The organism is Acinetobacter sp. YH12099, from assembly GCF_013419195.1.
GTDB lineage: Bacteria > Pseudomonadota > Gammaproteobacteria > Pseudomonadales > Moraxellaceae > Acinetobacter > Acinetobacter towneri.
Genome location: NZ_VPAP01000001.1, coordinates 1 through 57,671 on the forward strand (window position 1 = coordinate 1; position 57,671 = coordinate 57,671).

Sequence of the window (57,671 nt, forward strand, 5' to 3'; positions counted from 1 at the left end):
TCAGCTTGCTTCAAGATACTCATGATCAAGCTGTCTGAATACTTAGATGTTTTCATAGAAAATCTCCTTAAATCAAGGTTATTCGATTTTCTACTTTTAAACTCAATTATTTTTAGGGAGGATTACCCTAGTTTTTCAAGTTATTGACTGCATGTTTAGACCTAGGTCGCATTTTTATTTTGCAAAATAAGAAACAAAGCCAAACATGATTCAATTTAATAATGAATTAATTTAATCTTAGCATGTAAATAATGAGTTTTCTTCATCTTAGTTTTTATTCGATGATATTTACTACGAAATCAATACAATTCCATAGAAATAGTATGGCATTCAGCAAGCATGTTTTAGGCTTCCAACGTGCAGAGCCAAACTAGAATTGAAATTCTTAACCCAAGCCTCGCTTACTCCGACAACTTCTCTCCACAATGTGGGCAGTATTTATAAGGCTCCTGTTCTAAACGCAGCTCTTCTTCACGACGCTCACGAATTAACTGCAATAAAATATCTTGGGTTTGCTCAGTGGTTAAACCGACTTGTTTGCGTAAATCTTCAATTTTTTCTTGATCATTTAACAGATCAATCTCACTATTTTGCAATAGCTCTCTAAATTTCAACCCTAAATGCTGCTTACGTTGTTCAAGTTCGTTGGCTAAACCTGTGGCTAAAATACCTGCAGGCAATGCTGCCAAGCCGACACCCAATACCGTAATTAACGCACCTAAAATTCTGCCCCAAGGGGTAATTGGTGTGACATCGCCATAACCGACTGTGGTTAAAGTCACCACTGCCCACCACATCGAAGCGGGAATTGAGCTAAAGGCTTCAGGCTGTGCCTTGCTTTCCACCACATACACACCTGCGGCAGACATCACAATCATAATAGAGAGAATAAAAATGACTGCCTGAAATGATCCTTTTTCCCGTTCGATCACTCTTAATAAAATTTGCAATGATACAAAGTAACGTGTCAGTTTTAACAAACGCAGCAAACGTAAAATTCTTAGGAACCGTAAATCTAGATGCACAAAGAAGTTAATATAAGCAGGTAGAATCGCCAACAAATCTATAATTGCCCCACCGCTGGTAAGCCATTTTACACGCTGTTTCCACGGCGAAATAAACGGGTCTTTTTCGGCAATACTCCAAATCCGCAGCAAATATTCAAGCGTAAACACTGCGATGGAAAAGTTTTCAAAATGGTCAAAAAATACCTGATAGGCAAGATAGACATCATTCACCGACTCTAAAATAACCGCACTGGCATTGCCTAAAATCAGTAAAATTAAAAAATAGTTAATGCAACGACTAAACCATGTTTCATAGTCATCGTCGTGTAAGTTGTTATAGACAAATTTTCGAAATGTGTACCACGGTGTAAATGCCATACCGAATATTATATTTTAAGGCTTACAGTGATGGCAGTTTAACCGAAGTTTTTCTCAAAACGATAGTATTTTATGTGACGTTAAGCGGGCATTTTTAATGCAGAATTGCAGTATAAGTCATCATTATCCAAATGACTAAACTACTGAATAAACAGCAATGCTAAACGCACCTGATCATAGCCCATGCGTGGACTAGTCGCTTCAACAATCGGGCGCAGTTTAATTGCGCCATCATCGCTGAAGTGCTCTGCATTTTGACGCTTCATTAATCGCTTATAAATTTTACGGACCTCTTCCACCACTTCTTCACCTGGATGTGCCACTGAAATATCCAGATTTTGTTCTTTTTGCAAACGTGCCAAATGGTTGATAATAGTTGCAGGAGTTAAACCTCGCTCTACTGCAATATCCTGAATATCATAACCTTCTTCAAATAAAGCGCGGGTTTCATCTAACGTGGCAGTCGCATAATTGGTTTTTCCACCTTTGGCAATTTTCTTTTCATTGCGCAAAATTTCGGTTTCGTTCAACGTGCCACCACAGTGACGAATAAATGCATTATGTTGTGGTGTTAAATCCATCAGCTCATAGTGCGTTTCAGCTTCTTCAGACAATTCCTGAAAACGGCGGTCAGCCTTAATCGCTAAACTGTCGAGTTCCAAAGCTTGGCTATTAAATCCCAATAAACGCAAACCGCTTAACGATTTTAATCGTGACAACGCCACATAACCCTGCCCTTTTTCAAAAGTATGGCTAAGATTGATTTCTGCCGCTTCTAAGGTCATACCTTGTGATTTGTGGATGGTAATTGCCCATGCCAAACGCAGCGGAATTTGCTGGAAACTGGCAATGGTTTTGCCTGCATCATTATCCACCGACCAAGTTTCAGGCTCGACCAGTAATACTGTGCCATCGGTCAGTTTCACTTTAGGCAAAATGCCGTGATCATCATCTTCTTCAAAGCCAATCACTTCGCCTAAACTGCCGTTAATGTAGCCCATATCAAAGTTGTTTTTAACAAACATCACTTTGGCATGTTTTTTCAGATTTAAAATTTCAGGTGCACGTACTGATGATTTCAGGGTTTCAATCAGTTTTTCATTGCCATCACACACGGCATCAAACTGCTTGCTCTCAGTTTCAATTTCATTCAGATGTTTAAAGTTGATGTTGTCTACATCCATATTATGGGTATATAGACGGGTGAACGTATCCCCAATATCTTGCTGACGAGTTTGTTCCAAAGCCTGAATATGTGCTTGTTCAATATTCTGCGCCCGAATTGCATTTAAAATATCATTTAAATAGTCATCACCCTGACGGTGTTGTTCGGTCAAATAGCACACACGGAACTTGGCTTCTACCCACGCATCCGACATAAAACAAAATTTATCTCGGTTGCGCTCATCATTTTTACCTACAGGTGGTAACTGGAAAAAATCTCCCGCAACAATCACCTGAATGCCGCCAAAGGCTTCATCACTGTCTTTAAAATATTTTAAAACCTGATTGACTAAATTCAGTTGCTTGGCATGCAACATCGAAATTTCATCAATAATCAACACTTGCGCATTTTCTAAATGCTCTTTGAGATATTTGCGCTCTTTCATATTTTTCAGGTCAGCATCTGATAAAAAGTCTTTAATACCAATGCCTGCCCACGTGTGAATGGTCATGCCATTCATGTGCGTTGCAGCAATACCTGTAGATGCAGTGATGGCTACAGGTACTTTACGTGCTTTTAAATAATTGATGTATTGATTCAGGGTATAGGTTTTACCCGCACCAGCAGAGCCTGTTAAAAAGACATTTTCGCCTGCTTTTAAAAGTTTAAGTGCAGTTTCCTGTTTCATAAGACCTATACCATTGCTGAACGGCTATAGCCTAACGAGTTTTTGCCCAAAAGTTAAGGCTCAAGTCTGCGAATACGACAACTGTTGTCTTATGCTTTAGCTTGCAATTGTGGATTCACCCATGCAATAAACTGCTCTGCAATGGTCACCAATAACTGTTCCGCTTTTTGATTATTCGGATATTCCAACTGATCAAATTCAAGCTGTCCTTGCCGAAAATGACACCCCAAGGTCAATTGCTGCGCATAATGTGGCGATGCCATGTGAAAAGCCACATATTGCCCTTCACTCATTAGCTTGGCATAGCTAAGTGCCAAACAGTGTTTAAAGTTTTGTGATTCTTCAATAATACGGTCTAGATGAGTCAGCTCCTCAAAGCACCAACCTGAAAACTTTAGCATCGGCATAGGGCTTTTGGCCTGCCATGCACAGCACTGAATTTCCTTTTTTAATTTGGCCATCAGCTCTGCTTTGTAGACCTGTTGATGCCAACGCACCGCCTGATGAAACAGCCCTAACCAACTCAGACTTTTAGGAATATGCGTATGCGCTGCAAAATATTCTAGTAAATAATCACGCACATAACTGTCAAACACTGAAACTCGCTTATGCTGCGCCCGTAAATAAAAACGCTGCCGAAAATCATCGGGTTGAAGCTGATAACGCTGCAATACCGTATAAAAATCACGCTGCTGCTGACTCTCGGGCTGAATATAATCCAACAAAGTAGGCTGTAAATCCTGTGTGATTTGCTGCAAATAAGTCATATAACTTTGCATGACACGACTCAAACGTCTAAATACATGCTTAACCAAATACTCATCTTGCTGCGCCACGGTTTTAAGCAAACTCACCCATTCATCCAAATACAAAATAGAAGGACTAATCGCAACGCGTGGATCATCTACAGATTGTTTTTCACCACGTGGCATTAGACTGACATTATGTGCATGCGCAAACCAAGCCTGCTGTGTTGCATACACATTACAGCTTTGAATAAACATACGCGCCGCAGAATATTGAAAATATTGCAATGTCGCTAAAATAATACGTGGATGTGCCTGACTACAATCGACAAAACTGAGTGCAGTCACTGCGACCCGCACACTGGTATGCTGCATATTTAAACTGAGCCAATCCAACACTTGCGCAGACTGTTTAAATAGCCAGTTCACCGCTCGTGGATAATCAAATAACGGCAGTTTGGCAACCTTCTTTTGCCAAATTAAAGGGCAGGATTTTAAAAAATGCGGTTTTGCCAATGCATCGGAACGCTGCCAGACTTCTCGGTGCATTAAGCGGGCAAAACCCAGTAAATGACCATGTTCTTCGGCATGCCGATACAACAACTGAATATCATCCTGATGGTCAATTAAATCCTGCAAATTAAAACGCTCAGGAAAGGACACCGTCAAAATACGATACATGGCTTTAGGCAAAAACTGTGCAGCACTAAAACAAAAATCATCATAACTGTGCATTAAGGCTTGCACAGGCAAAAAGGTATCACCCTCAATAAATTCTAAAGCACACAATGCAGATAAGGCCGTTAATGTTTCATCTGGAATGACCGCACCATGCTGTACAGCACCTGTAAAAACAGCATGCTGGGCATAATCAGACTGAATCAAGGCTTGATCTAAAATCTGAGCCTGTACACCATCTAAATGCAGCAGCAACTGTTGAACACGTGCAGCACCATCCACCCACATATAGGCTTGCTGCATAATCAGATGTCGTAATTGCTGCGCCTGATTAAGCAAAAATAAGGAGTGTTGTGGCTTTAAATCACCCGTGTGAAACTGTAAATCATGCAGAAAAAAATCTTCAAACGCTTCTTGATACTGCCCCGCAAACTCAAACTGCGTCTGAATTAAACTAGGGTTAGATTTAGGCGGATAAAATTCAAGGCTAAATAGACCGTTTAGCAATTCAATCCGATGCTGTAAAGGATCAATACGGAACATATTTTGTGCAGTGAGATGCCCAACTAGCTCCATTTGATCTTGATATATTTCTGCGGCCACACTGGAAATACGTACCAATTGCTGTGCAACGGCATGCAATTGGCTATGCTGGCGACTTGGCTGCATACACACTCCTCATGCTTAAGTACGGTCTATCTAAGTTGCATCTTATTTTTATTTAATTGCAGCGACTAGACCAAACTCGTGATTAATCCCTATTTTTTGTTTTTTATTTCCATCTGCAAAAAGTGGACAATTCTTCAATCGAGCTTAAGCCACTTATTAATTGAATTACACCTGAAATTTATGTGAACGGTATCTACACCTTAAAATTAGAGATACAAAAACACTATAAACAAGATTTAAGCCCTTGCCTATAGCCTGCGCACAACTTCAGAAAAAATAAAAACCCATTAAAAAACAAATAAATTTCAATTGATTAGTTTGCATTATTTACTCAGAAAATAGGGTTGGTGTTTGGTAGGTAGGATTTCACCACAAAGCATTGAATACTCAAATCACGGTTCAACACCGCGATAACAACACATTATTCCAATACCCAATGCAAGAAGGAATCTGAGCATGGCTTTTAAAAATATTGCAGATCAAACCAACGGTTTTTATATTCCTTGTGTGTCTCTCTTCGGCCCTGGTTGTGCCAAAGAAATTGGCGTAAGAGCGCAAAATTTAGGTGCTAAAAAAGCCCTGATTGTGACAGATGAAGGACTGTTTAAATTTGGCGTAGCCGATACCATTGCAGGCTATCTCACCGAAGCAGGCGTTGCTAGCCATATCTTTGCAGGTGCTGAGCCAAACCCAACCGACATTAACGTACATAAAGGTGTCGATGCCTACAATGCCAATCAATGCGACTTTATTGTGTCTTTAGGTGGCGGTTCTTCACACGACTGTGCCAAAGGCATTGGCTTAGTTACCGCAGGTGGTGGGCATATTCGTGATTATGAAGGCATTGATAAAAGTACCGTGCCAATGACTCCACTAATTGCCATTAACACCACAGCAGGTACAGCATCGGAAATGACCCGTTTCTGTATCATTACCAATACCGACACGCACGTTAAAATGGCAATTGTCGATTGGCGCTGCACACCACTCATCGCCATTGATGATCCAAAACTCATGATTGCCAAACCTGCAGGTTTAACCGCAGCAACAGGCATGGATGCCTTAACCCATGCTGTAGAAGCCTACGTTTCAACTGCAGCCAATCCTATTACCGATGCCTGCGCTGAAAAAGCTATTCGTATGATTAGCCAGTGGCTTAGCCCTGCCGTGGCAAATGGTGAAAATATTGAAGCACGTGATGCCATGAGCTATGCGCAATATTTGGCTGGTATGGCATTTAATAATGCCTCATTGGGTTATGTGCATGCCATGGCGCATCAACTCGGTGGTTTCTACAACTTGCCGCACGGCGTCTGTAATGCAATTTTACTGCCGCATGTTTGCGAATTTAACCTGATTGCCTGCCCTGAGCGTTATGCAGATATTGCAGAATTGATGGGAGTCAATACTGACGGATTAACCACCACAGAAGCCGCCTATGCCGCGATTGATGCTATTCGTGAACTATCTAGCTCGATTGGTATTCCAACAGGTTTAGCAGAGTTAGGCGTGAAAGAAGATGACTTGGCGATTATGGCTGAAAATGCACAAAAAGATGCCTGCATGCTCACCAACCCACGTAAAGCCAATCATGCACAAGTGGTCGAAATTTTTAAAGCCGCGATGTAATTTGAATCTCCTGCTGAGTGAATCAAGATTTGCTCAGCATCTCCCATCCTTTTTTTCAATTTTCCTCTTTTGCTGTTTTATTTTTATCCTTCCCTTTGGCAGAACCATCTCAGATGCGTTCTGCTTTTTTTGCTGTTCAGAACAAAATGAACTCGCAGCATAAAACTAAAGCGATTTAGATGCAGAGGGTTTGCATAATTCAATTTGACAAATGCGCACAGCTCATCAAGGATATAGTCAAAATAAAATGGATGACGAACACCTTATGCTGTTAAGTAAAAAACAAAAAACAACACCAAGCTATCAACCCGATATTTTGGGTGCCGATTACCAACAAATGACGCTGGATTTTCCATCTGATTATGAAGGCAAAGTGATTGCTACCTTGGTACGCAAAAAAGCCGAACAGGAAACCCGTAAAGCCGTACTTTATATTCATGGTTTTATTGACTATTTTTTTCAAACAGAAATGGCAGACCAGTTTAATCAGCATGGTTATGACTTTTATGCCCTAGATTTACGTAAATATGGGCGTTCGCATTTGTCACATCAAAATTGGTACAATGTGCGCAGCTTGTCTGAATATGATGCAGAAATTTCCGCTGCACTTGAGCAAATTGCCACAGAAGAACATGACTCAGTAATTTTGGCAGGACATTCAACAGGTGGATTAATCACCACGTTATATGTGGCACATCATCCCAATCATCCACTGATTCGTGGTTTATGGTGCAACAGCCCTTTTTATGATTTCAATATGAGCGAGATTGAGAAAAAATTCGGCATTCCTCGTTTAAGCCAATTGGGCAAATTGCTGCCAGAAATGAAATTTCCAAGCCGCCTTAATCCATTTTATGTACCAAGTCTACACAAACAATATCATGGTGAATGGTTATTTAATTTGGAATGGAAGAAACCGCGTTATCCAAAAGTGCGATTAAGTTTTGTTCGTGCAATTCATGAAGCGCAAAAAGAAATTCATGCCAGTGTGCATTTGGGTGTACCCACCTTAATTATGCATGCGAGTCAAAGTAGTTATCCACGCCAATGGAATGAGATTGCGCAACGCACTGACGTAATTTTAAATGTTGCAGATATGCAAAAATATGGGCATCACATGCATGGCGATATTCAGCTTTGCCAAATTGAAGATGGCGTGCATGATTTGGTGCTTTCTGCGCCAGAAGTCCGCGCGGAAGTGTATCAGTCCTTGTTTGACTGGTTAAACCGCAAAGGGCTGTAAAAACTAAAAAAAACAGTAAGACTAAAGGACAGTGAAATGAAAGCCTAAAGACTTGATTCGTCATTTAGGCTTTGTATTTTAATAAAATTTGATGTGCAGGATGATGCTTTGGCATCAGTTCAATTAAACGCTCTACCGCATCAATCGCTTCAGGGCTATGCGCCAAATGTTTCAGCAATACATCGGTATCTTGTGCATTAAAAATGGCATCACTCAGGCGTGATTCTAAACAATCTCGCCATGCGCATAAAAATGGACTTTCAGTTTTCGCCAAAAATACCCCTGCACACGTTTGCAAGGCAGACTGCACATAACCTGCATCTAAAGCCTGCTCAGCTTGTAAAAAATCGGCTTCAATATGCGCCAAAACTCGGTAAGGACGCGAGCCGAGCATCCCCCCTAAAATATCGCGTAATTGCGACATTTCAGCTTTTAGCGTTCCCATGCTGACTTTACGCTCACCATATAGTGCTTGGTGTAAAGTGTCTAAACTCATGCCTTGTGAGCAAAGTGCCAAAATCACCAATATTTCAATTTGACGCGGTGTCATCACTACCACTTTGCCATTAAATAACACCTGTGGCACACGAAACGCGCGAATATAAAGCTGCTGTTTTTGCTGTTCCAGCAACGCATTTTGAATTAAAGAAGCACAGCGCTCTGCTGCCAACAAACCCAAACTGTTATGATTTTTCCAAGTGGTCGATAAATCAATCACGCCCAACACTTGTTTGGAATGTGGGTCTAAAATTGGTGCAGCATAACAAACCCAGTCATGTAACGATGACATATAATGTTCACTGGAAAACACACAACTGGCTTGCTGAGTTTTGAGTGACAAAGCCAAAGCATTGGTACCCACCAACTCTTCACGCCACTGTCCACCCTCTACAAAATGTACTCGTTCCGCCACATTACGCATTTGAGCGCTCGCTGCCGTCCAAATAATCGTACTGCCCACATCGCCCACGGCTGCCACCATGTCGGACTGCTGCGCGATATGTTTTAAATCTTCTGCGCAATTTTGCACAGCTCTCTGTAAAGCCGAACCGCCTTGCGGATGCGATAAACTGGAATTTAACGGAGCAGCCTGCCGATCTACAGGAATTTCTGCAATTTCAGAGCGTTGCCAAGAATTTAAAATACTTTGCTGAATTTGCTGCGCATGCAGCGGCGATAAACTACTGCTTTGTCTAAACCGTTCAATATGCAGTTTTTTTTCCAATAGATCTTGTTTTTTCATCATGACTGATTCTCACAATCCTGTGGGCATTACATCCATTGTACTGCTTACTTTTGTAAGGATTTGTTCGCTGCTTGTAAACCTGCAACTTTCCAACCTTTTTCCAACCTTATATTGGTATGCTAATCAAATAACGTACTAAAGTACCTTATACCTTAGCCGTAAATTTAACCTGATTTTAGACACAGGATTGTGATAAAAGGTAAAGATGACGGCAGATTATAAAAAACCATCAAAGGAAGAGAATTATGCGTTACGTAGATCCCAATCAACCCGGTTCAAAAGTTCAATTTAAAGCACAATACGAAAACTTTATTGGTGGCGAGTGGGTCGCCCCTGTAAAAGGCGAATACTTTGAAAATATCTCTCCTGTAGATGGCAAAGTATTTACCAAAGTCCCACGCTCATCGGCAGAAGACATTGAACTGGCTTTAGATGCAGCCCATAAAGCCAAAGCACAATGGAACAGCTCATCTCCAACCACACGCTCCAACATTCTGCTTAAAATTGCAGATCGTTTAGAACAAAATCTAGAATTATTGGCAGTGGCAGAAACATGGGATAATGGTAAGCCTGTTCGGGAAACATTGGCTGCCGACATTCCATTGGCGATTGACCATTTCCGTTATTTTGCAGGCTGTATTCGTGCCCAAGAAGGCGGAATTTCTGAAATTGATGAAGATACCATTGCCTATCACTTTCATGAGCCGTTGGGCGTTGTGGGGCAAATTATTCCATGGAACTTCCCAATTTTAATGGCAACATGGAAACTTGCACCTGCTTTGGCTGCGGGTAACTGTATTGTACTTAAACCTGCGGAGCAAACCCCTGCTAGTATTTTAGTTTTGGTCGAACTGATTCAAGATTTATTGCCAGCAGGCGTATTAAACGTAGTCAATGGTTATGGTGTAGAAGTGGGTCGCCCATTGGCAACCAATCCACGTATTGCCAAAATTGCATTCACAGGTTCAACCCAGGTCGGTCAATTGATCATGCAATACGCCACTGAAAACATCATTCCAGTGACTTTAGAGCTTGGTGGTAAATCTCCAAATATTTTCTTTGAAGATATTATGGCGCAAGATGACGACTACTTAGACAAAGCACTCGAAGGCTTTGCTATGTTTGCGCTGAATCAGGGTGAAATTTGTACTTGTCCATCACGTGCGCTCGTACAGGAAAGTATTGCTGACCGTTTCCTTGAAAAAGCCATTGAACGTGTTAAACGTATTAAAACAGGTCACCCGCTTGATACTGAAACTATGATTGGTGCGCAGGCATCGCAAGAACAACAAAACAAAATCTTGGGTTGTATTGCGACAGGTCGTGCCGAAGGTGCGCAAGTTTTAACAGGTGGCGGTGAACGTCATGAAGTTGGCAGTGGTTTCTATATTGAGCCGACAATTTTCAAAGGCACCAATGACATGAAAATTTTCCAAGAAGAAATTTTCGGCCCAGTGCTTTCTGTGACTACATTTAAAGACTTTGATGAAGCCATTAAAATTGCCAATGACACCATTTACGGTTTAGGTGCAGGTGTTTGGTCACGTTCTGCGCACACTTCTTACCGTGCAGGCCGTGCTATTCAGGCGGGTCGCGTTTGGACGAACTGTTACCACATCTACCCTGCGCATGCCGCTTTCGGTGGTTATAAAAAATCAGGTATTGGCCGTGAAAACCACAAGATGATGTTAGAACATTATCAACAAACCAAGAACTTGTTGGTGAGCTACTCAACTAAACCTGCTGGCTTCTTCTAAGTTGGTTAATTCAACCTTAACATGATGAATGAAAATGCGAACTTCGGTTCGCATTTTTTATGTTTTGGATATACGAATGGACAAAAAGTAAAATAAAAAAGCCATTCATCCAAACAGATTTTAAAGCCATAGACCTCAAGTTGCTGACATTAAAATCATGGATAAAAATCACAGACATAAAAAAGCACCATTTTTAAAATGATGCTTTTTGATCAAATCATTACTACTTATTTTTTAGCAGCTACAGATGCTTCAGTAGTGATGTTAACAGTAATTTTATCACCCACGTTTGGTACATAGCTTGCGATACCAAATGCAGAACGGTTGAATGATGTTGTTGCATTAAAACCAACAGTCGCTGCCTGAGTCATTGGGTGTGGACCTTGTTTGTTCAATACTGCGTCAAGTACCACTGGCTTAGTTACACCTTTAACTGTTAAATCACCTGTGATTTTAAAGTTTTTCTTGTCTTGAGTTTCAACTTTTGTACTTTTAAAAGTAATGGTTGGATATTTTGCTGCATCAAACCAATCTGCTGCCATTAAGTGCTCATCTAAAGCTTTTACGTTGGTGTTGATGCTACTTAATGGAATCGTCACATTCACAGATGAGTTAGCAGGTTTTTTCTCATCAATGTTGATAGTACCTTGAATGTCTGAGAAGTTACCTGATGGCGTAGAAAAACCGAAGTGATCCCAAGTAAATACAGTAGCAGTATGCGTTGGGTCAATTTGATAAGCCACTGGTTTAGCCATTGTCATTGTTGCTGCAGACGCGATAGCCAAACCTAAAGCAATTGATTTCATGTTCATATTGTTCATCTCTAAAAGTGTTGATACGTTTCAATGAGGTTTAGTTTATAGATTTTTGCTGCAAATACAGGATTAAAGATAAAACAGTATGTTGCATGACTGAAACGATAAATTTGTAAAAATATGCATGCGCGTTTTACATCGCTGTTGCAGGGCTGCGATATTGAATAAAACCTGTTCTTTTTGCGACACGATCATACAACTGCCGTGCCTGTAAATTATCTTCATGAGTCAGCCAATATACCCGATCACATTCACGCTGTTGCGCTGTTTGATTCACCTGCTGAATAAGCTGCTGAGCAATTCCCATCCCTCTGTACTCAGGCAAGGTATATAAATCTTGCAAATAGGCATAAGGTTTAAGCGTCCAGCAACTGTCATGTTCAATTACATGCACAATGGCGACAACTTGAGTTTGATATACGGCAGCCAAGCCATAAATATAAGGTCGTTGAGGATCAGTTAGTTTTGACCAAGTCTGTTGTGTCACGTCATCACTGAGTTGCACCCGATAAAATTGCTGATAGCCTTGCCAAAGTGCTTGCCATTGTTCAAACTGAATTCCGCTTAACGGCACAATATCTATTTTTTGACTTAGTTATGCTGTACTTGTGTTGTCTGCATGCTTGGATATTGCCTAATTGTTATATCTTGAAATGCTTGATGATTCACATTGAATATTATGCTTAGGCTATTTTATAAACTATTTTTCAGCAATAAAAAAAGCTTTACCCTACGCATAGAATAAAGCTATTTTTGACGATACACCATTTAATGCACCGCATTCATCGCAATAGATTAAAGCTTCTCAATCAAAATACGATCAACTTGCTTTAAGCCTGATTGCTTTTCATGGTTCTTACGGCGAATTTTGATTTGCTGATCTTCAGCCAAATCCTGTAACAACAACTCTACCGCCACCATAGCTTCAAGTGGTAAATCTTGTCCAATCCACTTTTGCTCACCCGCATCCATTAAAGTGACTTCATCATTAATTTGCTCGTACAAACTCATTTCTCATCTCACTCAATTACACAGAGGTTTATTCACAAACCTGACTTACACTGACAAAATTTGTTGGATCATCACATCGAATACCAAACAAATATGCAAAAATAAAAGACGTCCCTTTGCAGGAACGCCTTTAAAAACACTGGATTAAAAAATTAAGCTGTTAATTCTTTTACTGCAGCAACAACCGCTTCAGTGGTAATGCCAAAGTACTGATACAAGTCTTTTGCAGGTGCAGATTCACCATAAGTTGTCATACCAATAACTTTACCGTCTAAGCCGACAAACTTCCACCAGTAGTCTACATGCGCTGCTTCAACCGCAACACGTGCGCGAATATGTGATGGCAATACCGCTTCACGATATGCTGCATCTTGCTTCACAAATTCTTCTGCACACGGCATAGACACAACACGTACACCTTCAAGCTGCGCGTATGCTTCCATTGCCAAGCCCACTTCTGAACCTGTTGCAATAATAATGGCTTTCAATTCACCTTTTTCTTCAGCCAAGACATAACCACCTTTTGCCACGTTCTCAATTTGCGCTTGAGTACGAGTTTGGAATGGCAAGTTTTGACGTGAGAAAATTAAAGCAGTTGGACCTTCGCTGCGTACTAATGCAGATTTCCAAGAAATAGCCGCTTCAACGGTATCTGCAGGACGCCATGTATTTAAGTTTGGCGTACCACGTAAAGATGCAATTTGTTCAATCGGTTGGTGTGTTGGACCATCTTCACCCAAACCAATCGAGTCGTGGGTATACACATGAATCACACGTTGCTTCATTAATGCAGACATACGCACGGCATTACGCGCATATTCCATAAACATTAAGAATGTTGCAACGTAAGGAATGAAACCACCGTGAAGTGCTACACCATTTGCAATAGCAGTCATACCAAACTCACGTACGCCATAATGCACGTAGTTCCCTGCTGCATTGTCCTGAACGCCTTGGCAACCCTTCCAAAGGGTTAAGTTTGAACCTGCCAAGTCTGCAGAACCACCCAATAATTCAGGCAATAATGGGCCAAATGCTTGCAAAGTATTTTGGCTGGCTTTACGCGTTGCAATCGTTTCAGCTTTAGCATTGGTTTCAGCAATAAACGCATCTGCCTGCGCGATGAATTCTGCAGGTAGTTCACCGCTTAAACGGCGTTTAAGTTCAGCAGCTTCCGTTGGATATTTTGCTGCATAGGCATCAAAAGTTGTATTCCATGCTGCTTCTGCTTCTGCACCTTTCGCTTTAGCATCCCAAGCGGCATATACATCTTCAGGAATAACAAATGCTTCATCTGTCCAGCCTAATGCTTGACGCGTCAAAGCGATTTCATCATGGCCTAATGGCGCACCGTGACAGTCTTCTTTACCTTGTTTGTTTGGCGAACCTAAACCAATAACAGTTTTACAAATAATAATAGTCGGTTTTTGCGTTTCAGCTTTTGCTTCAACTGTTGCCGCACGAATTGCATCGGCATCGTGACCATCAACTTTTAAGACTTGCCAGCCGTAAGATAAGAAACGTTGTTCGGTATCGTCAGAGAACCAGCCTTCTACTTCACCATCAATAGAAATGCCGTTGTCATCATAATAAACAACCAGCTTGCCTAAACCTAAAGTACCTGCCAATGAACATGCTTCGTGTGAAACACCTTCCATTAAGCAACCATCACCCAAGAAACAGTAAGTGAAATGGTCTACAACCTGAATATCTTCTTTATTAAATTGTGCAGCCAGTGTTTTTTCTGCTAAAGCAAAACCAACAGCATTGGCAATCCCCTGACCGAGTGGACCAGTGGTGGTTTCAATCCCTGGTGCATAACCTAATTCTGGGTGGCCAGGTGTTTTAGAGTGTAACTGACGGAACGCTTTTAAATCTTCGATTGAAAGATCATAACCTGTTAAATGTAACAACGCATATTGCAACATTGAACCATGACCATTAGACAGTACAAAACGGTCGCGGTTTGCCCATTGTGGATTGGTTGGGTTGTGATTCAAAAATTCACGCCACACCACATCGGCAATATCTGCCATCCCCATCGGTGCACCTGGATGTCCTGAATTTGCTTTTTGCACAGCATCCATTGCCAATACACGAATTGCGTTTGCAATACGACGTTCGTTAAGCGGGGTCGTCATAGGTCAGAGTCCACAAAAAATCGTTAAATAGAAGAAGATGAATAGAATTCAAAACAGCCGCTATTCTCTCAAAAAAACGCCTGAGGGGTAAAGCCTATGCAACAATATTTCCGCATTAATTCCCATTCAGAGTATTTTTCGTGCAAATTCAAAGACGTTTTCACGTTTATAACAACAAGAAAATAGCTAATTGCCGTGTTAAGCTCTATTCTTGGCAAAATTCTAAAGTATAGATATTTCAATTTATAGACGCAGGATGGAATTGTGATGTCGCTCTTGCAGCAACTCCAATCAAATGCCTAGCAACAAGTTAAAACACAACAGTATTCTGTAGAAATAATAGACAGATTTTAACACACCTTGAATTTTATTCACTTTTCACACAATAAATTGAATCACAGCCATCGTCCAAAATTTTAAAACAGCTTTTGAAAATGCAGCTTGATGCAGATAAAGTCAATTCAAAGTCTTTAAATTACCCATCTACAATATTGTTTTTAAAAATGATTCACCACTTAAAAACAAGGTGCTCCTTAGTTTAAAATTATGACAGCATACTTTAGCCAACATGAATATTTTTGAGTCACAATATAGTCATACCGATACTTTATCTATTTTTTAGCTAAAGATATGCGATAAAAAGTCATTGAATTGAAATAAATTCAGCCAATTTAGTCGTAATGCGCTAGTCCTAAAGTCTAACTCGATGTAACATATTGCGTCTTTTGAATTTAACTGTGATAGGACTTATGCGCGAGTACGCTGTATTTACCTCGGAATCTGTAAGCGAAGGCCATCCAGATAAAATGGCTGACCAAATCAGTGATGCCATTTTGGATGCAATCTTAAAAGAAGACCCTTATGCGCGGGTTGCTTGTGAAACGCTTGTAAAAACGGGTGCGGTTGTACTGGCAGGTGAAATCACAACAACTGCAAATGTCGATTTTGAAGCCGTTGTTCGTCAAACCGTAAATGGCATTGGTTACCATCATTCTGACTTAGGTTTTGATGGTTCAACCTGTGCGGTCATTAACATGATTGGTAAACAATCACCTGAAATTGCACAAGGTGTAGACCGTCAAAAGCCTGAAGATCAAGGCGCAGGTGACCAAGGTTTGATGTTTGGTTACGCCAGCCGTGAAACTGATGTATTAATGCCTGCCCCAATTTCTTACGCACACCGCTTAATGGAAAAGCAAGCTGAATTACGTCGCAGTGGTGCTTTGCCGTGGTTACGCCCAGATGCAAAAAGTCAGGTGACTTTTGCTTATGAAAATGGTGTGCCTGTACGTTTGGACGCGGTGGTGTTATCTACTCAGCACGATCCTGAAATTTCGCAAATTCAGCTTAAAGAAGCGGTAATTGAAGAAATTGTGAAAAAAGTGATTCCTGCAGAAATGTTCCATGCAGACACCAAATTCCACATCAACCCAACAGGTATGTTTGTGATTGGCGGCCCTGTCGGTGACTGCGGTTTAACTGGTCGTAAAATCATTGTCGATACTTACGGCGGCATGGCACGTCATGGTGGCGGTGCATTCTCTGGTAAAGACCCATCTAAAGTTGACCGTTCTGCTGCTTACGCAGGTCGTTATGTTGCAAAGAATATTGTGGCAGCTGGCTTGGCAGACAAATGTGAAATTCAGGTGTCTTATGCTATTGGTGTTGCAGAGCCAACGTCAATTTCAATCAACACCTTCAACACTGCAAAAGTGGCAGATGAGTTGATTATTGCTTTAGTACGTGAACACTTCGATTTACGTCCATACGGCATTACCAACATGTTGAACCTGTTACAACCAATGTATAAACAGACTGCAGCTTATGGCCACTTTGGTCGTCAAGGTTCTGACACTGCATTTACATGGGAAAAAACCGACAAAGTTGAGGCGTTAAAAGCTTCTGCAGGTCTGTAATGTAAAACTTTTCAGTTTTATCAAGCTCACTTCGGTGGGCTTTTTTATGCCTAAAATTTAGCTGTCAAACCACAATATACAAAATACGAATATGTTATAGTGAATCATTCCTGAGATTTTTTAAATACTCATCTAAGATAATGATGTAGGAGTTTATTATGGCGGTTATTCTTCAAGTCGATTTCCCTTCTGAAGGCCCATTTGGCGAAAGCATGAGCCAAGCGTACCGTGAACTTGCAGAAAGCATTAACCTAGAAACTGGCATGCTTTGGAAAATTTGGACTGAGAACGGTCAAACACAGGAAGCAGGTGGAATCTATCTGTTTGATCATGCGGCCAATGCTGAACGCTATTTAAAAATGCACACTGCACGTTTAGAAAGTTTTGGCGTGAAGGATATTCGTGGCAAGATTTTTGAGGTGAATGCTGCACTGTCTGCAATCAACCAAGCTGACTTCTTAAGTCGCTAATCTTTTTAAATTGCTCATCCATATTGAAGAATAAAATGGTGAGTCTCTTCAATATTGAAAAAACAGTTGAATAAAATCCTGAGCCATTTAATGACTCAGGATTTTTTGAAATCTTGTATAGACGAAATAAGCGTTAAGCTTGGATGCAGCACTTATTGGGTACGAATCACCTCAAGCACCGATTGTTGCACGGGCACTTCTTGATGATCTTGCAAATAAACATGCACGACTTTAAACACAACGGCTGCTGCCAAGCATGCCAAAATACAGAATAACCAGAAACCATAAGGACTACGAATATTGTGTGAACCACAAGTACCACATTCTTTTTCTGATGATTCCACCACCCGATTGCAACATGCGCAACGATACTGATGATACAGCATAGGTATTCTCCTACTTCACTGTAATTCTTGTTTTTATTGTTACACCATCTACCCTGATGCAGTGTAATTTTGTTTAAGCAACTGTGACACTTTGTAGCCTGCATCCTTTGCGATGATTTAACTGACACAATCGCTTGTGAATTAGAATGTCAAAGTTCTGCTATTCGCGCAAATCGTATTTTTGAATAAACAGTCACTTTATCCATCTAAAATAGGTATGCCATGCTAAAATTCTGCATGCTCGATTACTTGAAGTTTAGACTCAAGCTTGGCTTTCAGCACATATTTTTTTATTACACGGAGTAAAGTTAAAGTGGTGCAACTCATTAAAAAAGGTGGCTTGCGAGAACGTGCCAACCGTAGTCGTAAATACCAAGGTTCGGAAAATACCGAAGCAACTTTGCAATCAAACCGTACTTATCAGCCCAATCATTTAGATAAAACTGAAAACACGACTGCAACCGAAATACTGAATGAAAAATCGTCAAACTTGGCTTTGGACAACATCAAATCATCTAACTAATTGGCATCAAAACCTATGTTTTAAAACATACGCAGTGCATCTAACCACAACCACACAGCAAATAATAAAAATAATCCGCCCGAGACCATATCAATATAACTGCCTGAACGCTGATATAACTTTTTCATTTTTGGTGTCGAAAGTAGCAACATAAATAATGTAAATGTCACAAAAGTTTGGATTGGAATAATCACTGCCAATTGGGCTTTTAAAGATGCACTTGCCGATGAACTCAGCGCCAAAGCAAATACGCTGCTAAAATAAATTAAGGTTTTCGGATTAGATAAATTGGTGAATAGACCCAATAAAAAGTAGTTTTTTGCGGCTGGAATTTGCACTTGAGTATCATCAAACTGTTTACGCTGCTGCCAACTATGCCAACCACCCGACAACATGCCCCATCCCATTTTGGCAAGAAATAAACCGCCAATCAGCATTAAGACTTGCTGAATCCAAGGAAACTGCTGCACCAAAACCGTAAAACCCAATAGGGTCAGCACTACCCACACCACAATCCCCGATGAAATGCCCGCAATAATCTGCAAGGTATTACGACGGGTATTGCTGGCTGCACTTTTGGCAATTAATAAAACATCTGGGCCTGGGCTAAGCTGTGCCACAAAATGCAGCGAACAAATGGTGAATAACAAAGACATAAATACATTAGGAGAATTGAAAGTCCGATTATACCTTGTGCAGCAAGAGAATAAATAAGGCTTTAAAATAGGCCTCTCAATATTTGAATATTTACCCAAAAACACACATAAAAAAAACCGAATCAGCACGATTCGGTTTGATATCAAGCATCACCTATATTATTTAGGTGGATTGACATCTTTCATTTCAATTTTTTTCGCATCGGGGGTAATTTCACGTGCTTCACCATCAATAATACTGGAATCACGACCACCACCCTGCTGATTTTGCATGTCTTGCATTTGGCGCATTAAATCTGCAAACGGGTTTTGACCTGCTCCGCCCATGCCATTCATATCGCCCATCATGCCACCCATCATTTGATCCATCATGGCTTGCTGACGTTTCATCATGGCTTTCATCATTGCCGCTTTAAAGGCATTTTGTACGGCAGGAATCATCACCAGCAATGCCAAAACATCGCTAATTAATCCTGGAATCATCAATAAAAAACCCGCAAAAATTTTAGGTAAATTATTGCTCAGCGCAGGATCGGCACTCATCTGCCCCATTTGCATTTGCTGCATTTGTGGCATCACGCCTGCAGAATATTTACGAATCAGGTTCAAACCAATGAAGAAAGCAGCGACAAACCAAAAGAACACGTACCACATGCTCCCCACTAGGTCGCCCACACCAATCCAGACGAAGACTTCAAGAACTAAGCCAATTAGAACAATAAGAAATAATTTCATGAAAATTAATCTAATCTCAACAAAATAAATAAAATGCAGTAACCAAGTGCTTCATCGGGATCAAGCTTTTTGATTCGCTGTTGTTTAAATATGGGCATTATTGTATTTTTAAAGGTTAAGTCTGTCATTAATATTTTCATCATCACCCAATAACAGACTTAATACGTCTATATATTTAAACGATAAAGATAAAAATATGCGGCATAAGCCAATAATAACCACAACGCAATAAAAACTGATGCTGCAATATAACTGCTCGGTTTTTGACTGATCGCATCGGCTTGTAAGCGACAACGCTGCATTACTTCAGCAGGTACTAAACGCAATACCAACATGATGCCCAATGGCACTAAAATCAGGTCAACTAAATAACCCAAAACAGGTATAAAGTCTGGAATTAAATCAATGGGAGAAATGGCATAAGCAGCGACCAACAATGCCAAAAGCTTTGCCATAAACGGTGTTTCAGGATCACGTGCGACAAACCAAACCGCATAAACATTTCGTTTAATTTGCTTCGCCCACTGTTTTAGCCTATCAATCCACTTCATTGCCACTCTCATTTGCTACCGTATATAAAATATACACCTCAAAACTTAAAATAAAATGAAGTCCAAAATTGAAAATGTGGCGTGGGATACATTCCAATGGTTTAAACAGCAGCTTACTGACCGAATGTTTTGAAATTACTCCACACAAAAGAGATTTAAACTCCTATAATTCAACTTGATGTAATTTTTTAAGGCTTGGCATGTCACTTATTATTGGAATCGACCCTGGTTCTCGTCTAACGGGCTACGGCATTATTGAACGTGATGGCGCTAAATTACGTTTTGTAGATGCAGGAACCATTCGCACCGAAACCAGTGAAATGCCTGAACGCTTAAAACGGATTTTTGCAGGGATTGAACGGATTGTGAAATTTCATGGCCCGACTGAAGCTGCAGTTGAACAAGTGTTTATGGCGCAAAACCCAGACTCTGCCTTGAAATTGGGACAGGCTCGTGGTGCAGCGATTGCCGCTTTGGTGAATTTAGATTTACAAGTGGCGGAATATACCGCCCGTCAAATTAAACAATCTGTCGTGGGTTATGGCGCTGCCGATAAAGAACAAGTACAAATGATGGTCATGAAACTATTAAATCTATCCATTAAACCACAACAAGATGCTGCCGATGCTTTGGCTGCTGCAATTTGCCATGCTCATGCATCAGGCAGCATGACCAAATTGGCTGTGCTCAATGCCTTGGGCGGTATGGCTCGCGGGCGCAGTCGCTCAAGCTCCAGACGTCGCTAAATCAGCATCGCCATCGCTTATATTTTACCGATTCACAACCTGATAAATCGCTTGGCTCATGTGCTGTGCCTGTAAACCGCGCATGCCCTGCTGTGCCAATACATCCCCCGCCAAGGCATGTAACATGACAATTTCATGCAATTGAATTTTATGATGAAACTGGGCTTTTAAACTGGCAATCATGCCTGCCAACACATCGCCCATACCACCTGTACCCATACCAGGATTGCCTGCGGTACAAATCCACAATGAACTTGCTTGCGGTTCTGTAGATGCAGCTTGCAAAGTCAAACTACCTGAACCTTTTAACACCCAATCGCCTGCATAGCGTTGCTGCAATTGCTGAATCGCGGCAATACGGTCTGCTTCAATGGCTGCAACCGTAGTATTGAGCAAGGTCGCAGCCTCACCTGAATGTGGTGTGGCATAACTGTTCGGTTTTAGTTGGGCTGGATGATGCGATGAATGCGCTTGTTTCGCCAAAAACCACAAGGCATCGGCATCGTAAACTACTTCTACCTCGGACTGATTTAGTGCGGCAAACCAGTCTGCATAATGCTGTTCTGCCCAAGCATCTCGTCCTAGTCCCATCCCTAAACTCACGGCATCGACCTGTGAAATTAAGTGCTGAATTTCTGCGCCTGTCAGTGCGTCTATATCCCGCAACATTAAATTCGGCGCACGGCTTAATATCGCCACATGATGTTTGGCATGACAGACCACAGTCACTTTCCCTGCACCTGCGCTCGATGCGGCTTCTGCAGCCATCATCACCGCACCACCCATTTGCGCATGTCCGCCCACAATCAACACATGCCCATAACTGCCTTTGTGTCCAAAAGCCTGCCGTGCGGGTAATTGAATCAAATGTGGTGTGAGTTGGGCCAACGCTTTGAGTTCTGCATCGACTGGAATCAAATCTAGCACATCGACCTGCCCCGTATATTCCTGTGCCTGCCCTGTAAATAACCCTGCTTTCAAACCCAAAGCTGTAAAGGTGTAATCGGCTTTAATTGCACATGGCAACGGCTGACCCGTGTTGGCATTTAAACCGCTTGGAATATCAACCGCAATTTTTAAACCCGCTTGTTGATTCATTGCGTGAATAAGCGACTGCCACTCATCATTTAAAGGACGATCTAAACCAATACCAAATAATGCATCAATATAGCAGTCATAACTTTGTTGAAATGCAAAACCTTGAATTATATTGACTTGTTCTGTCTGAGCTTCTAAAAAAGCCTGATGTAAATCTGCCGATGAACCGCGTGTTGCGGCATAAATATCGACTTGAAAACCTGCTTGTTTTAAATATTTTGCAGTTAAATAGCCATCGCCTGCGTTATTGCCTTGTCCACAACACACAGCAATTTTTTGTATTGTAGATGGCTGTTTTGCAAAAATTTTGCGAATTTGTAAATGCAGTGTCCACGCCACTTGCTGCATTAAACCGTAAGAACTATTTTGACGGGCAAACCAGCGCTGCTCCCACGCTTGAATACTTTGACTATGATAAACAGGGCTATGGTACACTTGCTGCGGCATTTTCTTCCTTTCTATTTTGTTATGGCAACATCCACCACTTCAGCACATATTTCTCTGCATCAAGACGATCCAGCCGCCTTGAAAGCGTGGATTAAAGCTCAAGCTTTGGCGCTTGGTTTTGCTGATTGTGTCATTGCCAAACCAGATGCTCAAGCAGAATTAGCACGTTTTCAGGAATATTTAAAACGTGGCTATCATGGCGATATGAAGTTTCTAGAAGAAAATTTAGACAAGCGCGCTAATCCCACACTGTTAGTCCCGAATACAAAAAGTATTATTTGTGTGCGCATGAATTATTTGGTGGAAACACCACGTCCACGACACATTCCCGATGCACCTAACTCTGCAATTATTGCCCGTTATGCACGTGGGCGCGATTATCACAAAGTCATGCGCGGACGCCTAAAAACTCTTGCCACCCGTATTCGTGAAAAAGTGGGCGAGTTTGAATCACGCCCCTTTGCGGACTCAGCCCCGATTTTTGAAAAGTCGTTGGCTGAAAGTGCTGGCATGGGTTGGACAGGTAAACATACCTTACTGATTCATAAAAAATCTGGGTCATTTTTTGTATTGGGTGAGCTGTTTACTTCACTAGATTTGCCTTTTGATCCACCTGCAACATCGCATTGCGGCTCTTGCACAGCCTGCATCGACATTTGCCCAACGCAAGCCATTGTTGAACCTTATATGTTAGATGCGCGTAAATGTATTGCTTATTTGACCATTGAATATCAGGGTATCATTCCTGAAGAATTACGTCGTGGCATTGGTAATCGGGTGTTTGGTTGTGATGATTGCCAACTGATTTGCCCGTGGAATAGCTTTGCTCAAGTCACCACGGTGGAGGATTTTCATCCCCGACATGCCTTAGATCAGGTCAGCTTGCTAGATTTATGGCAATGGGATGAAAGCACATTTTTAGCCAAAACCGAAGGTAGTCCATTACGTCGTACAGGCTATCAAAGTTTTATGCGTAATATTGCAATCGGGCTTGGAAATGCCCCATTTTCAGCACAGATTTTACAAACTTTGCAGCAAACGCGTGCACAGCATAATGAGATTGTGCAAATCCATATTGATTGGGCGATTCAGGAACAACTCCTTAAACAGTCTAAATTTTAAACAAAAATCATATCCAAAACCGTGCGATATTTTGACTGCAGGTTACTTGCCAATTTATGCAGTTAACTGAATTTTAGTGACCAATTCATTGCAAAATAAAAATCCATAAAAATAAATTTTGCAGCTAAATAACAGTAAAATTGCTTAAGTTTGCGACTAAATCGACTGCATATTTTTGTTTCCACACTGTCGAATATTAGCCATGAAATTGGGAGATTATGCCTTTCTGATTCAAACTATTTGTGTATGATACAGACTATGAATAATAGGGATGATGGACTTTTACTTATGTCAGTACGCAATGATTGGACTCGAGAAGAAATTCAGCAGTTATATGAACAACCTTTTCTGGATTTAGTCTTTGAAGCACAGCGTGTGCATCGCCAACATTTTGCTGCCAATACCGTACAAGTCAGTACCTTATTGTCTATTAAAACAGGCAAATGCCCTGAGGACTGCAAATATTGCTCGCAATCTGCGCATTATGATTCACAGCTTGAAGCTGAAAAACGTATTGCAGTGGATAAAGTCATTCAGGAAGCCAAAGAAGCTTTAGCATCAGGTTCTTCACGTTTTTGTATGGGCGCTGCTTGGCGTAATCCGCATGAACGTGATATGCCGTATGTTTTAGAAATGGTGCGTGAAGTCAAAGCTCTAGGCTTAGAAACTTGCATGACTTTAGGGATGTTGAATCAATCTCAGGCAGAACGCTTAAAAGATGCAGGTTTGGATTATTACAACCACAACCTAGACACATCGCGTGAATATTATCCGAATGTCATTAGTACTCGTAGCTTTGATGACCGCTTAAATACTTTGGATATTGTGCGTCAAACAGGTATGAAAGTGTGTAGTGGCGGTATTGTCGGTTTAGGTGAAGATACCCAAGACCGTATTGGTTTGTTACATGAATTGGCGACTTTACCGTTACACCCTGAATCTGTGCCAATCAATATGTTAGTTCCGATTGAAGGTACACCACTGGCTGAAGTCGAAAAGCTAGATGTGATTGAATGGATTCGTACTATTGCAGTTGCACGTATTATCATGCCAAACAGCTATATTCGTTTGTCTGCAGGGCGTGAATCGTTGTCTGATTCAGATCAGGCGTTGGCATTTATGGCAGGTGCGAACTCGTTATTCTCAGGTGAAAAGCTTTTAACCACACCAAACGCAGGCGAAGGCAAAGACAAACAATTGTTCCAAAAATTAGGCTTAGTGCCTGAACGTGCCAAGCCAACCGTTTCTGAGTTGTCGGTAGATGCGATGGCAATGGCTTAAAATTTTAGCACCCATCCAAATGTACAAAGTCCCTAAAAGGGACTTTGTTTTTTATGCAGCAAAATAAGTTTATGCGGCAACGCTTTTAAGAGGTAATTAAAATTCCGTAACTGGCATTTAAATACTGCCCTGTTTTAATAATATCTACCCCGTTGGCATGTTCTACCGTCAGTTGTTGCTGAATCGCATCATAATAAAACCGATCATAACAATCCTGATGATGCAGCAACCACGTCAAAGTATCTGCTAGATTGTCATCTACAATATACGTTTTTTCTTGAAAGTTTTTAGCCATAAATACAGTCAGTTCAATATTTCTAGATACAGAATTTTAAGCGGAATACCTTGTGGGATAAAGTACGCGAAGGATAGAAAATTCAATAGCACGCTTGGTTAAATCACATTTCAAACGGGATGAGGAGTATATCCATCAAAGGATGTCGCATTATATATGTAGTTTTGAAGATGGATAAATGCAGCCTACAATACATGCAGGCAAGGTTAAGCGAAATATTCAGGCTGCTAGCCTAAAATAAAAAAGTGAGCCATAAAGACTCACTTGGTTTTAATACAGATTCAATACTTAACATTATTGTGTCTTAGAATCCCCACACTTACGACACTCTAAATGCGCCCCGATTTCTTCCATTGCGTCATATTCATAAATATGGATACAGAAAATTTGCTTTAACAGTTTGATCATAAATGACATTCCTTTTGATTTTTATACATCACGTTTGTGATCTCATCCTGAGATACAAATGCCATCAAGGCTGATTGACATAAACTACTATTATCATATTTAAAAAAAATAGCAAATCTAATTTAGGAACTTTCCGACAAATGACAAATTCATCTGCATACTTGCTGAAATTGAGTGCATAAATAGCTGTAAATTCATTCGCTTATATTATTTCAATTTTCAGCGCACTTGAAACAAGAAAAACTGCTCAAAAGCTAATTTATTAAAAACCAAAGAATCGCAATAGCCAATAACATCATGCTTTCTGTTATTTCAATACTCGCACCAACGGTATCGCCCGTAATTCCACCTAAACGCTGCATAAATTTATATCGCAAATACAAGGTGCTAAGGATAAAAGTCAGAACGGTCACCAAACCCACCCATCCCCAAAGCACTCCTGCAAGCAAGGTCAATGCGATCACAATTTTTGTGCCTGTTTTAGGCAAATGTGCCTGAATAGCAGTGCCTAAACCATTGGCACGTAAATAAGGCGTGCTTAAAAATAAAACCAAAGCGCTTAATCGTCCCAATACGGGTACAAACAGCAAAAATGCCAAATACTGTTGTTCGAGCAATACATACAACGCAGACCATTTTAATAAACAGCAGATCAGTAAGCTCAATACTCCAATCGGGCCGCTGCTTGGGTCTTTCATGATGTTTAAGCTACGTTCAGGATCACCAAAACCGCCGACCCATGCATCGGCAGTATCAGCCAGTCCATCTAAATGTAAACCACCTGTCAGCCAAATCCAGAGCACTAAAATTAAGCTGCTACTCAGAACCAAAGGCAAGAATTGCAATAAATGCGCCATCCCCCACAGCGCAGCTCCAATTAGTAAGCCAACGAGCGGATAAAACAGCAGTGATTGTGCATTTTGCGCTGCAGTTGGCATCTGTTTTAAAGAAACAGGAAAAGTGCTCAGGAATTGCAAGGCAATCCAAAAAGGTGTCATGTTTGCCCCTGCATGCAAATGTTGCCATTGGGATGTAACTGGAATGAACTCAATTGCCCCAACGCTGCAGACATTTTTAAAATATCGTCTAAAGATTTTTTCTGCGCCAATACTTTGAGCAATTTAATTACCCCGCCATGCGTGACCAATAACACACGTTTAGGTTGTTGCTCGAGTTGTTGTAAATATTGGTTGAGATCGGACAGACCTTGCAAAACGCGCTGCTGAAAATTTAGCAAAGATTCTGCTTGTGGCGGACTAAATTGGGTCGGTGTCATCCAAAATTTAGCTAAATCTTCAGGGTATTGTTCATATAAGGTTTGAGTGGAAATAGCTTCCCATGCACCAAAATGCATTTCCTGAAATTGTGCATCAATATACAGTGGCAATTGCTGTGCTTGCGCAAAGGTCTGAGCAACCTGCAGACAACGCTGTAAAGGTGAACTTGCCACAACATCCCATCGCTGTCCTGTAGCTATTGCCGTGTTTAAAGTCTGCTGCATGTCTTGCCAACCTTTTAAAGTCAAAGCATCATCGGTTGAGCCACGCAAAGTATGACCCAATTCTGTTTCGCCATGTCTCAATAGGTCTAGCATGATCATAAAGATACTTTCTCACCAATAACCGCAGCTTCGGCAAAAGTCGCCATTTGATTATGCAAGGCACAGGCCAGTTGGATAATGCCCAATGCCGCGCCCGCACCGCTGCCCTCACCTAAGCGTAAATTTAGATGCAGCAAGGCTTGTGCACCTAATGCTTCTAATAAGCGACGATGTCCATATTCAGCCGATTGATGCCCAAACAACATCCATTCTCGGACTTGAGGATTTAAACGCACTGCAACTAATGCAGCAGCACTGCTGATAAAACCATCCACCACCATCGGCAAGCCCAACTGCGCACAGCGAATATACGCGCCCACCATTGCAGCGACCTCCAATCCACCAACTGCACATAAGGCTTTAAAAGCATCATCTTGCACATAGTTCTGATGTAGAGCTAAAGCAGCATCAATCACCTGTTTTTTATGTTGCAATTGTGCAGTGTCAATTCCTGTGCCTATGCCAGTCAAGGCTTCAGCAGGTTCTTGTAATAAAAAGCAAGACAAGGCTGATGCCGAACAGGTATTTCCAATACCCATTTCACCTGCGACATAAATCGAGGCCTGCTGTGCGATGGCATCTTCCACACTTTGACGTCCAAGTGCCATCGCATCTGCACACGCTTGTTCAGTCATGGCGCGGGTTTTAGCAAAATTCGCTGTGCCTGCACGAATACAATGCCGCTCTACTCCTGCATATTCATACGCTTCCCCGACCGAGCCGCAATCCACCACTTGTAAATGCGCCTGATATTGTCGGGCGATGACGCTGATACATGCCCCACCTGTGGCAAAATTTTGTAGCATTTGCCGAGTCACGGCTTGGGGATAGGCGGAAATATTTTCTTCCATCACGCCATGATCGCCTGCGAAAATACATATCCACGGACGTTCAATATTCGGCTGCGTTGTTCCTTGCAAAGCCGCCAGTTGAATCGCAATATTTTCCAATGCTGCCAATGAACCTGTTGGTTTGGTCAATTGAAGTTGTCGTGCAATTGCCTGTTGTTTCATCTGTTCATTTGGCTTTTGACACGCTGCAAACCACCAAGTCATTTCTTCTCTCCTTTTAAAAGCATTGGAAAACCTGCGACACAGAACTGCACTTTGTCTGCAATTTGTCCCAATTGCTGATGTAATCGCCCTGTTTCATCGACAAATTTTCGGGTTATTTCGCCCATCGGTACAACGCCCAAACCTGTTTCATTGCTCACTAAAATAATATCGGCTTGCAACTGAGGTAAAACTTCGAGCAATGCTGAAATTTGTTGTTCGGCAAAGCTTTCTGCAGATTGCATCAACAAATTACTCATCCACAAGGTCAGACAATCTACTAAAATCACAGCATTCGGATGATCCAGCATCTTTAACTGCTCCGCCAAATACAAAGGCTCTTCGCACAATTGCCAAGTCTGCGGACGCTGTTGTTGATGATGCTGAATCCGCGCCTGCATTTCTGCATCGCCCGCTTGTGCAGTTGCTACATAAATGACGGATTTGCCAAGTTGCTGCGCGGTTTGCTCAGCCATACGGCTTTTACCCGAACGCGCACCGCCCAAAATAAGTTGAATCACATGTGCTCCAAAGGAAATTGATGCGTGCTAAATAGCTGACCTTGTAAAGTGTGTGCCTGATAATAACCAAAATTTAAATGATGGATATCTAAATCGAAATATTGCACGGGGAGATTTTGAATACGCTGCAAAATCAAATTGGTTGAACACGCTGTTTGATATAAACCCAAAGTAATATGTGGATGATACTGTAAAGCTGCGATTTCAGCCCCGCCTACGCTAAGTGCCTGACGTATACGCGCCAGTTGCTGTGATTGATCTTGCACTTCTACAAATAAAGCACTATCAAAACTATTGATGCCGCCCACTTTCAGTTGAAAAGGCTCTAGTTGCAACTGCTGTAAGGCTTGAACTTGTTGTTGAAATTGTGACTCGAGAAAGTCATCTTCCCAATGCTTTTTTGCTGCATAAAACCCACAAATATATAAGGTGATATGAAACTGGCGAGTGTTTGGGCGAAATAATACATCTGAAAATTGCTGTTTTAATTGTTGTAAATAACATTCTAAAGCTGGATGTTGAACAGTTAAATACCAAAGCGCATAACGCTCACGCCCACGATGCCATTCAGGATAATCATGCTGCTGTGTTGGAGTAACGTACTGATTGGCTTGAATAAACACGGGATAATTCAATGAATTTAAACAGCTTATGGTAAAACATTCACAACTGAATAGACATGAAAATCATGCAATTTGAGGTGAATATTTTTCAGTTTGGTATTTTAACCATCTACATCATTTAAATAATTTTGATTTTAATGAGATGGATAAAATTCAGAAGATGGCTGAAACAGGTCTGCAATGTTATGCTGAAATGAAGATGATATTTTCTAATCTACACAAGACACTACATTACTGTGAAGCTTTACCCCATCAGAATCGGTATAACTGGAGTTTATGATGCAACAAGAATTGATCTGTTATAAACAACTTCCTATTTGGAATCATGACTCAATTCCACAAGGGTTTAAAAAACAACACAATACCCAAGTCGGCACATGGGCGAAGTTGACTATTTTAAAAGGCGAATTGCATTTTTCGATGCTGCATGAATCTGGTGAAGTACAATCTGAGCATATTTTTTCCGTGGAAAATCAACCACCATTTATTGAACCGCAAGCGTGGCATAAAATTGTATCTGCCAGTGATGATATTGAGTGCCAGCTTAGTTTTTATTGTTTGCCTCAAGATTATTTTGTTAAAAAATATAAATTAAGCCCAACACATTCTGAAATTTTAATGGCACTTCCACAGTTAACCGTGGGTAAAGCTTTGGATGTTGGCTGTGGTACAGGCCGAAATGCGCTGTATTTGAGCCAAAACGGTTTTCAGGTGGATGCTTGGGATGTGAACCCAGTGAGTATCCAAAAATTAAATGAAATTATTGCTGCAGAACAGATTTCATCTATTCAAACTGCTGTTCGGGATTTCAATCAGGATGCCACTATTACTGGTGAATATGACTTCATCAACTGTATCGTAGTAATGATGTTTTTGGCGCCTGAAACTATCCCTCCTCTTATTCAGCATATGCAGCAAGCGACCAAACCTCAAGGCTTTAACTTAATTGTTTGCGCGATGAATACTGAAGATTACCCTGTGCAACAGGACTTCCCTTTTAGTTTTAAAGCGGGTGAGTTAAGTGCTTATTATGCTGATTGGGATATTGTGAAATACAATGAAAATGTCGGTGAATTGCACCGTAAAGATGCAGATGGTAATCGAATTAAACAGCGTTTTGCGACATTGTTGGCGAGGAAAAAGTAGAATCACAAAAGAAATTTGAAACAGATGATCTTTTTTAGCTGCTCACAGACTACATTTCAATTGCTTACATAAAGCTTAAAATAAAAAACCACTTACGATTAGTACACGTAAGTGGTTGTTTTATATGGTGGGCCCAGACAGACTTGAACTGTCGACCAACGGATTATGAGTCCGCTGCTCTAACCGACTGAGCTATAGGCCCTATAATTGAATTTGTTATATTTCAACAAGTTCAAGCGCAAAGAATACTAGCGAAGATTTTTTAAAAACACAAGCCATTTTCAGAAATTGCTGTATAGATAGTCAGCAGACGAATTTGATTATTATTGAAATATAAAAACTACACCTTCACTTTCCGAAACATTGCCCGATGCAACTTTAAACGCTTCTCTTTACGCACTTCTAAAAACAACTCAAACATTGACCATACCAAGACCAATAACAACACAGTCAATGCCACAAGAAAAGTCGTCAAATAAGCCACTTTAGTATCCTTCCATGATGCGTGGAATAGTGAAATGATGAATAGAATCATAGCTAATTACGACCAAAGTCTAATGATTTACAAATCATTTGAATAGTGCATTTTTGCTCAATTTAAGACTTAATTTCTCTCAATTCATATATTTTTAATATTAAAAACAAAGTATTTAGAGTTAAAACCAATAAAAGATATAACGCTATATCAACTGCATCACTTGAGATTGCTATATTTCAAACAATTTTCTGTTGACTCTTATATAAAACAAGCAGAAATTATGCATTTCCAGATTCATCAGCTGTTAAATCTATGTTGAAAAAATTTATAGGCGAGTCCGCATTCAAACTTGCAGGATGGCAATATCAGGTAGAACCCAACATCCTCGAAAATAAACAAGTGATCGTCGGTTTTGAACACACCTCAATGATGGATGCAATCCTCTCGCTTGCTCTGTTCCAAATTTATGATATTAAAATTCATACTTTAATCAAAAAAGAGCTTTTTAAAGGGCCACTTAAACCTATTTTAGAAAAAGTCGGCGGTATTCCAGTAGACCGTAAATCTAACAAAGATATTGTGTCGCAAATGGTCGAACTTTTTGATCAAAATGAACATTTCAATTTGGTCATCGCACCCGAAGCAACTCGCGCAAAAACAGGTGAAGCCCGCAAGCCAATTCGTACAGGTTTTTGGCATATTGCCAAAGCAGCCAATGTGCCTATCGTTTTAATGTATGCCAACTCACAAACCAAACAAGGTGGGATTTTTGGCAAAATCTATCCGACAGATTTAGATCACGATATGGCACTTATCCAACAATTATATAAAGAACAAGTGGGCTTAGATATTGTCATTCCTGAGCCAAAAACAACTCAAAGCAACACTTAAAAAACCTAAAACTCTGCCCTTTATCTAAAAAAAGGGCTTATGTTAGAATGGGCGCAATTTTGATAGGCATACTGCCAATCTGTAAGGAGCATAGTTCGCATGGCGGGTCATTCCAAGTGGGCCAACATTAAGCATCGTAAAGCCAAACAAGATGCTAGTCGTGGTAAGTTGTTTACCAAATTTATTCGTGAATTAACAACTGCTGCAAAGCTCGGCGGTCCAGATGCGGCAAGTAACCCTCGTTTACGTGCTGTTGTGGAAAAAGCACTTTCAGTTAACATGACACGTGACGTCATTAACCGTGCCATCCAGCGTGGTGCAGGCGGTGAAGATAACGACGATCTTAAAGAAGTAACCTATGAAGGTTATGGTGTAGGTGGTGTTGCGGTTATTGTAGAAACCATGACAGACAACTTAAACCGCACCGTGCCAGATGTACGTCACTGTTTCTCTAAAACTGACGGTAACTTAGGCACCAATGGTTCTGTAGCATTCCTATTCACCAAACGTGGTGAAATTTCATTTGAAGATTCATCTTTAGAAGATCAAGTGATGGAAGTGGCTTTAGAAGCTGGCGCAGAAGATATTGAAGTGTCTGAAGATGGCATTTTGGTTATTACTACGCCAGAAGCTTTTGGTATAGTTCAAGATGCGCTAACAGCAGCAGGTTTGAAATCTGACAATGCTGAAGTGGTTATGAGTCCATCGACCAAAGCAGAAATTACAGACATCGATCAAGCGAAAAAAATTATGAAAATGATTGATATGCTTGAAGATTTAGATGATGTTCAAAACGTATATACCAACGTTGAATTCTCTGATGAAGTTTTAGCACAATTAGACGCATAATCGGTCTAACTGCAATTCCTAAAAACGCACGTTCTCGTGCGTTTTTTTATAGATCCAGTCAAAATAATTCTAAGATTCTAATAAATTAAACTTTATTTAATAAACCATGACAGTTTAAAACATCATATTCTTTAATCACAAAGCTAGAATGCAAACCTGCCACATGCTCAATTTTACCAATCCGTTTTAATAAAATTTCGCTGTAATTTTCCATATCTCGTGCCACAACCTCTACAATAAAATCTGCAGTCTGTCCTGTCACCAAAAATGCACGTATCACTTCAGGAATGCTTTCCAATTCATCCAAAAATTTGGCAAAAATATCGGTATCGTGTTTGCTCAAAGACACCTGCAACAACACATGCAAACTAAAGCCCAGTTTTTGATAATTAATTTCACGCTTTAAACCTGAAATAATTTTATGATCGATCAGACTTTTAATACGGCGATGCACCGAACTTACCGACAGATTAACCCGCTCGGAAAGTTCATTCAAATTGACATCTTCATTGCTTAAAATTTCTAAAATATGCTTATCGTAGCGATCTAATTCCATTTTCAAGCACTCAATCTAATCTGATAAAATTTAAACTCATGCTGCCATTATACTTAAATTATTTTGCAGACTAAGCATCTTTATCGAAAATTATTTTCCATTATTAAAGCAAAATGTTTATGATTCAACAGATCACCGCTTATCGTTTTGAACAACTTAACAGACAAACGGAACAGCTTTCTAATTTATTGATTTTCAAATTTTTAAATTTAAAAAACTCAACAAAACAACGAATCTACTCATACATTTTCACAATCCCGACCGTCTATCTTTTACAAGTGTATAGAAATGTATTAAAACAGATGCGCTCGACAATAAGCACAATGCAGCACAACAAAACCAATAAAAATACAAGGAGTCGTCATGGCTTTTAAATCTCTAAGCTTGCTGAAAATAAAATTAGCTCTGTATTTACCGTTGAAACTCAGACCAGCTCTTTATTCGATGGACTCTTAAGTGGTGGCTCTTTAAGCAATACCTTTTCTGGTTTGCTTGGCAGCCTGACTAGTTCGACCTCGACCACCCCTACCCTAGATTCTTTATTAAAAAGTTTACTCTCTGGCAGCAGCTTAGATAGTTCTAGCCTAACCAATCTAATCAGCCAATTTTCAAGCTCGAATACCAACTTAGATATCACCAGTTTAATTAGCAAACTGACACAATCCAATGGCGGTAGCTTCGATATTGCTTCCATCACCAATTTACTCAGCGGCATGATTGACAGCAATGCAGGTGATTTAGATATTACGAAACTCACCCAATTAGTGAGTGGGTTAATCGGTGGTAATACGGGTAATCTTGATATTGCTCAAATTGCTCAACTGGTTAGTGGCTTGATTGGTGGCAACATCGGTGGAGGTTTAGGCGGTCTAGATATCGCAGTGATTGCTGAACTTGTAGGCGGTTTAATCCAAGGCAATGGCGATCTTGATATTGCGCAAATTGCTCAACTGGCAAGCGGCTTGATTGGCAGCAATATCGGTGGCGGTTTAGGCGGTATGGATATCGCGGTCATTGCTGAATTAGTAGGCGGTTTAATGCAAGGCAATGGCGATCTTGATATTGCACAAATTGCGCAACTGGCAAGCGGCTTAATTGGCGGTAACATCGGTGGTGATTTAGGTGGTCTAGATATCGCTGCTCTAGAACCAATTCTTGCGTTGCTTAATCCTGAAGGTCAGCTTGCAAGTGACTTTGATCTAGGTGGTTTATTAAATAATCTGACTGGAGATACAACTGGTGGTTTCAGCTTAGATGGCTTGAGTGATGGTTTTGACAACTTAATTTCTGGTTCAGATTTTAACATCAGCGACTTACTGCAAGGTGCGTCATCTACAACCAGTTCAGAGATCAATATTGATAGCTTAGTCCCTGCATTAGGCGATGCATTTGGCAATTTAACTGGTGGCACATCAGACACTCAATTTGATTTAGCTACCCTGCCAAATTTGGTACAGACTTTTGATTTGAATAACTTAAATTCTTTGTTCTAATCCTTGGTTTTAGGTTTTTATACATCAGTATCCAAAAAATACGCGCAGATTGCGCGTATTTTATCTGAGGCGATAACATTTAAATACCGCGCCAATCTACACGTGCATTACGCTCAGTTTGATAAATACGAGAAACATATTGCCCTAAAGGTAAATCCAGCAAATATTTTTTATAATCTTTAAATTCTTCAGAAATCACTTCATCATGTTCTTTTTCCCACGGCGTTCCAGAAATTTCCAAAATAGGTGCAAGCATCGAACACACTGAAATATCGGCTAAACCTAAACGCTCACCCACAAAATAACGCCCGTAATTATCAATCAAATGCTGATTTAAAATGACAATTAATTCATCCATCCGCTGTTTGGATTCTGCAACTTTATCTTGATCGAGCTGATAGCCCTTAGACACCAAGGCTTTAATAATTGGCTTGGAATATTTAGAAAATTGACGCAAATAGCCTTTTTCGCCAATTAAAATTTCCAAAGGTTCTTCACTTTCAGATAATGCATGCGCCAACCCCCATCGACGCACATGCTGCCCCAATTCATCAGCCAAAGTATTTATGGCCAACGCATGTTTATATTGTTCGGCATCACTGCGTAACAAGGCATGTTCGGGGTAAATATCATCTAGATATAAAGCAATTTGAGTCGAATCTGCTATCCAGCGGTCTTGATCACGTAAAATAGGTAATTTATTTTGCCCTGTTTTTAATTGGGCAAAAGCGCGATGCACGCCTGGAATTAAGTTTTGCGCATCATAATCTAACTCTTTATGATCCAATAACCAGCGAGCTTTCTCACAAAAATGAGACAAAGGAAACTGGTATAAGATGCGCATAAAATCTCCATATTTAAAATTTTGATATCCAAAGCAGTATCAATACTGTGCTTGTCATACTTTAGTCATAGCCTCTTATAATTACAATGTACTTTTTATTCAAAATTCAGGCGAAACAGTCAGCAATTCAAAATCAATTCCGAAAAGAAATTCAACGTACAGCATCAAGCACGCTAGATTGGAGAAACATCTGTCCGATGACCTGACTTTATCTGCCCTTTCATGTAAAATCGTGCCTAATTTTTAAATAACACGTTGTGAGTTATTCATGGGTTTTAATTGTGGTATTGTGGGCCTGCCAAACGTTGGTAAATCTACGCTTTTTAATGCTTTAACCAAAGCTGCAATTGCAGCGGAAAACTTCCCGTTCTGTACCATTGAGCCAAATACAGGCATTGTACCTGTGCCAGATTCACGTTTGGACAAATTGGCGGAAATCGTAAATCCGCAACGTGTATTACCAACCACGATGGAATTTGTGGATATTGCAGGTTTGGTTGCAGGTGCATCTAAAGGTGAAGGTTTAGGTAACCAATTCCTTGCCAACATTCGTGAAACCGATGCGATTGCGCATGTAGTTCGTTGCTTTGAAGATGAAAACGTCATTCACGTAAATGGTAAAATTGACCCATTAGATGACATTGCAACCATCAATACCGAACTTGCTTTGGCCGATTTAGAAACGGTAAGTAAAGCCATTACACGCTTAGCAAAATCTGCCAAAGGTGGCGATAAAGAAGCCGTAGCGACCAAAGCCGTTTTAGAAAAAATCCAACCTTTACTGGATGATGGCAAGCCTGCACGTGCAGCCAATTTAGATGACGATGAACGCAAATTGGTTCGTGGTTTTGGTTTATTAACCTTAAAACCAACCATGTATATTGCGAACGTGGCAGAAGATGGCTTTGAAAACAACCCGCACTTAGATGCAGTCAAAAAACTTGCTGCAGAAGAAAATGCGATTGTGGTGCCTTTATGCAACCAAATTGAAGCCGAAATTTCATTACTTGAAGATGAAGACCGTGCAGAATTCCTAGAAGCTCTTGGTATGGAAGAACCAGGGCTGAACGTAGTGATTCGTGCAGGTTATGCGCTGTTAGGTCTGCAAACTTACTTTACTGCAGGCGTACAAGAAGTCCGCGCGTGGACAGTGAAAGTAGGTGCAACTGCACCACAAGCAGCAGGCGTAATTCACACTGACTTTGAAAAAGGCTTTATCCGCGCAGAATGTATTGCTTATGAGGATTTCGTACAATACAACGGCGAAGCAGGTGCAAAAGAAGCAGGTAAATGGCGCTTGGAAGGTAAAACTTATATCGTACAAGACGGTGATGTTTTACACTTCCGTTTTAATGTTTAATTGTTTTTATGTTTAGTTTTAGAACAATGCTTACAGCCGAGCATTGATTCAATAAAAAAACCTCGATGTAAGCATCGAGGTTTTTTTATAGGCGATTCTGCATCACATCAATGCAAAATAATCTCAACTAAGACTGCACCACATTGCCCTTTTGTTTCGGGTCGGTATTACCCAATTCAGGATGCGCCAAAGCATCGGCACATTGTTTTTTATCACGTTCATAATCGGCTTGTTTTTGTGCAAGACTGCTTGAACTGTCAATCGTCGCACGTGCCCAAATTTCCAAACTGGTCAAGGCCTTACGACACAGCGCATATTTCCCTTCCGTTACAGAGTCGGTCATTTTGACATTAATACGCCAGTCGGTACTTAATTTACGGGCAGGTTTGCGGACTTTATCTTCAATTAAGTTACGCTGTTTACGATACACGTACGGCTCAACTTCATTCATTAATTCCCACGCGGCTTGCGCATACACAGTCGCATCATTGGTGAGTTTTGGCGCAGGCTTAATTTCTACTGTTTTTTGCGGGTTGTTGTCATTGCTACACGCTTGCAATAACAGGCTACTGCATAACATTGAAGCAAGCAGGATTACAGGTGTTTTCAATTTCAACATATCGGTTCGCCCATACAAACAATTCGGCATCATGCTAATGAATTCAAGTATAATACACAATCTTCATTTGACCCATCGTTCAACTTTCTCCCACAAGGTGTGTCGTGTCCGTACACAATATTCAAACTGCGCCCGCAGCAAGTTTTTGGCAAGGTGCAAAAGATAGTCAGGCGATTATTTTCACCTATCTGCCTGTTTCTTTTGCTTTTGGTGTTTCTGCAACTCAATTCGGCTTTAGCGCATGGGAAGCCTTATTTTTATCTTGCTCGATGTATGCAGGGGCGAGTCAATTTTTAGTCGTTGCCTTATTGGGCAGTGGAACTTCAATCTGGATGACCGCATTAACGGTAATCGCCTTGGATATTCGACATTTACTTTACGGCCCGGCCTTACAAAACCTGATTCAAGATCGTTTAAACCTAAAAAAAACTGCAATTTGGTCATGGGGTCTGACCGATGAAGTTTTTGCCTCAGGCATGATTAAACTGTCACAGCGCCGTCAGGAATGGTCTGAATCATGGATGCTTGGACTGAGTTTATTTAGTTGGTTGTCTTGGGCATTAGGCTCTTTGTTAGGCGGATTATTTGCCGATCAAGTCACTAAAATGCCACAGTTTTTGCAAGCGGCGCTCGACTTTTTACTGCCCGCTTTATTCCTTAGCTTCTTATTGGCAGCATTTGAAAAGAAACACACCTTTGTCGTGGGAATCACCATTCTAGTATCTGCCGTAGCTTGTTATTTTATTGACTTATCTGCTGCAATTTTTATTGGGATTTCTTCAGGTATTTTGGCGGGATTATTTAAACACTATGTTTTAAAACAACCCGACCCTGAACATACAGGAGCAAAATCATGAGTTTAGAAATTATTTTGGTCGGTATTATGGTCGGTATCGCAAACTTCGCCTCACGTTTTGGGCCATTTTTTGTGATTCAAAAGTTTCAACAAGGCTCACAGCAACGTGGTGCTTTATGGCTTAAAATCGCTTTGGGCAGCATTGGTATAGCCGCAATTAGCTCTATGCTCGTGGTTGCAACCTTGCCACCTTTGCTTGAAACACCCAATAAAAGTTTTGCGATGTTGATTGGCTTTTTAGTGCTGACAGGTTTGTATTTTAAGTTTAAGAAAATCGTACCTGCCACGCTTACCGCAGCCATCACCTATGGTTTAATTTATACTTATGTGCCATTTTCGTTCTAATGTTGCTGAAATTTAGAGGTTGAATCGTCCAAATGATCTATTTCAGGATTCAGCCTTAACTGCTTTAAAGCACTGAATGCAATATAAGTAGATGACAAAATCATGATTTTGTTGCAAACAGGGCTTAACTCATGGAACAGTTCTGCTATGCTAAAAGCCCACTTTAGCAAGGACGATTCACATGAGCGTGACCATTGGTACTCCCCTTCAATCTTCTGCTTTTAAAGTTTTGCTATTGGGTTCAGGGGAACTCGGTAAAGAGGTGGTAATTTCACTGCAACGCTTAGGCGTAGAAGTACATGCCGCCGATCGCTACGACCATGCGCCAGCCATGCAAGTCGCACATTATGCTTATACTTTAAACATGGCAGATGCCACAGAATTAAAACAACTGATTGAAAAAATTCAACCCAATTTAATTGTGCCTGAAATTGAGGCCATTGCGACATCAGTTTTACTTGAAATTGAAGCGCAAAATATTGCAACAGTGATTCCATCTGCCAAAGCGGTAAATTTGACCATGAACCGTGAAGGCATTCGTCGTTTGGCTGCAGAAGAATTAGGTTTGCCGACATCCGCTTATCGCTTTGCCAATTCTCTCGAATCTTTCCGCGCTGCATGTGATGACATTGGTTATCCAAACTTTGTGAAGCCTGTGATGTCATCTTCAGGCAAGGGACAATCGCGTGTCACCTGCTTTGATGAAGTTGATGCAGCTTGGGAATATGCCCAGACTGGCGGGCGCGTCAATCAAGGCACTGTGATTGTTGAATCACAAATTGACTTCGATTTTGAAATTACCTTATTAACCGTACGTGCTAAAAATCCAGAAACTGGTGCGATCGAAACTTCATATTGCGACCCAATTGGTCACCGTCAAGATGCAGGCGACTATGTAGAAAGCTGGCAACCTCAAGCCATGAGTGATGCTGCCTTGACTGAAGCCAAACGAATTGCACACAAAGTGACTACTGCCTTAGGTGGTTGCGGTATTTTTGGTGTAGAGCTGTTTGTGAAAGGCGATAAAGTCTGGTTCAGTGAAGTATCTCCACGTCCACACGACACAGGTTTGGTGACATTGGCTTCACAATTCCAAAGTGAATTTGAATTACATGCCCGCGCGATTTTAGGCTTACCTGTCAATACCACACGCCATAGCGTTGCAGCCAGTGCAGTGATTTATGCAGGTGTCGATGCAACAAATCTTTCATTTTCTGGCCTGAATCTTGCATTAGCACATCCCGATACAGATTTACGTTTATTTGGCAAACCTGAAGGTTTTGAACGTCGTCGTATGGGCGTTGCCACTGCGCGAGCAGAAACCACAGAGCAAGCGCGTGAGCTAGCTCAGCAGACTGCGGACACTGTTCGTGTTCATTTAAACGAAAATCAAAATTAAGCTCGTCATTGCATAACGGAATTGTCCATGATCATTACATTACCCTTGCTGAATTATGTAAAAAGCAACCATGACATTCAGGCCATTAACCAATGGCGCACCGATGTCGAAAATCAGCTACAACAATGTTTTGAAAATGGACAATCCATTCGTGAAGTGATTTTGGCGCGTTCTAACCTGATTGATGAAGCGCTCACTTTCTTATGGCAACATGCTGAATTAGACAAAACCAATTTAAGCCTATTTGCGGTAGGTGGCTATGGGCGCAAAGAAATGCTGCCCTATTCCGATGTCGATATTATGGTGTTGTCGGAAGATGCAATCACATCAGAACAAGAACAACTTATTTCGACCTTTATTTCGTCTTTATGGGATGTTGGCAACTTCAAACCTGCCACCAGCGTGCGGACTATTCAAGACTGTGTGATTCAGGCAACCAGTGATTTAACTGTTGCAACTGCCTTGATTGAAGCGCGTTTAATTACAGGAAATCAGCAACTTGCCAAATGGCCGCGTCGTATTGTTTCGCAAACTTGGACAGATAAAACCTTTTTTGATGCCAAAATGGAGGAGCAAAGCAAGCGTTACGCGCAGCACAATGACACCGAAAGTAATTTAGAACCTGATATTAAAAATGCTCCGGGCGGTATTCGTGACATCAACCAAATTGGCTGGATTGCCAAACGCCATTTTCGCGTCAATCGTATTTACGACTTGGTGCATTTAGGTTTTATTTCAGAATTTGAATTGGGTGTACTTGAAGAAGCCGAAAGCTTTTTATGGGAAATCCGTCATCATCTCCATCGTTTAACCAAACGTGATGAAAACCGTTTATTGTTTGATTATCAACGAGATATTGCAGCAACTTTTGGCTATGTTCGAGAAGAAGGTAAACCGCAAAATTACCCGATTGAACAATTTATGAAGCGTTATTATCGCTCTGCACAGCAAGTTTCCACTTTAAATGAAATGTTGCTGGCCTATTTTAATGAGTCGGTCATTACCCCGCGTTTGCCTAATTATGAACGTAACATTGAAGAAATTAATGAAAATTTTAAACTGGTCGATGGCAAACTTGCCGTGCAGCACCACAAAATTTTCTCAGAAAAACCAAGCGCAATTTTAGAAATTTTCTATTTATTGGCCAATCGTCCTGAAATTGAAGGAATTCGCGCACGAACACTGCGCCTGCTGACACTTGCAGCCAAGCGTATTGACCAAAGTTTCCGTGATGATCCAACGCATCAAGCGCTGTTTATGGCAATTTTGCGCTCACCGCACCGCTTGTATAATACCTTGGTGACTATGAAACGCTTAGGTGTATTGGGCAATTACATCCCCGCTTTTGGTCAAATTACAGGTTTAATGCAATACGACTTATTCCATATTTATACAGTCGATGCGCACATTTTACTATTACTCCGCAACTTAAGCCGCTTCAAAGAACCTGAATTCGCGAAAGATTTTCCTGTGGTCAGTTCGGTATTTCAGCGTTTAGCCCGTCGTGACATTATTTATTTGGCTGCGATTTTCCATGATATTGCTAAAGGTCGTCGTGGTGATCACAGTGAACTTGGTGCGGTAGATGCGATTGAGTTTTGCCGTAAACACGGATTTACTGAACGTGAATGTAACCTTGTGGCATGGTTAGTCAAAAATCACTTGTTGATGTCAGTCACAGCACAGAAAAAAGATATTTCTGACCCCGATGTGGTCAAGGAATTTGCCGAAAAAATGGGAGATATGGAGCATTTAGATTATCTCTATACCTTAACGGTTGCTGATATTAATGCGACTAATCCAACACTCTGGAACTCATGGCGTGCATCCTTAATGCGCCAACTTTATACGCAAGCGCGTGATGTCATTCGCTCAGGACTTGGGCGTCCCGTCGATTATCAAATGCTGATTGAAGACACCAAATTTGCGGCAAGCGAGTTACTGGTTAAAGATTTTGAACTCAGTGCTGTTGAAAAAGTCTGGCAAGAACTGGGCGATGAATACTTTATTAAAGAATCTGCCGATGAAATTGCATGGCATACCCGCGCGATTTTGGAGCATGGCGATAATCCTGCACCATTAGTGCTCATGCGCGCGCACCGAAAATCAGCACAAGACGCAGTACAAATCTTTATTTACACGCAAGACCAACCCAACCTATTTGCCACAACTGTCGCTATTTTAGACCGCATGAACCTTGACGTTCAGGATGCACGAATTATTACTGCGACCAAAGCCTTTAGTTTGGATACTTACGTGGTCTTAGACCGTTTTGGCACACTCTTAACAGACCCTGAACGTGAAGAAATGGTGATTGAGGCTTTAGTGAATGCCTTGAGCCAGTCAGATAAATATCCGGGTCTGATGCAACGCCGCATTCCGCGTCAATTACGTCATTTTGACATTGAAAATACAGTAGAAGTGACTTTCAATGCAGCGCTGAATCAAAACATGGTCGAAATTGCCACACTAGATCATCCCGGGTTACTCGCCAAAATTGGCGGCTTGTTTATGATGCAAGGCTTAGATATTCACTCCGCCAAAATTGCCACCCTGGGCGAACGTGCTGAAGATATTTTCTTTGTCACAAAAAAAGATGGCAACCCAATGACAAAGTCTGAAGCAGATACCTTTGCCATCCAGCTCAAAGCTGCTTTAGATGAGGCCTCTAATCAGGTCTGTGGTCAACATTAACTTCAATTTACGGAACACCCATGAACTCAAGTTTGTCCTTATTACATCCTTACCCTTTTGAAAAGCTAAACAAACTATTTCAGGACGTACAACCTGCAAATTTGCCGTTAATTCCACTGTCTATTGGCGAACCTAAACATCCTGCACCTGAATTTGTCAAACAAGCCATTATTGATAATTTTCAGCATTTATCGACTTATCCGAACAGCAAAGGTCTGCCTGAATTACGTCACAGCATTGCCCATTGGCTGACACAACGCTTTCATTTAAAACAAGTTAACCCAGACACTCAAGTTCTCCCCGTTTCAGGTACACGTGAAGCGATTTTTTCCTTCGTACAAGCATTGATTCGACGTGAAGATGCACCCTATGTAGTGATGCCCAATCCGTTTTATCAAATTTATGAAGGGGCAACTTTATTGGCAGGTGCCCAACCTTATTTCATCAATTGCACCGAAGACAATAATTACTTGGGTGATTTTGATGCCGTACCTGCAGAAGTCTGGGAAAAAACCGCTTTATTATTTGTCTGCACACCAGGAAATCCAACGGGTGCTGTCCTTTCAAAAGAACAATTTAAAAAGCTAATAGCTTTGTCAGATCAATATAATTTTGTCATTGCATCTGATGAATGTTATTCGGAATTATGGTTTGACCAAGCTCCTACAGGTTTACTGGAAGTCTGTGCCGAACTTGGACGCGATGACTACAAAAACTGCATCGTATTCCATTCTTTGTCTAAACGCTCAAACTTACCCGGCATGCGTTCAGGCTTTGTTGCGGGCGATGCCAACTTATTAAAACCTTATTTGCAATATCGTACCTATCATGGTGCGGCAATGCCTGTACAACATCAATTGGCATCTATTGCAGCTTGGGATGATGAACAGCACGTTGAAGATAATCGTCAACAATATCGCGCCAAGTTTGAATTATTCCAAACGGAACTTGGGCATTTACTGCCATTAAAAAAACCAGATGCAGGTTTTTATTACTGGCTCAAAGTCGACCATGATGAAAATTTTGCCAAAATATTGATGGAAAAAGCCCATATTAAAGTGCTGCCAGGTCGGTATTTATCTCGTGAAACCGCACAAGGTAACCCGGGTGAAAACCATGTTCGCTTAGCTTTGGTTGCAGATTTGGCGCAATGTGAACAAGTAATTCAACGTCTTAAAGCGATTTTATAAGTTAATGATTTCAATTAAATTTAAGGCGATCATCTGATCGCCTTAATTATCTTACTTGCACAAGCGCAAGCCTTTATCGTAAAGCCTTTTCAATTTCCGCCTGCAAATCTTCAGGTTTTGTGGTCGGAGCAAAACGGTTCAACACCTTGCCATCTTTGCCAATTAAAAACTTGGTGAAATTCCATTTAATTCCGTTGCCCAAAATACCTTTACTGTTATTGGTCAGGTAACGGAAAATCGCATGTGCTTCAGGACCTTTCACATCAATTTTGCTAAACATTGGAAAACTGACACCATAGTTTTTTTGGCAGAAGCTCCCAATTTGCTCATTGGAGCCTGGATCTTGCCCACCAAACTGATTGCACGGAAAGCCCAAAACTTCCAGACCTTGGTCTTTATATTGTTGGTATAACTTTTCCAAACCCGCAAATTGAGGCGTAAAACCACACTTGCTGGCTGTATTTACAATCAACAAAACCTTCCCTTCATAATCGCTAAAGGCTTTATTTTGTCCATCTAACAACTCAGCTTCAAACTGATAAATGTTGGTCATGGATAATTTCCCTCATCATTTTTTTCTTGTGTTTTGAGTTCTAAAGAAGCCGAATTGACACAATAGCGCAATCCTGTTGGCTGTGGACCATCATCAAAAACATGCCCTAAATGTGCGTCACAATGATGACAAACAATCTCAGTACGCTGCATGCCATGCGAACCATCCTGATGTTCTTCAATCACCCCAGGCTGGATTGGACGATAGAAACTTGGCCAACCGCTACCGCTGTCATATTTTGTTTCAGATGAGAATAGCGCTGTACCGCAACAACGACAGGTATAAATCCCCTCTTGTTTAGTATTCCAATATCTCCCCGTAAAAGCAGGCTCCGTGCCTTTTTGACGTGTAATCCGAAATTCCTCTGGTGATAACTCTCTTTGCCATTCTCGGTCTGTTTTATTGAGTTTTCCCATCACTAACTCCTTTAAATCTTTGACATTCAGTGTCATGCTTCAGTACTTCCATTTTTACGCTAGACCTTGCAAAATATCTAGCTAAATTTCAGCATAGATTGTGATATTTCAGTAATCTATAATTTATTTATCTTCTAATCATTGGATGGAACTATGTCCGTACTAGGTAACACGACTCCGCGCGAAATAAAAAAATCATCAAAACTTGAGCATGTATGCTACGACATTCGCGGACCTGTGTTACGAGCGGCCAATGAAATGGAAGAGGCCGGTCATAAAATTATTAAACTGAATATTGGCAACCCTGCCCCATTCGGTTTTGAAGCGCCACAGGAAATTATTAATGATGTCGCATTGAACTTGCCTAATGCGATTGGTTATACCGACTCCAAAGGGATTTTCCCTGCGCGTAAAGCGATTTGTCAGTACTATCAGCAAAAAGGCATTTTCGATATGCATGTCAATGATGTGTATATTGGCAACGGCGTGTCTGAACTGATTGTTATGGCGATGCAAGGCTTGTTAGACGATGGCGATGAAATGCTGGTACCAATGCCTGACTACCCGCTTTGGACTGCGGCAGTGAATTTATCGGGCGGTACTGCTATTCACTACAAATGTGATGAAGAAAACTTTTGGTATCCAGACATTGCCGATATGGAAAGCAAAATCACGCCAAATACGCGCGGTATTGTCATTATTAACCCGAATAACCCAACGGGTGCGGTTTATCCACGTCATGTGTTGGAACAAATTGTAGCATTGGCAAAAAAATATGACTTAATTTTATTTGCCGATGAGATTTACGACAAAATTATTTATGACGGCATTGAGCATGTTGCGGTTGCAGCTTTAGCGGGTGATCAGCTTTGTATTTCATTCAATGGCTTGTCTAAATCGTATCGCATTGCGGGCTTCCGTTCAGGCTGGATGGCGATTACAGGCGATAAATCACGCGCTGCAGACTACATTGAAGGTTTAGACATGTTGGCGTCTATGCGCTTGTGTGCCAACCATCAGGCGCAGTACGCGATTCAAACAGCATTGGGTGGTTATCAGTCTATCAATGACTTGATTCGTCCGGGTGGTCGTTTATACGAACAACGTAACATTGCATGGGAAATGCTGAACGACATTCCTGGCGTGTCTTGTGTCAAACCTGAGGGTGCAATGTATTGCTTCCCGAAACTTGATCCAAACGTCTATCCAATTGAAGATGACGAAAAGTTAATGCTCGATTTACTCAAAGCAGAAAAAGTTTTGTTGGTTCAAGGTACAGGTTTTAACTGGCCAACGCCTGATCATTTCCGTGTGGTGTTCTTGCCAGCAGAAAATGAATTACGTGAAGCAATGACACGTTTAGGTCGTTTCTTGGCAAAAATCCGCTAAGACTTCACCGAATCTCTGTTGTAAAATGCCGTGTTAAACACGGCATTTTTTATGGATTTGATTTTTATTTCTATTTTATCTTTACATCTCTTGTTCATCATCAAGTGGTCACATAGCAAAGCGATACTCAGACACTTGGGGATACACTTTTACACGCCCGCAAAAGCATGCTGTAATAGCCACAAGCGATTAAGTTTCAGGAACTGAGCATGCACTACCAAGTTCATCTTATTGATGCGCAGAAACCATCACAAAACTATATTTGGTTGCTTGAACATTGTGCCAGCAAACAAGTGGTGGTGGTTGACCCAACTGATGCCAAACCTGTTGAAGGTTTTTGCCAAAATCATGGTTTAGAGATCGCGCAAATTTGGTTGACGCATTGGCATCAAGACCATATTGGCGGTGTGCCTGAACTCATTGCAGAACGTAATTTACCTGTTTATGGGCCACGTGAAGAATTGAGCAAAATTCCGTTTATCACGCATCCTTTACAAAACCAAGATCATATCAATTTTCATGATTTACAGGTCGATGTTATTGCCGTTCCGGGACATACCTTGGGGCATATTGTGTATTTTATAGATGCGTTGGATGTATTGTTCTGTGGCGACACTTTATTTGCGATGGGCTGTGGGCGTGTTTTTGAAGGTACATATTTGCAAATGTATCAATCTTTAAACCGCTTGGCAGCGCTGCCTCCGCGTACCCAAGTATATTGCACCCATGAATATACATTGGCGAATGCACAATTTGCACTGCATGTAGAACCCGACAATGTTGCCATTCAAGAGCGTTATCAACAAATTGAAAGTTTACGCATGCTTAATCAACCCACTTTGCCAAGCAGCATCGAACTAGAACTGGAAACCAATCCATTTTTAAGGGCCGAAAGTGTCGAAGAATTTCAGAAATTACGTGAACTCAAAGACAACTTTTAAATTGATGCTTTGATCATAAAGCATCTGATATTTCTCTCGGATTATAAAATCTGATTACTGGCAGCAAACTCATCTAATTGAGTTTGCGTCACCACACGCACAGCATTCATTTCATCGACCCGCACCAAAAGTAAATTGGACAATGCAGGCTGATAACGGCGTGCGCTGCCAAAAGGCGTATAAGCCACATTGGATTGTGAAGAAAATAGCAACCAATCTTCATGCCCAAGCATCACAGCAAAAGGCTCTAGCCCTTGATTTTGCATCTGCTTCACTATGTGCTCAACCTGCTGTTGGATTGTTTGTGCAATCATGTCTATTTTCCAAACCTTCAAACTCAACCATAGTATAAGCTAATGTCTATTTGGTACCGACATGCTCCATACTGATCTCCATTGCATTAAATTAAAGCTTGGCATAAAAAATGGATAATCCCCATATGTTCATGCTGAAAATAAATACAGCCTAAAACTAAAAATCATTAACAAAATATTTCTAAGTCATCTTTTGGCAATATATCTAAGACCTTAAAATTAATTACGCCACCTCAGTTAAAATAATAAATATCAATAATTTACAAATAAATAATTCTTTTAAAATATTCTAATTGCTTAAAAGGACTTTAGATTTCTAAAAATCAGTGAAAAAAATGTTAAAGAAATACATTTCTGCCCTTTAAAAATTCAAGAAATATCCCTATTAATAATTAAATAAATGGATAGGAGTTCTCTCGTGAAAAAAGTTGTTAAAGCAAAAAATTTAATTGCGTTTCGTATTTGGTTAGAAAAATTAGGTTATTCAGTCAAAAATTTGGCGGATGGTCACGGTTTCACATTTAGCTTTCAAAAAGAATATGGTTTGGTCACTTGCGAGCTTTCTGGTAATGCTTTAGCAATGAAATTAGGCGAGGAATTTGAAGACCATTTAAAAGCATAAGTACTTATACAATATAGATAAGTATGCAATAACGGTTGAACTTGATAGGATGCAAAAATAAAAATTCAAATCGTATTTCATCAACATTTAAAGATGATCTTGCCCATAACCTGTTTATAGGCTTTTTTTATGTTGAATTTTAAATCTTAAAATACATCTAAGCCTTGTCAAAGAGATGCAATGATTTAAAGCTAAAATAACAGGCAATAAAAAAGCAAGGTCATTGCCTTGCTCTTTAATGTATGGTGGGGACGGAGAGACTCGAACTCTCACACCTCGCGGCGCTGGAACCTAAATCCAGTGCGTCTACCAATTTCGCCACGTCCCCAACATCGGGTACCAACTGAGTTGTTGGATTTTAATTTGGCAGAGGATCAAGGATTCGAACCTTGACGAACGGTTTTGGAGACCGTCATGCTACCATTACACCAATCCTCTGTAACTTAAAATCAAGCTGACTTGATATTTAAGTGGTGGGGACGGAGAGACTCGAACTCTCACACCTCGCGGCGCTGGAACCTAAATCCAGTGCGTCTACCAATTTCGCCACGTCCCCGATGGCTGTGTATATTATAGAGATCACTTCCTGATGACAAGCCTTTTTTATAAAAAAGCACAATGACTGTTTAAATAAAAAACAAAAAACTATTTTTTGATTTTTTCTTAAGCATATTCAGCTACTAAGCCATAATTTTAACTCAGCAATACTCACTGCACGCTGCGAATAGGACTTTGCCAGCATGTGATTCAGCAGAGGTAAAAATGCTTGTAGATGTATGGGAAGTTGAATATGCAATCTTTGACAGTGCAAATATGCCCAATCGTGGTAACTCTTTGCCTGTAAGCGTTGTTGCGTTAACCACTCATAAAAAATAATGCCTAACGCATAAATATCACTTTGTGCAGTTTTAGGCTGTCCGTGAAATAATTCTGGCGCCATATAACGTGGTGTGGCGGTCATCCCCTGACATTGAATATCTGCAACTTGCTGTGCTTGCTCAAAATCTAACAGTTTGATTTGCCCATCTAACTGCACAATATGTTCAGCTTTTAAGTCGGCATGAATCCAACCCAATTGATGCAATGCATCCACTGCTTCAAAGACACGCAAAAATATGTGTTTAATCGCTTCTGTATATTCAGGTAGATTACCCATCGCAAAAACAGCTTGCGCCTCAGGTAAAATTAAAGCACGTGAATAGACCTGTGAATAATGCGATGAAATGTCGTGTGAATTACCCTGCGGCTGAATATGAATGGGTGCAGCATCCATCAATTCACATGGCAATAAAAAAGATAAATGTGATGATTGCGCGTACTGTTTATAAAAGTTCCATTCTTGTGCAAAGCCCTGCTCTACTGTCGCATAAACTCCCTGTTGTTGGGCTTTCAGCCAATAAAACTGCCCTTGATGTTCAAAACGATAAATATGCCGACCATGTTGCAAACTTTGCGCTTTACTGCGCAACTCGAACTGCGCAGTATCTAGCTGTTGAACATCCAAATTTAAAACATTAAACAACACTTGCGCCAGTGCGCATTTCTGCTGCGACTTCGGTGGATACCTCTATTTGAGGTGCATTTAATAATTCTAAGCAATGTTGCAAAGTTTTACCGACACGTGCATGCGTTTCAATCGATGAAATTTTCGGCCAAGTCGCACGCTCGCCTTCACGCTGTAAAATTTTAAATAAATGTGGTTTCGGGTTTTGCAACATATAGCTGTAATGACGCAGGTTATAGCTTCCTACAATATTCACATCACCATAATAGCGTTGATCGACAATGCCATAGCCATGATCTAGCAAACGACGCACTGGCGGTACAGCTCCTGCGCGCTCACGTACAAAATCCATTACCCCACGACTAATGACTTTGCCCTGACGACGAATAATCCGTTCTGGCCAACTCAGCATATCTTTACGATAACGCTTAATATCATCCTGCATAAAAGGCACTACATGTGGATTGACCTGACTGGCGATGGTGTAGTTAATATTATACAAACGTGCCATTTTTTCCTGTGGGAAATCGCTACGCACACTGCCATCCACCCAACGGGTTTTACCCATATATGGAGTGTGTTCGCCATCATAACGCTTGTTGGTTAAACGTACTGGTGGAAATAAAATTGGCACAGCACACGAGGCCAACACCGCACTCCAAACCAACAAATCTGGCGCAGTGAAGCTGTTCATAATGCGTGAGTCTTGCGATGCATCATAAGGCGCAACCGCCACATTAATATGCAAACCTGATTTTTGAAAAGCTTCTTCAAACGTGGTATCGCCCAAGTTTTTGATCAGGAATTTTTTTAAATAATGCACATCGGCAATTCCACCATTGCCTTTAAGAATTTCGCGCATTTGTCTAAACTGAAATGCTTCGTGGAAAAATGACTCACCACCCAAAATATGCTGTACTTCTTCAGGTTTTGCGATGCCTAGCATTGCAGTCATTATTGCACCCGCGCTCGAACCCGACAGCACTTTAGGCATTAAATCCTGTTCAAGTAAGGCCTTACAAACACCTGTATGAAACAAACCTAGCGTTGCCCCACCAGAGAACATCAAGGCAGGTTGTCCGTATGCAGTTTGGCATTGCTGAAAAAACTCTATTTTTTCTACTTTGGTTAAAGCCTGACATTCATCTGAAGCGACAAAAGCCAAACTTTTACTGACTTCATCCACATAATCTTCAATAATTTTTTTAGTACCCACATAGGTTGCAGTAAACAACATCGGATGGGCAATATTGGCGATGTCAAAAGTTAAACCTTCACGCAAAATATAAATTAAATCGTGACTGCGTTCGGTGGTGCGATAACGGCGTAATAAATTTAAACGATGCGAGATAATTTCCGCATCAAAATATGGCGAACTGTTGTCATATTTCCATTCTTGCGCACCAGTTTCTTCATCTATACGAATGGCAATACTTTTCCATTCTTCATACGATTCGGCATTTTGAATTTGGCGCTTGAGTTTTTTTATGCGATAGGCTTGATGCGGATTAACATCTTCGGTGAAATCTTTAAATAACATAGCATTCCTCAATCCGTTGGTTTATTCGCAGCACTACGCTTGCCTATGCCTACTATACACAACAATATCTAAAAAATTGTAATACGCGTCAATGACTCGATTCACACTTTGATTGTCAAATCTAGGTCAATTGCGCTAGTCTTAAAGTGTAGCAATCTGATCTGCATTTTTTAAGCTGAATTATCATGGCAAACCTAGATTTACCCGACAACATCTTATTATCACTTTCTCATGTACTCCAACAACTACAGCAAAGTTTACCTGCTTTAAAACAAGAAACCGACTTTTCCGCCATCGCATTCAAATGGCAAGATCGACAATTGATAGCGATTCAACAACCCAAAAAAATTGATTTAGATGATTTAAAAGGCATCGAAAAGCAAAAAGAAAAAGTCATTCAAAACACCTTGCAGTTTTTAAATGGCTTACCTGCCAATGATGTGTTACTTACAGGCTCACGCGGTACGGGAAAATCATCTATTGTACGTGCCCTATTGACCGAGTATGCCAATCAAGGATTACGTTTAATTGAAATTGAACGCGATGATTTGTCTGAATTGCCAGAAATTCAAAAAATCATTCAGCATCGTCCTGAAAAATTTATTGTCTACTGTGATGATTTAGCTTTTAACGCAGAAGATGAAAATTATCGTAGTTTAAAAAGTGTTTTAGATGGTTCATTACAATCAGGTTCCAGTAATTTTATTATTTATGCAACCAGTAACAGACGTCATCTATTACCTGAATTTATGCATGAAAATACACCTGTCACTCGTGTAGATGTACCGCAATATACTGAGTTGCATCCTCAAGAAGCAATTGAAGAGAAAATTTCACTGTCTGATCGCTTTGGTCTATGGCTGTCGTTTTATCCAATGGATCAAAATCTATATTTAGAAATTGTGGAGCATTATTTACACAAAGCCGAAATGCCAATGACTGCCGAAGTACGTGCAGAAGCATTAAGATGGTGTCAGGCACGTGGACAGCGTTCAGGGCGTGCTGCCTATCAATTTTCTAAACACTGGATTGGCTCGCAGCAACTTAAAGCACTTTAAATATTTTAATGGGTTGTTTGCATATAGAAGATAGTCAGCAACCCACTCTATTTAAACGCGCTAAATGACTGAGCGACTACTGACCTTGTTCTGCAGCAATCCGTGCCAATGTGTCTTTATAAAATTCTTCGCCATGCGCCTGCATTTCTGCCACAGTCGGCTCTCCTACATATACTTCTTGCGGTACTGTCGCTTCAGGTGTGATAGCCGAAGGATGAGTTGCTACAGTAGTCAAACGAGTCGGTACTTCGACCTGTTGGGCTGTCACTGAACTCGGCTGATTTTCTGTACTATTTATATTTTGCTGTATTGACTCAGCCCCTTCGCAAGCGGTCAATACCATCATCCCCATCACACAAATAATGCAAAATGTATTTTTAAATCGCATGTTTATCTCAATTGGTTTTATATTAAATATCTACCAAAAATCATAGTTTAAAGTTGAAAACACAACAATTGGACAGGACCCACAGATTTAAATACTGCTGTCAGCTACTTTATGGATTTCTATAAATTGTAGGATGAGTGCACAAAAAAAATAAAGAAGTTCTATTTGAAACCAATACGTGAAATAAAGTTTGGGATAGAATATGACTATAAAATTTCAGAAAAATTATTAAAAAATATTTATATTGCAATTATTTAATTTTACTTAATAAGATCAACTTTAGTCCATTGTATTATTTTATGAACCCATTATTCGCTTAAGATGCAATCTCTTTAAAACAAACAACGGTTAAAAAATAATGTTTAAATTTAAAAATTTGTTAATTACAGTAAGTTTAATTACAACGCTTACAGCATGTACACAAGTGAAAACGCAAGAGTATTATGCCGAGAACTTAGATGAAGCTAAAAAAGTTTTGCAGAAGTGCGAAGAAATGGCCAATCAAGGTAAATCACTAGAAGGTAAAAAATTAGAAAACTGTACAAATGCAGGGAATGCTGTGATGCAAGGCATGATGAAAGATCTTACCAAAGGTTTAATGGACGCAGTTCGCTAAGTCTTAAGTATTCGTTTCTAATATTAATGTAAAAATTTAGCATATAAAGTCAGAGGCAGATTATTGCCTCTGATTGATTTTATGCTACGAACAACTTAACCCGCAGTTGGATTGGTAAGCTCCGTCATCGGCCAACGTGGTGTAGTCGTAACCGATAAACCATCTTGCTGCCCTGCTTTTAAACGCTGATAGCCCGCAAAAGCAATCATTGCACCATTGTCGGTGCACAATGCAGGTTCTGCATAATAAACCGTTGCACGAATTTTAGCTAAATCTGCTTCTAAACGCTCACGTAACCGAGTATTTGCACTCACCCCACCCGCGATCACCAAGCGTTTTAAACCTGTTTGTTTTAAAGCTTTTACCGATTTTTTCACCAAAGTATCAACAATCGCTTCTTGGAAACTTGCCGCAATATCGGCATCACGGTTTTCATCACCTAACTTTTTCATTTGTACTGAAACCGCAGTTTTTAAACCGCTAAATGAAAATTCTAAGCCTTGGTGCAACATTGGACGTGGAAATTCAAAAGCTTTGGCATCGCCTTGTTCAGCTAGTTTGGCGATATTTGGCCCACCCGGATACGGTAAACCCATCATTTTGGCAACTTTGTCAAAAGCCTCGCCTGCAGCATCATCAATCGACTCGCCTAACAATTCATATTGGCCAATGCCATAAGCTGCCATGAGCTGTGTATGTCCACCCGAAACCAATAAAGCGACAAACGGAAATTCTGGCGGTGTCGCAGACAATAATGGTGCAAGCATGTGCCCTTCCATGTGATGCACCCCAATTGCAGGTTTATTTAAGGCAAAAGCTAAAGTTCGTCCAAATAATGCGCCTGTCATGAGTGCGCCCATTAGCCCCGGCCCACGGGTATAAGCCACTGCATCAATTTCAGATTTTTTGACTTGGCTCTGCTCAAGCAATTGATTGATTAAAGGAATAAGTTTGCGCACATGGTCACGTGAAGCCAGTTCGGGTACCACACCACCATACTCTGCATGCAATTTAATTTGGCTATACAGTACTTGCCCGCGCAAACCTAACTCGCTGTCATACAGTGCAAGTCCTGTTTCATCACAAGATGTTTCTAAGCCTAAAACGATCATTAAATTGCCTATAACCTGTATCAATTCTATTGCGAAACCTATTATAGACTTGTGATATGAGATGTAAATGAGTAAAATACTGACCTTCACTTGTGATCGTGGGCAATTTCGCCCAGATCTTATCCATAACTTAATGAGGATTCTTCATGCCACAAGTTAAATTGAAAGAAGGCGAACCAGTAGACGTAGCTATCCGTCGTTTCAAACGTTCTTGCGAAAAAGCAGGTGTTTTAGCTGACGTACGTAAGCGTGAATTCTACGAAAAACCAACTCAAGAACGTAAGCGCAAAAAAGCTGCTGCTGTTAAACGCTACCAAAAGAAATTGGCGCGTGAATCAGTACGTACTACTCGCCTTTACTAATTAATTTGTGATTGCCTGTCTGGATTAAATGATGACGACTTTAAAAAACCAAATCACTGACGTTTTAAAAGCGACTATGCGCGCCAAAGAAATGGATAAGTTAACGGTAATTCGTAGTCTACAGGCAGCAATTAAGCAAATCGAAGTCGATGAGCGCAAAGAGCTTGACGATGCTCAGGTTCTTGCGGTCATTGAAAAGCAAATTAAACAACGTAAAGAATCGGTTAAAGCCTTTGAAGGCGCTGGCCGAGAAGATTTAGCTAGTAAGGAACAAGCCGAAATTGAGGTGTTATCTCAGTTTCTACCAGAAGCTATGACTGAGGAAGAACTTGATTCCATGATTGCGCAAACCATTCAAGCGCAACAAGCTACTAGCATGAAAGATATGGGTAAGGTGATGAACTCTCTGCGTCCGCTCATAGCCGGGCGCGCCGATCCTGCACAAGTATCTGCAAAAATTAAAGCCAAATTAAGCTAATCAGCTCATCCCAAATTTGTGTTTATCCAAATACTCATTTAAGTCAGATTAAACCTGTTTAACCTTTCTCTCTAATACTATTCAGTAAAATGCTAAACAAGGATGAGATAACTATTACTCACCCTTAGACACTTTTGCTTTAACTTTTTACTTTAAATCGCAGTTCACTTGATATTTTTTCAGTAATTGCATTTCTTTAGATGTGCTGACCTGCTGAATCACGTCCTGTTTATTAATATTCTGATAACGACGATCCAAATAGGCACGGTTTTCATCTGCTGCCTGATATAAACGATCGACATAACGACTAACAATGCCGCAAAACTGCTGCTGTTGCTGCGGATTAAAACCCTGCTGTTGTGGGTTTAAGCCTCGTAAAAACTGTCGGGTATCTTGTTTATATTGCGCATTAATTTCTTCAACAGCCAACACATACTGCTCTGCGCTCGCAGCATAGACATTTTGCAAGGTCATCCCCAAAGTAAGGCATAAATAAATATATTTTTTCATTTTCAAGTCAGGGTCGTTTCAACTCAAGTTCTATTTTAGCATTGTATATTCGGTGAATAACTATTCACACGACTCAATTGCCAAAAAGTTGGGTTTGTATTGCGCAAATGCTTGCTCACATGGTTCGGGAACTTTGCCTTGAGTCACTGTCCCTAAGCGTAAGCGAATAATATCGGGTAAATCTAGCCGATAAGAATAAATCGGGCTGCCACACTCCTGACAAAATACCCGTGCTTTATTGGGACTATGAAAATATTCTTTTAGATATTTTAAGCCACGCACCACTTCAAAATGTTCGCGTGCCACTGGACTATTCCATCCCATAATACCGCCTTGCGCACGACGGCAATGCTGGCAAAAACATAATATTGTTTTTTCAATTTCGGCATGGTAACGGTAATACACCGCACCACATAAACATTGTCCCTCAATCATTCTTAAACTCCTTTTCTTTATTGTTATGCCACCGTATGTACGCCCGACTTATATTTTTAACTGTCGTTCTCTTTGCATTTCAGTCACACGGTTTTTTATATTTGCCGACATCGCCTGATTGTCTTTGGCTAAACGCTGCGCGTGCAGTAATGATTTAATTGCCTCTTCTTCCCAACCTGACCAATACTGTACTTCTGCACGATACCGTAACACATTTACCGTGCGTAATGCAGAGCTTCGGTCTACATTTGCCGCTTGCTGCATTAAATTCCATGCCGATAAATCACGTGGATTTTTTTGCAAGAAATCCTTCAAAATACTTTCTGCTTGCGTAGTTTGATTTTGACGAATCAAAACCTCGGCCCATTTATAATTCAGCGCACGATTTTCAGGCATAATTCGCGCAGGTGAACCAATTGTTTTGAGCGCTAAATCAATTTTATTTTGCCCTAAATAAATGTCAGTTTGAATAAGTGTCAATAAATTATGTAAACGATTGTGACTTTTGGCCTGATCTATACTTTGTTGCGCCAAAACAAAATCGCCTTGCTGGCTATAAAAATAAGCCAAAGCCAAATTCGCCGCAAAATGGTTGCGGGTTGCAAATGCTTTAAGCTGCTGTTCTGTCGCCTGCTGCGAAACCACCAAACTATATAACTTTAAAATCTCAAAGTCTTCATCACGCAGCGAGGTTGGCACTGGTGGCAATTGATTGGCACGTAAACGCGCCTCACTCATCCGCTCTGTGGTTAAGGGATGGGTAAACCAAAAGTCAGGTAAGAAGCTCACTCGACTCGTAGTACGGTGCATCACCTCAAAAAAGTCTGCCATGCTTTGTGGGTTATAGCCTGCGCTATACATATATTGCATGCCAATACGGTCTGCTTCACGTTCCTGATTACGGCTATAAGTCAATTGCTGATCCATTAAAGCGGCTTGAGAACCCATCATCACCGCTGCGCCTGCATCACCATCGGCTTGTGAGGCAACCAATGCCCCAACCACAACCCCAGCGAGTGCCAACAAACCCTGTCCTTTAAATGCCTCTTGAGAGCGACTGTAATGACGTTGCGACACATGCGCAATTTCATGCGCCATCACGCCCGCAAC

At 40.7% G+C, this 57,671-nt stretch carries 59 protein-coding genes and 4 tRNA genes (1 of these 63 running past the window's edge); 26 read left to right on the forward strand and 37 right to left on the reverse strand.

Annotation, left to right across the window (positions count from 1 at the left end):
* Positions 1-401: 401 nt before the first annotated feature.
* The 3 genes from FTU39_RS00005 to FTU39_RS00015 form a co-directional block, all read right to left on the reverse strand.
* Positions 402-1,385 carry an ion transporter gene (locus FTU39_RS00005; protein ID WP_096901190.1) on the reverse strand — a complete coding sequence of 328 codons (984 nt, stop codon included), beginning with the start codon at positions 1,383-1,385 and terminating at the stop codon, positions 402-404.
* Positions 1,386-1,525: 140 nt separating this feature from the next.
* Positions 1,526-3,238, reverse strand: coding sequence for an AAA family ATPase (locus FTU39_RS00010; RefSeq protein WP_180051572.1), 1,713 nt, complete (start codon positions 3,236-3,238; stop codon positions 1,526-1,528).
* 89 nt (positions 3,239-3,327) lie between these two features.
* Complete coding sequence (locus FTU39_RS00015; protein WP_180051573.1) at positions 3,328-5,331, reverse strand: hypothetical protein; 2,004 nt, start codon at positions 5,329-5,331, stop codon at positions 3,328-3,330.
* A 456-nt stretch (positions 5,332-5,787) separates the two neighbouring features.
* On the opposite strand from FTU39_RS00015, the gene FTU39_RS00020 reads away from it, so the two are divergent.
* Together FTU39_RS00020 and FTU39_RS00025 are read left to right on the forward strand one after the other, a co-directional pair.
* A complete protein-coding gene (locus FTU39_RS00020; RefSeq protein ID WP_004976867.1) occupies positions 5,788-6,960 on the forward strand; it encodes an iron-containing alcohol dehydrogenase in 1,173 nt (390 codons plus the stop codon).
* A 247-nt stretch (positions 6,961-7,207) separates the two neighbouring features.
* Positions 7,208-8,203: an alpha/beta hydrolase gene (locus tag FTU39_RS00025; RefSeq protein WP_179990127.1), complete on the forward strand. Its 996-nt coding sequence runs from the start codon at positions 7,208-7,210 to the stop codon at positions 8,201-8,203.
* A gap of 64 nt (positions 8,204-8,267) precedes the next feature.
* Here the strand turns inward: FTU39_RS00025 and FTU39_RS00030 are convergent, their stop codons facing one another.
* Positions 8,268-9,449: a transcriptional regulator gene (locus FTU39_RS00030; RefSeq protein WP_180051574.1), complete on the reverse strand. Its 1,182-nt coding sequence runs from the start codon at positions 9,447-9,449 to the stop codon at positions 8,268-8,270.
* Between the two features lie 245 nt (positions 9,450-9,694).
* Here FTU39_RS00030 and FTU39_RS00035 point away from each other — a divergent pair, with 245 nt between their 5' ends.
* On the forward strand, positions 9,695-11,206 hold the full coding sequence (locus tag FTU39_RS00035) for an aldehyde dehydrogenase family protein (RefSeq protein WP_004976873.1): 1,512 nt from the start codon (positions 9,695-9,697) through the stop codon (positions 11,204-11,206).
* Positions 11,207-11,433: 227 nt separating this feature from the next.
* On the opposite strand, the gene FTU39_RS00040 is transcribed toward FTU39_RS00035, so the two are convergent.
* From FTU39_RS00040 to tkt, 4 genes are all read right to left on the reverse strand, one after another.
* A complete protein-coding gene (locus tag FTU39_RS00040) occupies positions 11,434-12,018 on the reverse strand; it encodes a YceI family protein (RefSeq protein WP_004976875.1) in 585 nt (194 codons plus the stop codon).
* 136 nt (positions 12,019-12,154) lie between these two features.
* On the reverse strand, positions 12,155-12,595 hold the full coding sequence (locus FTU39_RS00045; RefSeq protein ID WP_004976877.1) for a GNAT family N-acetyltransferase: 441 nt from the start codon (positions 12,593-12,595) through the stop codon (positions 12,155-12,157).
* A gap of 221 nt (positions 12,596-12,816) precedes the next feature.
* A complete protein-coding gene (locus tag FTU39_RS00050; RefSeq protein WP_004976879.1) occupies positions 12,817-13,032 on the reverse strand; it encodes a hypothetical protein in 216 nt (71 codons plus the stop codon).
* A 152-nt stretch (positions 13,033-13,184) separates the two neighbouring features.
* Positions 13,185-15,173: a transketolase gene (gene tkt / locus FTU39_RS00055; protein ID WP_004976881.1), complete on the reverse strand. Its 1,989-nt coding sequence runs from the start codon at positions 15,171-15,173 to the stop codon at positions 13,185-13,187.
* A 749-nt stretch (positions 15,174-15,922) separates the two neighbouring features.
* On the opposite strand from tkt, the gene metK reads away from it, so the two are divergent.
* Complete coding sequence (gene metK / locus FTU39_RS00060) at positions 15,923-17,089, forward strand: methionine adenosyltransferase (RefSeq protein ID WP_004976883.1); 1,167 nt, start codon at positions 15,923-15,925, stop codon at positions 17,087-17,089.
* 158 nt (positions 17,090-17,247) lie between these two features.
* The gene (locus FTU39_RS00065) at positions 17,248-17,559 is read left to right on the forward strand and encodes a monooxygenase (protein WP_096901196.1); all 312 of its coding nucleotides are present in this window, start codon (positions 17,248-17,250) and stop codon (positions 17,557-17,559) included.
* Between the two features lie 152 nt (positions 17,560-17,711).
* Here the strand turns inward: FTU39_RS00065 and FTU39_RS00070 are convergent, their stop codons facing one another.
* Positions 17,712-17,942, reverse strand: a complete 231-nt coding sequence (locus FTU39_RS00070; protein WP_372238839.1) for a hypothetical protein — start codon at positions 17,940-17,942, stop codon at positions 17,712-17,714.
* A gap of 316 nt (positions 17,943-18,258) precedes the next feature.
* Between FTU39_RS00070 and FTU39_RS00075 the strand changes: the two genes are divergently transcribed.
* Complete coding sequence (locus tag FTU39_RS00075; protein ID WP_154320816.1) at positions 18,259-18,468, forward strand: hypothetical protein; 210 nt, start codon at positions 18,259-18,261, stop codon at positions 18,466-18,468.
* Positions 18,469-18,488: 20 nt separating this feature from the next.
* Here FTU39_RS00075 and FTU39_RS00080 read toward each other — a convergent pair whose 3' ends face one another.
* From FTU39_RS00080 to FTU39_RS00090, 3 genes are all read right to left on the reverse strand, one after another.
* Complete coding sequence (locus FTU39_RS00080) at positions 18,489-19,124, reverse strand: LysE family transporter (protein ID WP_004976890.1); 636 nt, start codon at positions 19,122-19,124, stop codon at positions 18,489-18,491.
* A gap of 159 nt (positions 19,125-19,283) precedes the next feature.
* Complete coding sequence (locus tag FTU39_RS00085; RefSeq protein WP_004976892.1) at positions 19,284-19,859, reverse strand: FxsA family protein; 576 nt, start codon at positions 19,857-19,859, stop codon at positions 19,284-19,286.
* Positions 19,860-20,026: 167 nt separating this feature from the next.
* Complete coding sequence (locus FTU39_RS00090) at positions 20,027-20,410, reverse strand: YkvA family protein (protein ID WP_180051575.1); 384 nt, start codon at positions 20,408-20,410, stop codon at positions 20,027-20,029.
* 200 nt (positions 20,411-20,610) lie between these two features.
* Here FTU39_RS00090 and ruvC point away from each other — a divergent pair, with 200 nt between their 5' ends.
* Positions 20,611-21,156: a crossover junction endodeoxyribonuclease RuvC gene (gene ruvC / locus FTU39_RS00095; RefSeq protein ID WP_004976895.1), complete on the forward strand. Its 546-nt coding sequence runs from the start codon at positions 20,611-20,613 to the stop codon at positions 21,154-21,156.
* A gap of 24 nt (positions 21,157-21,180) precedes the next feature.
* Here the strand turns inward: ruvC and FTU39_RS00100 are convergent, their stop codons facing one another.
* On the reverse strand, positions 21,181-22,701 hold the full coding sequence (locus FTU39_RS00100; RefSeq protein WP_180051576.1) for an NAD(P)H-hydrate dehydratase: 1,521 nt from the start codon (positions 22,699-22,701) through the stop codon (positions 21,181-21,183).
* 21 nt (positions 22,702-22,722) lie between these two features.
* Between FTU39_RS00100 and queG the strand changes: the two genes are divergently transcribed.
* The gene (queG, locus tag FTU39_RS00105) at positions 22,723-23,823 is read left to right on the forward strand and encodes a tRNA epoxyqueuosine(34) reductase QueG (RefSeq protein ID WP_154320819.1); all 1,101 of its coding nucleotides are present in this window, start codon (positions 22,723-22,725) and stop codon (positions 23,821-23,823) included.
* 288 nt (positions 23,824-24,111) lie between these two features.
* Positions 24,112-25,104 carry a biotin synthase BioB gene (gene bioB / locus FTU39_RS00110; protein WP_104851863.1) on the forward strand — a complete coding sequence of 331 codons (993 nt, stop codon included), beginning with the start codon at positions 24,112-24,114 and terminating at the stop codon, positions 25,102-25,104.
* Positions 25,105-25,189: 85 nt separating this feature from the next.
* Here the strand turns inward: bioB and FTU39_RS00115 are convergent, their stop codons facing one another.
* The 6 genes from FTU39_RS00115 to FTU39_RS00140 form a co-directional block, all read right to left on the reverse strand.
* Positions 25,190-25,399 (reverse strand): hypothetical protein, encoded by a 210-nt coding sequence (locus FTU39_RS00115; RefSeq protein WP_004976903.1) that lies wholly within the window; start codon positions 25,397-25,399, stop codon positions 25,190-25,192.
* A 662-nt stretch (positions 25,400-26,061) separates the two neighbouring features.
* On the reverse strand, positions 26,062-26,805 hold the full coding sequence (locus FTU39_RS00120; protein WP_004976907.1) for an adenosylcobinamide-GDP ribazoletransferase: 744 nt from the start codon (positions 26,803-26,805) through the stop codon (positions 26,062-26,064).
* Positions 26,802-27,407 (reverse strand): histidine phosphatase family protein, encoded by a 606-nt coding sequence (locus tag FTU39_RS00125; RefSeq protein WP_131261637.1) that lies wholly within the window; start codon positions 27,405-27,407, stop codon positions 26,802-26,804. The genes FTU39_RS00120 and FTU39_RS00125 overlap by 4 nt, the downstream gene beginning before the upstream one ends.
* On the reverse strand, positions 27,404-28,462 hold the full coding sequence (gene cobT, locus FTU39_RS00130; protein WP_004976913.1) for a nicotinate-nucleotide--dimethylbenzimidazole phosphoribosyltransferase: 1,059 nt from the start codon (positions 28,460-28,462) through the stop codon (positions 27,404-27,406). The genes FTU39_RS00125 and cobT overlap by 4 nt, the downstream gene beginning before the upstream one ends.
* Positions 28,459-28,980: a bifunctional adenosylcobinamide kinase/adenosylcobinamide-phosphate guanylyltransferase gene (cobU, locus tag FTU39_RS00135; RefSeq protein ID WP_096901203.1), complete on the reverse strand. Its 522-nt coding sequence runs from the start codon at positions 28,978-28,980 to the stop codon at positions 28,459-28,461. Before cobU ends, cobT begins: the two co-directional genes overlap by 4 nt.
* The gene (locus FTU39_RS00140; protein WP_180051577.1) at positions 28,977-29,603 is read right to left on the reverse strand and encodes a 2'-5' RNA ligase family protein; all 627 of its coding nucleotides are present in this window, start codon (positions 29,601-29,603) and stop codon (positions 28,977-28,979) included. The genes cobU and FTU39_RS00140 overlap by 4 nt, the downstream gene beginning before the upstream one ends.
* A gap of 279 nt (positions 29,604-29,882) precedes the next feature.
* On the opposite strand from FTU39_RS00140, the gene tehB reads away from it, so the two are divergent.
* A complete protein-coding gene (tehB, locus tag FTU39_RS00145; protein ID WP_004976920.1) occupies positions 29,883-30,749 on the forward strand; it encodes an SAM-dependent methyltransferase TehB in 867 nt (288 codons plus the stop codon).
* A gap of 125 nt (positions 30,750-30,874) precedes the next feature.
* Here tehB and FTU39_RS00150 read toward each other — a convergent pair.
* Positions 30,875-30,951, reverse strand: a tRNA-Ile gene (locus FTU39_RS00150).
* 138 nt (positions 30,952-31,089) lie between these two features.
* A complete protein-coding gene (locus tag FTU39_RS00155; protein WP_154320842.1) occupies positions 31,090-31,233 on the reverse strand; it encodes a hypothetical protein in 144 nt (47 codons plus the stop codon).
* A gap of 306 nt (positions 31,234-31,539) precedes the next feature.
* Between FTU39_RS00155 and FTU39_RS00160 the strand changes: the two genes are divergently transcribed.
* Both FTU39_RS00160 and FTU39_RS00165 read left to right on the forward strand, forming a co-directional pair.
* Complete coding sequence (locus FTU39_RS00160) at positions 31,540-32,118, forward strand: 1-acyl-sn-glycerol-3-phosphate acyltransferase (RefSeq protein WP_131261328.1); 579 nt, start codon at positions 31,540-31,542, stop codon at positions 32,116-32,118.
* A gap of 99 nt (positions 32,119-32,217) precedes the next feature.
* On the forward strand, positions 32,218-32,967 hold the full coding sequence (locus FTU39_RS00165) for a YebC/PmpR family DNA-binding transcriptional regulator (RefSeq protein ID WP_070155957.1): 750 nt from the start codon (positions 32,218-32,220) through the stop codon (positions 32,965-32,967).
* Positions 32,968-33,052: 85 nt separating this feature from the next.
* Here FTU39_RS00165 and FTU39_RS00170 read toward each other — a convergent pair whose 3' ends face one another.
* Positions 33,053-33,523 carry an Lrp/AsnC family transcriptional regulator gene (locus FTU39_RS00170; RefSeq protein ID WP_004971430.1) on the reverse strand — a complete coding sequence of 157 codons (471 nt, stop codon included), beginning with the start codon at positions 33,521-33,523 and terminating at the stop codon, positions 33,053-33,055.
* Positions 33,524-34,011: 488 nt separating this feature from the next.
* Between FTU39_RS00170 and FTU39_RS00175 the strand changes: the two genes are divergently transcribed.
* A complete protein-coding gene (locus FTU39_RS00175; protein WP_218944555.1) occupies positions 34,012-35,016 on the forward strand; it encodes a hypothetical protein in 1,005 nt (334 codons plus the stop codon).
* Positions 35,017-35,095: 79 nt separating this feature from the next.
* Here the strand turns inward: FTU39_RS00175 and FTU39_RS00180 are convergent, their stop codons facing one another.
* Positions 35,096-35,860, reverse strand: coding sequence for a glutathione S-transferase family protein (locus tag FTU39_RS00180; RefSeq protein ID WP_096902290.1), 765 nt, complete (start codon positions 35,858-35,860; stop codon positions 35,096-35,098).
* A gap of 268 nt (positions 35,861-36,128) precedes the next feature.
* On the opposite strand from FTU39_RS00180, the gene ychF reads away from it, so the two are divergent.
* Positions 36,129-37,220, forward strand: a complete 1,092-nt coding sequence (ychF, locus tag FTU39_RS00185; protein WP_004971435.1) for a redox-regulated ATPase YchF — start codon at positions 36,129-36,131, stop codon at positions 37,218-37,220.
* A gap of 127 nt (positions 37,221-37,347) precedes the next feature.
* Here the strand turns inward: ychF and FTU39_RS00190 are convergent, their stop codons facing one another.
* Positions 37,348-37,839: a hypothetical protein gene (locus FTU39_RS00190; RefSeq protein WP_026438320.1), complete on the reverse strand. Its 492-nt coding sequence runs from the start codon at positions 37,837-37,839 to the stop codon at positions 37,348-37,350.
* A 119-nt stretch (positions 37,840-37,958) separates the two neighbouring features.
* Between FTU39_RS00190 and FTU39_RS00195 the strand changes: the two genes are divergently transcribed.
* The 5 genes from FTU39_RS00195 (at position 37,959) to dapC (ending at position 44,323) form a co-directional block, all read left to right on the forward strand.
* Positions 37,959-38,696 carry an AzlC family ABC transporter permease gene (locus tag FTU39_RS00195; RefSeq protein WP_171062558.1) on the forward strand — a complete coding sequence of 246 codons (738 nt, stop codon included), beginning with the start codon at positions 37,959-37,961 and terminating at the stop codon, positions 38,694-38,696.
* Positions 38,693-39,040: an L-valine transporter subunit YgaH gene (ygaH, locus tag FTU39_RS00200; RefSeq protein ID WP_004971441.1), complete on the forward strand. Its 348-nt coding sequence runs from the start codon at positions 38,693-38,695 to the stop codon at positions 39,038-39,040. The genes FTU39_RS00195 and ygaH overlap by 4 nt, the downstream gene beginning before the upstream one ends.
* A gap of 181 nt (positions 39,041-39,221) precedes the next feature.
* The gene (purT, locus tag FTU39_RS00205; protein ID WP_179988445.1) at positions 39,222-40,439 is read left to right on the forward strand and encodes a formate-dependent phosphoribosylglycinamide formyltransferase; all 1,218 of its coding nucleotides are present in this window, start codon (positions 39,222-39,224) and stop codon (positions 40,437-40,439) included.
* A gap of 27 nt (positions 40,440-40,466) precedes the next feature.
* On the forward strand, positions 40,467-43,133 hold the full coding sequence (glnD, locus tag FTU39_RS00210; RefSeq protein ID WP_180051578.1) for a [protein-PII] uridylyltransferase: 2,667 nt from the start codon (positions 40,467-40,469) through the stop codon (positions 43,131-43,133).
* A 20-nt stretch (positions 43,134-43,153) separates the two neighbouring features.
* Positions 43,154-44,323: a succinyldiaminopimelate transaminase gene (gene dapC / locus FTU39_RS00215; RefSeq protein WP_179996544.1), complete on the forward strand. Its 1,170-nt coding sequence runs from the start codon at positions 43,154-43,156 to the stop codon at positions 44,321-44,323.
* Between the two features lie 73 nt (positions 44,324-44,396).
* Here dapC and FTU39_RS00220 read toward each other — a convergent pair whose 3' ends face one another.
* Both FTU39_RS00220 and msrB read right to left on the reverse strand, forming a co-directional pair.
* The gene (locus FTU39_RS00220) at positions 44,397-44,876 is read right to left on the reverse strand and encodes a glutathione peroxidase (protein ID WP_096902294.1); all 480 of its coding nucleotides are present in this window, start codon (positions 44,874-44,876) and stop codon (positions 44,397-44,399) included.
* Entirely contained in the window at positions 44,873-45,292 is a 420-nt protein-coding gene (gene msrB, locus FTU39_RS00225; protein ID WP_096902313.1) for a peptide-methionine (R)-S-oxide reductase MsrB, read from the reverse strand. The genes FTU39_RS00220 and msrB overlap by 4 nt, the downstream gene beginning before the upstream one ends.
* A gap of 153 nt (positions 45,293-45,445) precedes the next feature.
* Here msrB and FTU39_RS00230 point away from each other — a divergent pair, with 153 nt between their 5' ends.
* Complete coding sequence (locus FTU39_RS00230) at positions 45,446-46,681, forward strand: pyridoxal phosphate-dependent aminotransferase (RefSeq protein ID WP_004971448.1); 1,236 nt, start codon at positions 45,446-45,448, stop codon at positions 46,679-46,681.
* A gap of 209 nt (positions 46,682-46,890) precedes the next feature.
* The gene (gene gloB, locus FTU39_RS00235) at positions 46,891-47,622 is read left to right on the forward strand and encodes a hydroxyacylglutathione hydrolase (protein WP_104851820.1); all 732 of its coding nucleotides are present in this window, start codon (positions 46,891-46,893) and stop codon (positions 47,620-47,622) included.
* A gap of 41 nt (positions 47,623-47,663) precedes the next feature.
* On the opposite strand, the gene FTU39_RS00240 is transcribed toward gloB, so the two are convergent.
* Positions 47,664-47,888, reverse strand: a complete 225-nt coding sequence (locus tag FTU39_RS00240; protein ID WP_373686601.1) for a hypothetical protein — start codon at positions 47,886-47,888, stop codon at positions 47,664-47,666.
* Between the two features lie 466 nt (positions 47,889-48,354).
* Here FTU39_RS00240 and FTU39_RS00245 point away from each other — a divergent pair, with 466 nt between their 5' ends.
* Positions 48,355-48,558, forward strand: a complete 204-nt coding sequence (locus tag FTU39_RS00245; protein ID WP_004971452.1) for a hypothetical protein — start codon at positions 48,355-48,357, stop codon at positions 48,556-48,558.
* A gap of 243 nt (positions 48,559-48,801) precedes the next feature.
* Here FTU39_RS00245 and FTU39_RS00250 read toward each other — a convergent pair.
* The 5 genes from FTU39_RS00250 to FTU39_RS00270 all read right to left on the reverse strand — a co-directional run bounded on the left by FTU39_RS00250 (position 48,802) and on the right by FTU39_RS00270 (position 51,602).
* Positions 48,802-48,886 (reverse strand) — tRNA-Leu (locus FTU39_RS00250).
* A 36-nt stretch (positions 48,887-48,922) separates the two neighbouring features.
* A tRNA-Trp gene (locus FTU39_RS00255) sits at positions 48,923-48,996 on the reverse strand.
* Positions 48,997-49,029: 33 nt separating this feature from the next.
* Positions 49,030-49,114: transfer RNA gene (locus FTU39_RS00260), tRNA-Leu, on the reverse strand.
* A 117-nt stretch (positions 49,115-49,231) separates the two neighbouring features.
* A complete protein-coding gene (locus FTU39_RS00265) occupies positions 49,232-50,083 on the reverse strand; it encodes a protein kinase (RefSeq protein ID WP_180051580.1) in 852 nt (283 codons plus the stop codon).
* On the reverse strand, positions 50,073-51,602 hold the full coding sequence (locus FTU39_RS00270; protein ID WP_096902519.1) for a DUF3336 domain-containing protein: 1,530 nt from the start codon (positions 51,600-51,602) through the stop codon (positions 50,073-50,075). Before FTU39_RS00270 ends, FTU39_RS00265 begins: the two co-directional genes overlap by 11 nt.
* A 185-nt stretch (positions 51,603-51,787) precedes the next feature.
* On the opposite strand from FTU39_RS00270, the gene FTU39_RS00275 reads away from it, so the two are divergent.
* Positions 51,788-52,660 carry an ATP-binding protein gene (locus tag FTU39_RS00275; protein WP_179988429.1) on the forward strand — a complete coding sequence of 291 codons (873 nt, stop codon included), beginning with the start codon at positions 51,788-51,790 and terminating at the stop codon, positions 52,658-52,660.
* Between the two features lie 76 nt (positions 52,661-52,736).
* Here FTU39_RS00275 and FTU39_RS00280 read toward each other — a convergent pair whose 3' ends face one another.
* Positions 52,737-53,048, reverse strand: a complete 312-nt coding sequence (locus FTU39_RS00280) for a hypothetical protein (RefSeq protein ID WP_104851815.1) — start codon at positions 53,046-53,048, stop codon at positions 52,737-52,739.
* Between the two features lie 358 nt (positions 53,049-53,406).
* Between FTU39_RS00280 and FTU39_RS00285 the strand changes: the two genes are divergently transcribed.
* Positions 53,407-53,664, forward strand: a complete 258-nt coding sequence (locus FTU39_RS00285; protein ID WP_004971457.1) for an EexN family lipoprotein — start codon at positions 53,407-53,409, stop codon at positions 53,662-53,664.
* A 95-nt stretch (positions 53,665-53,759) separates the two neighbouring features.
* On the opposite strand, the gene tsaD is transcribed toward FTU39_RS00285, so the two are convergent.
* Positions 53,760-54,776 carry a tRNA (adenosine(37)-N6)-threonylcarbamoyltransferase complex transferase subunit TsaD gene (gene tsaD, locus FTU39_RS00290; RefSeq protein WP_004971458.1) on the reverse strand — a complete coding sequence of 339 codons (1,017 nt, stop codon included), beginning with the start codon at positions 54,774-54,776 and terminating at the stop codon, positions 53,760-53,762.
* Between the two features lie 146 nt (positions 54,777-54,922).
* Between tsaD and rpsU the strand changes: the two genes are divergently transcribed.
* Together rpsU and FTU39_RS00300 are read left to right on the forward strand one after the other, a co-directional pair.
* Positions 54,923-55,138 carry a 30S ribosomal protein S21 gene (rpsU, locus tag FTU39_RS00295; protein WP_001136722.1) on the forward strand — a complete coding sequence of 72 codons (216 nt, stop codon included), beginning with the start codon at positions 54,923-54,925 and terminating at the stop codon, positions 55,136-55,138.
* 31 nt (positions 55,139-55,169) lie between these two features.
* A complete protein-coding gene (locus tag FTU39_RS00300; protein WP_104851814.1) occupies positions 55,170-55,616 on the forward strand; it encodes a GatB/YqeY domain-containing protein in 447 nt (148 codons plus the stop codon).
* Positions 55,617-55,763: 147 nt separating this feature from the next.
* Here the strand turns inward: FTU39_RS00300 and FTU39_RS00305 are convergent, their stop codons facing one another.
* The 3 genes in view from FTU39_RS00305 to FTU39_RS00315 are tightly spaced (at most 60 nt apart) and all read right to left on the reverse strand, a layout consistent with a single transcriptional unit that may run on beyond the window.
* Positions 55,764-56,126 (reverse strand): hypothetical protein, encoded by a 363-nt coding sequence (locus FTU39_RS00305; protein WP_004971462.1) that lies wholly within the window; start codon positions 56,124-56,126, stop codon positions 55,764-55,766.
* 60 nt (positions 56,127-56,186) lie between these two features.
* Positions 56,187-56,561 carry a GFA family protein gene (locus tag FTU39_RS00310; protein ID WP_096902524.1) on the reverse strand — a complete coding sequence of 125 codons (375 nt, stop codon included), beginning with the start codon at positions 56,559-56,561 and terminating at the stop codon, positions 56,187-56,189.
* 48 nt (positions 56,562-56,609) lie between these two features.
* Positions 56,610-57,671, reverse strand: partial view of a M48 family metalloprotease gene (locus tag FTU39_RS00315; protein ID WP_178318511.1) — the 3' portion only. 375 nt of this gene lie beyond the right edge of the window; only the last 1,062 of its 1,437 coding nucleotides appear in the window; its start codon lies off the right edge, out of view; the stop codon is at positions 56,610-56,612.

Bases quoted from the DNA above. Each gene is read 5' to 3' on its own strand.
- FTU39_RS00270 (WP_096902519.1), bottom strand. From the start codon at position 51,602: ATGTTATTTAAAGATTTCACCGAAGATGTTAATCCGCATCAAGCCTAT.
- FTU39_RS00305 (WP_004971462.1), bottom strand. From the start codon at position 56,126: ATGAAAAAATATATTTATTTATGCCTTACTTTGGGGATGACCTTGCAA.
- FTU39_RS00125 (WP_131261637.1), bottom strand. From the start codon at position 27,407: ATGATCATGCTAGACCTATTGAGACATGGCGAAACAGAATTGGGTCAT.
- FTU39_RS00165 (WP_070155957.1), top strand. From the start codon at position 32,218: ATGGCGGGTCATTCCAAGTGGGCCAACATTAAGCATCGTAAAGCCAAA.
- ruvC (WP_004976895.1), top strand. From the start codon at position 20,611: ATGTCACTTATTATTGGAATCGACCCTGGTTCTCGTCTAACGGGCTAC.
- FTU39_RS00080 (WP_004976890.1), bottom strand. From the start codon at position 19,124: ATGTCTTTGTTATTCACCATTTGTTCGCTGCATTTTGTGGCACAGCTT.
- FTU39_RS00275 (WP_179988429.1), top strand. From the start codon at position 51,788: ATGGCAAACCTAGATTTACCCGACAACATCTTATTATCACTTTCTCAT.
- FTU39_RS00280 (WP_104851815.1), bottom strand. From the start codon at position 53,048: ATGCGATTTAAAAATACATTTTGCATTATTTGTGTGATGGGGATGATG.
- FTU39_RS00115 (WP_004976903.1), bottom strand. From the start codon at position 25,399: ATGGCTAAAAACTTTCAAGAAAAAACGTATATTGTAGATGACAATCTA.
- FTU39_RS00240 (WP_373686601.1), bottom strand. From the start codon at position 47,888: ATGCAAAATCAAGGGCTAGAGCCTTTTGCTGTGATGCTTGGGCATGAA.
- msrB (WP_096902313.1), bottom strand. From the start codon at position 45,292: ATGGGAAAACTCAATAAAACAGACCGAGAATGGCAAAGAGAGTTATCA.
- FTU39_RS00040 (WP_004976875.1), bottom strand. From the start codon at position 12,018: ATGAACATGAAATCAATTGCTTTAGGTTTGGCTATCGCGTCTGCAGCA.
- FTU39_RS00035 (WP_004976873.1), top strand. From the start codon at position 9,695: ATGCGTTACGTAGATCCCAATCAACCCGGTTCAAAAGTTCAATTTAAA.
- FTU39_RS00005 (WP_096901190.1), bottom strand. From the start codon at position 1,385: ATGGCATTTACACCGTGGTACACATTTCGAAAATTTGTCTATAACAAC.
- FTU39_RS00015 (WP_180051573.1), bottom strand. From the start codon at position 5,331: ATGCAGCCAAGTCGCCAGCATAGCCAATTGCATGCCGTTGCACAGCAA.
- FTU39_RS00085 (WP_004976892.1), bottom strand. From the start codon at position 19,859: ATGAAATTATTTCTTATTGTTCTAATTGGCTTAGTTCTTGAAGTCTTC.
- rpsU (WP_001136722.1), top strand. From the start codon at position 54,923: ATGCCACAAGTTAAATTGAAAGAAGGCGAACCAGTAGACGTAGCTATC.
- ychF (WP_004971435.1), top strand. From the start codon at position 36,129: ATGGGTTTTAATTGTGGTATTGTGGGCCTGCCAAACGTTGGTAAATCT.
- gloB (WP_104851820.1), top strand. From the start codon at position 46,891: ATGCACTACCAAGTTCATCTTATTGATGCGCAGAAACCATCACAAAAC.
- FTU39_RS00020 (WP_004976867.1), top strand. From the start codon at position 5,788: ATGGCTTTTAAAAATATTGCAGATCAAACCAACGGTTTTTATATTCCT.
- tkt (WP_004976881.1), bottom strand. From the start codon at position 15,173: ATGACGACCCCGCTTAACGAACGTCGTATTGCAAACGCAATTCGTGTA.
- FTU39_RS00030 (WP_180051574.1), bottom strand. From the start codon at position 9,449: ATGATGAAAAAACAAGATCTATTGGAAAAAAAACTGCATATTGAACGG.
- FTU39_RS00230 (WP_004971448.1), top strand. From the start codon at position 45,446: ATGTCCGTACTAGGTAACACGACTCCGCGCGAAATAAAAAAATCATCA.
- FTU39_RS00100 (WP_180051576.1), bottom strand. From the start codon at position 22,701: ATGCCGCAGCAAGTGTACCATAGCCCTGTTTATCATAGTCAAAGTATT.
- FTU39_RS00120 (WP_004976907.1), bottom strand. From the start codon at position 26,805: ATGACACCTTTTTGGATTGCCTTGCAATTCCTGAGCACTTTTCCTGTT.
- tsaD (WP_004971458.1), bottom strand. From the start codon at position 54,776: ATGATCGTTTTAGGCTTAGAAACATCTTGTGATGAAACAGGACTTGCA.
- FTU39_RS00190 (WP_026438320.1), bottom strand. From the start codon at position 37,839: ATGTTGAAATTGAAAACACCTGTAATCCTGCTTGCTTCAATGTTATGC.
- dapC (WP_179996544.1), top strand. From the start codon at position 43,154: ATGAACTCAAGTTTGTCCTTATTACATCCTTACCCTTTTGAAAAGCTA.
- FTU39_RS00300 (WP_104851814.1), top strand. From the start codon at position 55,170: ATGACGACTTTAAAAAACCAAATCACTGACGTTTTAAAAGCGACTATG.
- FTU39_RS00090 (WP_180051575.1), bottom strand. From the start codon at position 20,410: ATGAAGTGGATTGATAGGCTAAAACAGTGGGCGAAGCAAATTAAACGA.
- glnD (WP_180051578.1), top strand. From the start codon at position 40,467: ATGATCATTACATTACCCTTGCTGAATTATGTAAAAAGCAACCATGAC.
- tehB (WP_004976920.1), top strand. From the start codon at position 29,883: ATGCAACAAGAATTGATCTGTTATAAACAACTTCCTATTTGGAATCAT.
- purT (WP_179988445.1), top strand. From the start codon at position 39,222: ATGAGCGTGACCATTGGTACTCCCCTTCAATCTTCTGCTTTTAAAGTT.
- FTU39_RS00285 (WP_004971457.1), top strand. From the start codon at position 53,407: ATGTTTAAATTTAAAAATTTGTTAATTACAGTAAGTTTAATTACAACG.
- FTU39_RS00025 (WP_179990127.1), top strand. From the start codon at position 7,208: ATGGATGACGAACACCTTATGCTGTTAAGTAAAAAACAAAAAACAACA.
- metK (WP_004976883.1), top strand. From the start codon at position 15,923: ATGCGCGAGTACGCTGTATTTACCTCGGAATCTGTAAGCGAAGGCCAT.
- FTU39_RS00010 (WP_180051572.1), bottom strand. From the start codon at position 3,238: ATGAAACAGGAAACTGCACTTAAACTTTTAAAAGCAGGCGAAAATGTC.
- ygaH (WP_004971441.1), top strand. From the start codon at position 38,693: ATGAGTTTAGAAATTATTTTGGTCGGTATTATGGTCGGTATCGCAAAC.
- FTU39_RS00050 (WP_004976879.1), bottom strand. From the start codon at position 13,032: ATGAGTTTGTACGAGCAAATTAATGATGAAGTCACTTTAATGGATGCG.
- queG (WP_154320819.1), top strand. From the start codon at position 22,723: ATGGCAACATCCACCACTTCAGCACATATTTCTCTGCATCAAGACGAT.
- FTU39_RS00065 (WP_096901196.1), top strand. From the start codon at position 17,248: ATGGCGGTTATTCTTCAAGTCGATTTCCCTTCTGAAGGCCCATTTGGC.
- bioB (WP_104851863.1), top strand. From the start codon at position 24,112: ATGTCAGTACGCAATGATTGGACTCGAGAAGAAATTCAGCAGTTATAT.
- FTU39_RS00160 (WP_131261328.1), top strand. From the start codon at position 31,540: ATGTTGAAAAAATTTATAGGCGAGTCCGCATTCAAACTTGCAGGATGG.
- FTU39_RS00310 (WP_096902524.1), bottom strand. From the start codon at position 56,561: ATGATTGAGGGACAATGTTTATGTGGTGCGGTGTATTACCGTTACCAT.
- FTU39_RS00170 (WP_004971430.1), bottom strand. From the start codon at position 33,523: ATGGAATTAGATCGCTACGATAAGCATATTTTAGAAATTTTAAGCAAT.
- FTU39_RS00180 (WP_096902290.1), bottom strand. From the start codon at position 35,860: ATGCGCATCTTATACCAGTTTCCTTTGTCTCATTTTTGTGAGAAAGCT.
- FTU39_RS00220 (WP_096902294.1), bottom strand. From the start codon at position 44,876: ATGACCAACATTTATCAGTTTGAAGCTGAGTTGTTAGATGGACAAAAT.
- cobT (WP_004976913.1), bottom strand. From the start codon at position 28,462: ATGACTTGGTGGTTTGCAGCGTGTCAAAAGCCAAATGAACAGATGAAA.